This window comes from Streptomyces longispororuber, assembly GCF_014656095.1.
Taxonomy (GTDB): Bacteria; Actinomycetota; Actinomycetes; order Streptomycetales; family Streptomycetaceae; genus Streptomyces; species Streptomyces longispororuber.
On sequence record NZ_BNBT01000009.1, the window covers coordinates 1 to 56,480 of the forward strand.

Below are 56,480 nucleotides of genomic sequence, written 5' to 3' on the forward strand. Positions count from 1 at the left end.
GCCGCCGGGGCGCCGCTGCCGGAGGCCGAGCGCCGGGACGTGGACCGCGCGGCGGCCGCGGCCCGCGCCCACCTCGGCGAGCGGTCGTACACAACCGCGTTCGCCGCGGGGCAGCGGCTCAGCCCTCTGGCGGCGCACCGCCTGACCGTCCGGCCGTAACTCCCGGACCTGGCCTTTTCCCTCGTTTCGACCCCGTGCCACCACGCGCCCCACGCCGCCGTCGGGCCTCCACGACCCCTCGGTTATCCGGTGGGCGCCCGCCTGGTCAAGCACCGGTTTCCGGTCGAAGCCCACGCCACGAAAAAAGACCGACCGCTTATTCTCGCAGGTCAGACAGTTGTTCGCGGTTTTACGACCCATGTCAAATCGGTGCACGGAGCATGGATGGGCGCGCTCCCGCAGTCGCTGAGCTGCCCGAACGGCTGTCCGGGCCACGCTCAGCGGACGCCCCCATCCGGAAATCGACCATGGGTTTGCTGCTCACTCAGCGCACTTGCCAGACTCCCCAACGCAACCGCCGCTACGGCACGCAACCCGTCCGTAACGCGCAGCAGTATCGGTACGCAACACCCCTTTCCGTACCACTCACCAGAAGTTGAAGGAGCATGACAGTGCGTCACCACCTGAAGACCGTGAGCGCGGCCGCGGCCGTGGCCGCCGGAGTCCTGACCGTCACCGCGGTCACGACAGGCGCGGCCCAGGCCGCCACGCCGAAGCCGCAGGGCCTGTACGCGCCCTCGGACCTGGTGCTCACCGTCGGCCAGGGCGAAGACGCCGCAACGGCCACGGTGCAGCGTGCGGTCACCCTGACCTGCGCCCCCACGGCCAAGGGCACCCACCCCGCCCCCCGCGCCGCGTGCGCGGAGGCCGCGGCCGTGGGCGCGCAGTTCGAGGCCCTCGTGGACAAGTCGCCCCAGGGCGTCTGTACCAAGGAGTGGAACCCGGTCGTCATCTCCGTGAGCGGTGTCTGGCAGGGCAAGCACGTCGCGTGGTCCACCACGTTCGGCAACCCCTGCATGAAGGACGCGGCGCTCACCGAGGGGGCCCTCCTGAACTTCTGACGGACCCCCGTCCCCCTTGACCCCTCGGCACGCCTTTCGTGGGGGGAGGCAGCCGAGGTACGCGGCCCCCGATGTCCCGAGCATCGGGGGCCGCACAATGCCGTCCGCCGGGCCGTTCCGGGCCCCGCGGCACGCAGGCGCCTCCCTGCGCACGGGTCGCCCGCGAACGGCGGCGCCCGGACGTCGTACGCGCGGGGCGGGAAGGGTTCACCGCCCCCGCCGGTTGCCGAGGAACGGAACCGGCGCCCGGCCGGTCCCCTCGTCCCGCCGAAGGAACCGTATGAGCGCCACCGGAGCCCCCGGTACCGAGCCGCCGCCCCCGCACCTCCGGCCCACCGAAGACACCACCGAGGACACCACCGGAGACCCCGTCGGGGCCCCCGTCGGAGACTCCGGCCCCCCGCGGCTCCTCACCGCCGAACCCCTCGCCACCGCCCGCCTCCTCCTCGAACCCCTGCGCCTCGCGCACGCCGAGGAGATGGCCGTCGTCCTGTCCGACCCGGCCCTGTACGCGTTCACCGGCGGGAGCCCGGAGGACGCGGCGGCCCTGCGCGCCCGCTACGCGCGCGTGCTGGCCGGTGCGCCCGAGCCGGGCGTGTCCTGGTGCAACTGGGTGCTCCGGCTGCGCTCCGACGGCCGGCTCGCGGGCTACGTCCAGGCCACCGTCGTCCCCGGGAACGCCCCGGGCGCGGGGACCGCCGAGGTCGCCTGGGTGGTGGGCCGCCCCTGGCAGGGGCGCGGCCTCGCCGCGGAGGCGGCGCGGGCCCTGGTGGCGGACCTGCTCGGCCGCCCCGAGGTGACGGCGGTCGTCGCGCACGTCCACCCCGGCCACGCGGCGTCCGCCGCCGTGGCCCGCGCCGCCGGGCTCACGCCCACCGCCGAACGCCAGGGCGGCGAGGTCAAGTGGCTGCGCGTACGAGAACCTTGAGGGGTACGGACACCGACCCGCCCCCCACCCGGGGGCCCGCATGACGGATGATCGTGGCAGCCAGACCACACGGCTGCCCACAGCACCGCAACGCAGAGAGGAACCACCCCATGGACGATCGCTTCGACGTCGTCGTACTCGGAGCAGGACCCGGCGGCTACGTTGCCGCCATCCGCGCCGCCCAACTGGGCAAGCGGGTCGCGGTCGTGGAGGAGAAGTACTGGGGCGGCGTCTGCCTCAACGTGGGCTGCATCCCGACGAAGGCCCTCCTGCGCAACGCCGAGCTGGCCCACCTGTTCACGCACGAGGCCAAGACGTACGGCATCAAGGTCGACGGCGAGGTGTCCTTCGACTACGGCGAGGCGTTCCGGCGCAGCCGCACGGTCGCGGACGGCCGCGTCAAGGGCGTCCACTTCCTGATGAAGAAGAACAAGATCACGGAGTTCGACGGCCGGGGCACCTTCCTGGACGCCCACACCCTCCAGGTGGCCAAGTCCGACGGCACCACGGCCACGATCGGCTTCGAGAACTGCGTCATCGCGACGGGCGCCACGCCGAAGCTGCTGCCCGGCACGCGCCGCAGCGAGCGCGTGGTGACGTACGAGGAGCAGATCCTCGCCGACGAGCTGCCGCGGTCCGTGGTGATCGCGGGCGCGGGCGCCATCGGCATCGAGTTCGCGTACGTGCTGCACAACTACGGCGTGAAGGTCACCATCGTCGAGTTCCTGGACCGGATGGCGCCCCTTGAGGACGCGGACGTCTCCAAGGAGCTGGCCAAGCAGTACCGCAAGCTCGGCATCGACGTGCTGACCTCCACCCGCGTGGAGTCCATCGACGAGTCGGGCGAGCAGGTCCGGGTGACCGTGACCGGCAAGGACGGCGCCCAGCAGGTCCTGGAGGCCGACAAGGTGCTCCAGGCCATCGGCTTCGCGCCGAACGTCACCGGGTACGGCCTGGAGGCCACGGGCGTGGCGCTCACCGAGCGCGGCGCCATCGAGGTCGACGGCCGCTGCCGGACGAGCGTGCCGCACCTCTACGCCATCGGCGACGTGACCGCCAAGCTGATGCTGGCGCACACCGCCGAGTCCATGGGCGTCGTGGCCGCCGAGACCCTCGCGGGCGCGGAGACCATGGAGCTCGACTACGCGATGATCCCGCGCGCCACCTACTGCCAGCCGCAGATCGCGAGCTTCGGCTACACCGAGGAACAGGCCCGGGACCTCGGCTACGACGTGAAGGTCGCCAAGTTCCCCTTCACGGCCAACGGCAAGGCGCACGGCCTCGGCGACTCCACCGGCTTCGTGAAGCTCATCAGCGACGCGAAGTACGGCGAGCTCATCGGCGGCCACCTCATCGGCCCCGACGTCACCGAGCTGCTGCCCGAGCTGACCCTCGCCCAGCAGTGGGACCTCACGGTGCACGAGGTGGCCCGCAACGTGCACGCCCACCCGACGCTGGGCGAGGCCGTCAAGGAAGCCGTGCACGGCCTGGCCGGACACATGATCAACTTCTGACGCCGCGCGCACCTCCCCGCCCCCCGGGAGCCGCCCCGCCCGGTGGCTCCCGAGTGGCGACCCCGCATGACCCGGCCGATGCTGGGCAGGATGCGGAACGCCTCGGGGGCGAGGAGAGGCAGTGGGACATGTTCTCTGCGTTGGGCCGATTCGTGATCCGCCGGCCGTGGTGGATCGTCCTTGCCTGGATCGTCGCCGCCGGTGCCGTCATCTCGCTGGCACCCAAGCTCACCTCCAGCAGCGACGAGGCGAGCTTCCTGCCCGAGCACTACGAGTCCATCCGCGCCTCCGACGTGCAGGAACGGGACTTCCCGCAGCAGCGGAACGTCGGCGCGGTCATCGTCTTCCAGCGCTCCGACGGCGGCCGGCTCACGGCCGCCGACTCCGCGGACGTCGTCCGCGTCTCCAAGGATCTCGCCGCCCGGGGGATCGAGGACGTCCAGGCCGTCACGCCCGGCGAGGTGTCGCCGAACAAACGCGTGCAGACGTCCGTCGTGGCCATGCCGAAGGTCACCAACCCCGAGGAGACCACCCAGCAGGACGCGGTCGAACAACTGCGCAAGGACCTGAAGGCACAGCTCAAGGGCTCCGACCTCGACGCGGGCATCACCGGCGGCGCGGCGCAGGCGCTGGACGAGCGGGACGCGTCCGAGCGGGCCGGGGTCCTGGTCGGCGTCGGCACGATCGTCATCATCGTCGTCCTGCTGCTCGTCATCTTCCGCAGCCCCATCATCGCGCTGCTGCCGGTCGTGCTCATCGGCCTCGTCTCACCGATGGCGACGGGACTGATCGCCTCCGCGAACAAGGCCTTCGACATGAAGGCCGACTCCTCCATCCAGGAACTGCTGACCGTCGTCCTGTTCGGCGTCGGCACCGACTACATCCTGTTCCTGCTGTTCCGCTACCGCGAGGCGCTGCGGGCGGGCGAGGACCCCAAGGGCGCCATGGTGCACGCCGTGGAGCGGGTCGGTGAGGCCATCACCTCCGCCGCGGGCGCCGTCATCGTCGCCTTCGCCGCGCTGACGCTGTCCACGCTCGGCATGCTGCGCTCGATGGGCCCCGCCCTCGCCATCGCCGTCTTCCTCACGCTGGTCGCCGGGCTGACGCTCGTGCCCGCCGTGGTGTCGCTGCTCGGTACGCGGGTCTTCTGGCCGTCGAAGTCGTACCGGAGCGAGCCGCACGGCACCGGCTTCGCCCGGCTCGGGGCGTCCATCGCCCGCAAGCCCGCGGTGTGGGCCGTGGTCTCCGGGCTGTTCATGGGCGCGCTGGCGCTCGGCGCGCTCGGCTACAAGGCCAACTTCGACCTCGCCGGGTCCTCGCTGCCCGAGGACAAGGAGTCCATCGTCTGGCAGGACAACCTGGAGAAGGGCTTCCCCGCGGGCAGTACGGACCCCACCTCCGTGTACCTGACGTCGACGGGCGACGGGCCGCTGCCCGAGGGGCAGCCGGCCGCGTTCCGGGCGAAGCTGAAGGCCGTTGAGGGCGTGGGCTCGGTGACGGCGCCACGGGTCAGCGAGGACGGGACGACCGCGGCGTACTCGGTGGTCCTCGCCGACCCGCCCGCCTCCGACAAGGCCCTCGCCACCGTCAAGGACCGGCTGCGGCCCGACGCCCACGAGGCGGCACCGCCGGGGACGAACGCGCTGGTGGGCGGCGTGACGGCGGTGTACGTCGACATCAACAAGGCCGTGGACCGCGACTACTCGGTCGTCTTCCCGGTGGCGGCGCTCGCCATCATGGTGATCCTGGGGCTGCTGCTGCGCAGCCTGGTGGCGCCGTGGTACCTGATGCTGTCGGTCGCGCTCGGGTTCGGCGCGACGCTCGGCGCGACCTCCCTGCTGTTCCAGCGGATCGGCGACCAGCCGGGCCTGATGTTCATGCTGCCCGTGATCATGTACTTGTTCGTGGTCGCGCTCGGCACGGACTACAACATCCTCATGGTCTCCCGGCTGCGCGAGGAGGCCCGCGCGGGACGCGACCCGAACGACGCGGCGGGCACGGCGGTACGGCACTCCGGCCCCACCATCGGCTCGGCCGGCGTGATCCTGGCGGGCACCTTCGCCACGCTGATGCTCGCGGGCAACTCGACGCTGTCGCAGATGGGTTTCTCCCTCTCCTTCGGCATCGTGATCGCCGCGTTCGTCATGGCGCTGCTCTTCACGCCCGCGCTGACGGCCCTGATCGGGCACGCCGCGTGGTGGCCAGGGCACGGGGACGAGGCCCCCGCGGCCGCGGCGGGCCGACGGGACCGCGGGCGCACGGAGTCACGCCGCTGACTCCTGGCGGCCCGCCCGTGACCTGCCGAGGCCCGTGGCGGTGGCCGTGAGGGCCACCGCCACCACGCACCCGCCCACGCCGAGGCACACCGGCCCGACGCCCCACGCCCCGGCCGCCGCGGTGACGGCGGCGGCGCCGAGCGGGCCGAGCGCGTTGTGCGTCGTCCAGAACGCCGAGGTGACCCGGCCAAGGAGGTGGCCGGGCGTCACCTCCTGGCGCAGGGACATGGAGCAGATGCCGGCGACACCGGTGCAGAACAGCACCACGGCGACGAGGACCGCCACGGCGGGCACGTTCCCCGTAAGGCCCAGGGTGGCCACCGCGAGCCCGGCGGCCACGTGGACGGCGACCCAGCTCGGGCCGAACCCGAGGCGCCGGCGCATCCGATCCACGGCGAACGACGCGCCCAGCGTGCCGAGCGTCCCCGCGGTCAGGACGTAGCCGACGGTGGAGTCCCCGTGGCCCAGGCCCTGCTTGACGTGGTAGACGACGACGTCGGTCAGGCCGTAGGTGAGGAACGTGACCAGCGCGAGCAGCACCGTCAGCGGCCGCAGCACCGGGTGCCGCCACAGGAAACGCGCCCCGGCGAGGAACTCCGCGCGCACGCCGCCGCGTTCACCGTGCGGTTGGCCTCGCCGACCCTGCTCGTCCCCTTTACGTTCCCGTCCGTCTTCCTGGCCCGGGGCGGCGCCCGTCGGCCGCGCCGGGACGCCGGGTTCCTCGGCCGTCGGCCGCGCCGGGACGCCGGGGATCTCACCCGTCGGCCGCATGCGGACGAAGAGGATGCCGACCGCCGACACCGCGAAGGTCGCGGCGTCGATGGCCAGGGCGGCGGCGGGCCCGGACGCGGCGGCGACGAACCCGGCGAGCATCGGCCCGCCCGCGCTCGCGACCGCGTACGCGCCGAACAGATGGCTGTTGGCCTTGAGTATCTGCCCGGGCCCGACGATGGCCGGTACGACGGTCACGTACGCCACCTGGAACAGCATCGAGAACACCGCGGCGACCGGCACCACCGTGTAGAGCAGCCACAGCGGCGTCGCGAACAGCCACACCAGCGGCACCACGCCGATCAGCGCGCAGCGCGCGACGTCGGTGAGCGCGAGCAGGCGGCGCCGGTCCACGCGGTCGGCGACCACGCCCGCGAACAGGCCGGTGACGATCGAGGCGAGCCCGGTGAGGCCGGTGACCAGGCCCATCTGCGCCACCGAGCCGGTCTGGTGCAGTACGAGGAGCGGGATCGCCACGTGCGAGAAGGAGTCCCCGAGCGCGGACAGGCACTGGAGGGCCAGGAACAGCCGGTAGTTGGGGTCCGCCCACAGGGGGGCCGGGCCGGTGCGCGCCGTCCGCGGCGTACGGCGCGATGTCCCCCGGTGTACCATCCGCCCCTCCCCCAACCCCGAGCCGTAGTCGGACCGAACTAGCGCGCCCCTCCCGGCACTTGCCGCTCGTAGGCCGCCGCGAGATCTTGTGCGTCGGCGTACGAGAGTACGTCGCCGGGGCCCGTGGCGCCGCGCAGGAAGCCCTGGGCCACGTCCACCGCCTGCTGCACGGCGGCGCGGAACAGCAGCGACCCGGTGCTCACGCGGCGTACACCAAGGCCGGCCAGTCGCTCGGGGGTCGGCCCGCCCGGGGCGTACAGGACGTTCAGCGGCACGGTGAGGGAGGCGGCGAGCTCCGCGATGACGGTCTCGTCGCGGACACCGGGCACGAACACGCCGTCCGCGCCCGCCTCTTGGTACGCGGTCACGCGCCGCGCGGCCTCGGGGGCCCCGCCCGCGTCGAGCCAGTAGGCGTCCGTGCGCGCGTTGAGGAAGAGCGCAGGGACGGCCGCCTTCACCGCCCGGATCAGCGCGCACTGCGCCTCCACGGCGGCCAGGGTGCCGTCGGGGCGGCCGTCCTCCAGGTTGACCCCGACGACGCCCGCCGCGGCCAGGTCGCGGGCGAGGTCCACGACGTCGCCCGGGTGGTCGCTGAAGCCGCCCTCGACGTCGACGGTGATCAGGGCGGGCAGGCGGGCGATGCCGCGCGCCAGGCGCAGCGTCTCCTGCCGCGTGGAGCCGGTGGCGTCCGCCTTGCCCGCGGCGGCGGCCACGCCGAGGCTCGTCGTACCGATCGCGGGGAACCCGGCACGGGCGAGGGCGGCGGCGGACGCGTGGTCCCAGGCGTTGGGCAGCAGCAACGGTGCCCCGCTCCGGTGCAGGGCGCGAAAGGCTTCGTGGCGATCAGTCATGCGCCGCACTCTGCCAGAGGGGTGTGACAGGGGGCTGGCCGGTGGGGGCGTCTTCCTGGGCGCGTGGGGGGGGCGGGGCGGCGCGGGGTCTGGGTTCTGCCTTCTGCCTGGTCTTGCACCACACCACAGCGCCACCCCACACTCAGGGTCCCGGCGCACCTCCCGCCTGGACCCTGGCATGTGCGCGCCGGGAGGGGATGGGACAGACGCCCTCTCCTTCTCTCCGCAGATGCCTGGAGTCGTATCGCGCCGGCAAGGCGGACACGGGTGTCATGCCATTGGAGCCCAGCATGTGCGCGCGAGGCGCGGGTGAGGTGTGCTGAGCATTGTCCCTCAGCGTTCCTCCGGAGGCAGACCATGCGCATGCGTGCCACCATCACCGTCGCCGTCCTGGCCGTCACTCTGACGCTCTTCGGCGCCACAGCCGCCCACGCCGACCCCCTCCCGCCCGGAATCTTGCTTCCCGACATCAGCATCCCCGAGATCAAGCTCCCCGAGATCAAACTCCCCACGATCCCCGGTACCTGAAAGGCCGTCCCGCCGCCTCGACCTCGTGGGTATCGAGAACGGTGGCGACCGCGTGCGGGGAGGTGCCCATCTGGCAGCGGACCGCGCGCCGCAGCCGGTCGCGGATGTGCTTCCAGATGCCGCCGCGGGTCCAGCGGCGAAAGAAGCCGTGCACCGTCTGGTACGGGGTAACTCCCGCAGGCAGGGCACGCCAGCGGCAGCCCTCGAAGCGCACATGGCGCAGAGCGTCGACGATCTCCCGGAGCGGATGTGACTTCGGCCGCCGCCGCGCGCGGTGGTGCATGCGGGCGGCGGGAGCAGGGGCTGGATGACCGACCAGTCCTCGTCGGTGGTGTCCGAGGAGTAGCGCCGCCGCATCCCCGCACCTCAGGCGATCAGGTCGAGGGGGGCCTCGACCGCCTTGATCTGGGTGACGATGTACCGCACCCGCTTGCCACCCCCGCGCGGAAGGCGCACCACCAAGGCGCACGAGGCACCCACACCCGGTGGCCGTCCAGGGCCGGGACGGGAGGGTTTCGGTACACCGGCCGGGGGGCCTCCCTTCGTGCACGGGTTCCTGAACCCGCGGCCGCCCTTGGGGTTGGCCAGGCTGAACTCCTTGCGGAAGGGTGTCGGCCGCCGCATCACCCGATCTGAACGCAGCCGGCCGAGGGGCTCGACGGACAGGTCATCCAGCAAATGAGCAATGCGCGGAGCGTCGTATCCCGCGTCCAGCACAACCATGGCCTCTGGATCATCCGGTCGCCACTGACCGACGACGACGAGCCGCTCGACGACCTCACGGATCTGCACCGTGGTCACCGCGGCGACATCGGCACCGGGCTCCAGTCGGACCGCGCCCAGCGCCGCCGTCCAGGACGTGCGCCAGGTCTCCAGCGCGGCCACCACCGAGCAAGGCCAGCCGGACACCATCTGATGCTTGCCCGAGCACGAGATCGACCAGCGTCCGCACCGGCCCGTCCTCGCACAGCAGCGTGTCGCACGACTCGAACAGCGCGTCGCGCCGTGCGGTCAGACACGCGTACAACTCCGACCGGAAGTGTGACACTTCGACGCTGGTCTGGGCGGAGGCTCACAGTTCGCTCACCGAGTGGAGCTGGGCAAACTCGTCAGCGAGCAAGCCCATCATGACCAGATCGTGGTGCCGACCGGCGAAAAACACGTGATCGCGCAGACGGCCCTCCTCGACAAAGCCGAGCCGTCGATGAAGTGCCAGCGATGCCTCGTTGTGTGCGAAGATCCGCGCCTGGCATCTGTGATAGCGCCGCTCTGCGAACATGAAGCGCAGCAGCATGACCACGGCTTCTGCCGCGAAACCTTTGCGCCGATGTTCAGCGCCCATCGTGATGCCGTATTCGAACCAGCCCGCACGTGGATCAGCGTGGTGTGAGCCGACAGCACCGACTATTTCGCCCGTGCCGACGGCTTCGATCGCCAATCCGAAGCCGTCGCCATCGGACTTGGCAACCGCCTGCTCTTTCGCCCAAGTACGGAAGTTCTCGGCGGAACGGGGCGGTTGCAGCAGGTCCCCCAACCGCTCCTCGTCCACGACGAAGCGCATGAACGCCGTCCAGTCCTCGGGCTCGATACCGCGCAGACGCACCCGCTTGCCAGCCCAAAAAGATGTCATCCCCTATTCGATCACGCAGCATCGTGCGAAATCCAGACATTCGCCAGCCTCTGAAACCCTTTGTGACGTGGCACTTCAAGCCGGCCAAGCTTGGGCCGCGTTTGACCCCGGACGCTGAACGGCAAGCTGAGCTTGTCATTTAAGGCGCGGTGTCGAACGTGACTCGAATTTGAGCAGCGTTTCGCAGCACAGCGGACATGAAGGCGGCCTCCGTCTGGTCCTGTGCTCCGCCACAGAGACAGAGGAACCAGCACGAAGGCCGTGGTCGTGAGTTCGAGGCATCAGGACGCCCTGCGGCATGCCGGCAGTCGCGCCGGGGCACCGCCGCGGGCTCGGGGCCCCGTACGGCGCTCTCGCTGGAGACGGGCCGGACGTCGTGGACGGCAGTGATGGACGCGGTCCGTCCGGAGCCCGGCGCGGATGTCACCGCGGTGACCACGGGTTGGCCCTGGCCCGGCCGACCGCCAGGTTCGCCGAACCGTCGCTCTGCCCCCGTCATGACGTGGGCAGAGTCCTCGTCACCGGCGAGGCATACAGCCGCCCCGTCCACCACAGGAAGGGCACCCAGCCCAGGCGGACCGTCACTGGACTGTCAGATCAAACACCTAAGGGCGCGTTGCTACAGCAGTGATGCCGGACTCTCTCAGCTTGCGAGCCACGCGTTCCATCTCCGGAAGCGTTCCTGAGTAATCACCGTTCACCACGCGGCGCACCACGGCCTTGGCACTCGTCAGGTCAATACCGAGCTCAGCCCGCAGCACCCGCATGATGGCGACACCCTTGGCCGGACTGCTCACCCGCAGCCTCGCGGGACCATGCTCGGAGAGCATCTGCTTCCGCCGTTCCGCCGGCACGTCGCCACCGCACACGGCTACTGCGCATCCACAGGCGGAACACGTTGACTCAACGTCCCACCGCAAGCGGCCATCCACGAGGGCCTGAGTCCCCCAACACTCCAGCTCCGCACCGCAGTCCTGACACACCGCGGAGTACCTGACAGATTCGACAACCGCCTGCTCCATCCCACCCCCAACGGAGACGAGGTTAATCGACAAGCTGAGTTCTACCCGGCGGGAGGCGGGCCGTTCCCCGAGCGGGAAAGGGCGGACCGTCGCGGGGCCTGGTCCCCTGCCCGGTGGGGAGGCGAGCCCCCTCCCGAACACAAGGGCCAGGCGCTGCGGACCCCGTTTTCGGCCGGTGCGGAAGTGGGCCGTTCCCCCAGGAGGGCCGGGGCGGCGCGGACCCTGATCGGACGCCAACAGGAACCTGACAGGTTCCTCATAAGTTCGCGCCAGCCTGGCGACCGTGCCCGGCGGCACCGGTGTCCGCCCCCGCCGGGCCTCCCCTGCATACGAGCTGGAACGGAGCCCCACCATGTCCCACCGCCGCGCCCACGCCCGCCCCCGTGCCGCCCACGCACGCGCCCGCGCCGGTTCCCTGCGCGCCGCCGTCGTCGCCTCCGCCGTCGCCGCCGGGGTGCTCGGCGCCCCGTCCGCCGTCGCCTTCGCGTCCGAGTCGGCACCGAAGCCGAAGCCCACGGCCACCGAGAGCACGCCCGCGCCGGCCCCCGCGGAAGCCCAGGACGACGCGGCGAAGAAGCGGGCCGCCGCGAAGGAGGAGGCCAAGCGGGAGGCCGCGCCCAGGCCCGCGCCGCCGCGCGGTGGTGTCGCCGCGGGTGACAAGCCCGCCGCCGAGCCCACGGCGGAGCCGTCGGCCGCCCCCGGGACGCCCGAGCGGGCCACAGTGAACGCCCCGCGCGACCAGGCGGCCCCGGCGCCGCGGGGCGGGGTGGCCGCGGGTGAGCGCCCCACGGCGGGCGGCGACGACAACACCGTCGCGCTCCTGGGCTCGGCGGCGGGCATCGCCCTGGTCGCGGGCGCCGGCACGATGGCGCTGCGCCGCCGTGCCGCGGGCGGCATCCAGGGCTGACCTGCCCCCTCCGGCCCCCGGAAGGTGACCCGGCCGAGCCGTCGCTACCCGGCCATCGGAAGGCGACCTGGCCGGGACACCGCCTCCCCACCACCGGAAGCGGGCCCGGCCGGGCCACGGCTTCCAACCACCGGAAGGCGACCTGGTCCACCCATCACCACCCGGCCGCCAGAAGGCAACCCGGCCGGGGTCACCACCTCCCCACCACCAGAGGGCGAGCCAGCCGGGGGCCACCGCCCCCGACCACCGGAGGCCGGCCCGGCCGGGCCATCACCGCCCGGCCGCCGGAAGGCGACCCGGCCGGGCCTCCGTGCCGGGTCAAGCCCTGCCGGTCGTACCGCTGTCCGCGCCAGGGGCCCTTCCGGCCGGACCGTCCCTTTCCCCGCGGCCGGACCCGTGCGTCCGGCCCGAGCACGCGCGGTGGTGCCGCCTTCCGCGGCGGCGCCACCGCGCACGGAGCGCCATGTCACCGAAGAGCCCGCCGTCCCGGTCGTCCTCGTGGCTCCGCGGGCGTCCGTCCGGCGCCTGCGGCCTCGTCCTCGTCGTCTCCCTCGCCCTGGGCGGCTGTTCGGCCTCCGACGGGTCGTCCGGCGGCGCCGGGGCCCGGCCCTCCGCCGCGCGCACGTACGCGGTGGACGCGCCGCACTCGGCCGGTGCGGGCGAACCCGCCGCCCCCGTCCACGTGGCCATCCCGTCCATCGGCGTGAGCAGCCGCCTGATGCGGCTCGGCCTCAACCCGGACCGCACGGTCGAGGTGCCGCCCGCCGAGAAGGGCATGACGGCCGGCTGGTACACCGGCGGCGCGGTGCCCGGGCGGCGCGGGGCGGCCGTCATCATCGGCCACAACGACACACGCTTCGGCAAGGCCGTCTTCCACGACCTGAAGAAGGTGCGCGTGGGCGCGGACGTCGCCGTGCGCGACGCGCGCGGCAGGACCGTCCACTTCCGCGTCACCGCCACCGAGACCGCCCCCAAGAAGGCGTTCCCCACCGACCGCGTCTACGGCGCCACCGAGGCCCGTGCCCTGCGCCTCATCACCTGCGACGGCGCGTACGACCGCCAGGGCCACCCCGTGGACAACCTCATCGTGTACGCGACCGCGAAGCGCTAGCCGCCCTCCGGAGCGCGTGCGGGGGCGTGGGGCAGCACGCATGCGCCCTCCGGGCGCCCCCGCACGCGCTCCGCTCCTTCCCGTCCGGTCCGCTACGGCGTTCTGCCGGACCGGCCCGGCGCCCCGCGACGGGCCGCCCCGCCGGGTGGACACTGGTGCCCTCTCCTCGGGGGCAGCGCATGAAAAGCAGTCCGAGCACGACACAGCGAAGGGCGTCCCGGTCACAGCACCGGGCCGACGAGGCCAAGAAGGCCGCCTTGGCCGCGGCGATCGACATGGGCCTCTTCCTGACCGACACGGCAACGGGAGGCTTCGCCAGCCTGGCCAACCTCCTGCGCGTCGCGGTCACGGAGAGGCGGAACCACCAGGCCACCACCCATGCGGCCCGGGAAGGGCTCGCACGGCGGCGTGAGGCGGCGCGGGTACGGGACCGTGCCACCGTGGCGATCCTCGGCCTCGGCGCCGTCAAAGCGGCCGTCGCCGCCTTCCGGCGCTTCAGGGCCTTCTGAGGCCCGCGCGGCGCGGCAACCGCCCCGCCCAGCGCAGGAGTTCCGGTGCCGCCAGGCTCGGCCCCAGCCAGTCGTGGTCGAGGTCCGCCCCGGGCAGGGACGGCACGACCGCCACGCGCAGCCCGGCGGCGCGCGCCGCGGCGACGCCCGTGGCCGAGTCCTCGAAGGCGACCGAACGCCCCGGGTCCGCGCCGAGCGCGGCGCACGCCGCGAGGTAGAGGTCCGGCGCGGGCTTGGGCGAGCGCACCTCGTCGGCGGCGAACGACAACGGGAAGTACCGGGCGAGTCCGGCCGACTCCAGGGCCGTGTCGAGCAGTTCCCTGGTGCTGTTGCTGGCCACGGCGACGGGCACCGCCGCCCGGCAGGCCCGCACCAGGTCCACCGCCCCCGGCAGGGCCGCGGCGCCCCCGGCCAGTTCCCCGCGGACCCGGGCGAGGAGTTCCGCGGCGATCTCCGCACCGGCGCCGGGCCGCCCGAAGTACGCGGCCATCGCGTCCGCCGCCCCCTCCACGGTGCGGCCGAGTACCAGCGCCTTCTGCTCCGGGCCGAACGGGCGGCCGTGCGCGGCGAAGAGGGCCGACTCCGCGACGGACCAACAGGGCTCGGTGTCGACCAGCAGGCCGTCGCAGTCGAAGACCACGGCGTCGACGCGGTCCGGCAGGTCGTGCAGGTCGTGCAGGTCGTGTAGGTCGTGTACGTCGTGCAGGTCGTGTACGTCGTGCAGGTCGGGGAGTTCGCTCATGTCTGCGGTCCTCTGTCCTCTCGTGTGTCGTACGACCCGTCGGCCGCCGCCCGCCGCTCACAAGCGCGGTGCCAGGGCCGGAACCGGGGCCGGGAGCCGGGAGTCCCGTCGCCGCGCGAGCCCGCAGTGCGGCCAGGCGCAGCCGGACGCGGCCATGCGGCCAGATGCGGCCGGACGCCGCCACGGCGATCTTGGACGCTCACCCTACGGTCGAGCCCAGACGAAACTCCAGAATCCTGCCCGATAGCGGGCAGGAATGACGCTGTTCGCCGCCTCCCCGGCGGCTGTTCGGAGTCGATCGCGGTGGCAGCGAGCGGCAGAAAAGGCGATGAAAGCGAGGCGTACGGCGCCCTAGTGTGGCGGGGTGACGACGCGGATGATCATCCTCAACGGCGGTTCCAGCGCGGGGAAGTCAGGCATCGTGCGGTGCCTGCAAGCCGTGCTGCCGGACCCGTGGCTGGCCTTCGGCTGCGACGCCTTCGTCGACGCCCTGCCCGTGCGGACACGGGCGGCGGACGAGGGCATCACCATCGGGCCCGGCGGCGAGGTGGGCATCGGGGAGGACTTCCTGACGCTGGAGGCGGCCTGGCGACAGGGCGTCGCGGAGATGGTCCGCGCGGGCGCCCGCGTCATCATCGACGACGTCTTCCTCGGCGGAGCGGCGTCCCAGCAGCGGTGGCGGAAGGCCCTGGGTGACGTGTCCGCGCTGTGGGTCGGCGTCCGGTGCGACAGCGCGGTCGCCGCGGGCCGGGAGGTCGCCCGCGGCGACCGCGCTCCGGGCATGGCCGCCGCGCAGGCGCACGTGGTGCACCAGGGGGTGCGCTACGACCTGGAGGTGGACACGACACGGACCGAGTCGCTGGAGTGCGCGAGGACCATCGCCGCCCGACTGACCGGCTCCGGCACCTGAGCCGCCCCCGACGCCGCGCCCGACCGGGCGTCGGAGCACTCCCGACGCCGCGATCAACCGGGTACCTGAGCCGCCCTGGCCCCCGCGACCGGCAGAGCGCCTGAGCCACTCCCCCGGGCGCACGGGCCGAACCGCCGTATGCCGCCTACCGACCCCCCACCGCCCGCGCCCGCGCGTCCGTCCGGCCCTGGAGGTGTGCGGCCCGCTCCCGGATCGCGGGCAGTTCGGCGCGCAGCGCGGCGCCCGGGCAGGTGGTGGTGTAGCCGTCGGTGTGGCCGGCCACCGCGTCGAACTCGGCGCGGGTGCCCGCCGGGAACCGGCTGCCGCTGTTGCTGGACACCAGGTGGGACCGGCGCCGCGGGTCCACGTCCGCGAGGCCCAGCTTCCACGCGGCGAGCGCGGCGATGGCCTCCGTCATCGGCCGCGGCACCGGGGTGCCCGCGGTGAACGTACCGATCGCGGCGACGCCCGTCGTACGGTGGTTGAAGCCCTGGGTGTGCGCGCCCACCACGGGGCGGTCCACGCCGCCCGCGCGGCCCTCGTAGATGGTGCCGCAGCGGTCGACGAGGAAGTTGTAGCCGATGTCGTCGAAGAGGCGGGCCTCCGTCTGGCCCGCGGCCAGCCCGCGGATGATGCGCGGCGCGTCGGCGCAGTCGTACCCGTTCGGCGAGTCCGTGTGGTGCACGAAGACGGCGAGGACGGGACCGTCGTAGCGGACCGGCGGACGACTGCTCGGCGGACGGCCCGCCGACGGACGACCGCCCGACGGACGACCGCTCGACGGATGACTGCCCGACGGATGACCGCCCGGCGGACGGGCCCCGGGAGCGCGGGCCCCGGGAGGGCGCGCGCTCGGCGGGCGGCTCGCACGCGGGTCGCCGAGCCACCGCGCGCGGGGCACGATGGCCGGTCGTGGGGCGCGGCGGACCGCGTCGGCGCGCCGCCGTCCGTCGCGGTCGGCCGCCTGTTCCACGCCCACCGCGCCCAGCGCGACCGTCACCACGGCCACGAGCCCGGGCAGCCCCGCGAGGGCCACGCGCCCGGCACGCGGCAACCGCCCCGCCACCGTCTCCCACCAGGCACGCATGCCTCCCACTGTCCGGGCGGCCGCCGGGGGCCGCGCGTGGGGTGCGCCGGCCGGGTGACACGCGGGCGCGACCGGGCCGCACGGCCCGACGGAGCGCGACGACGGCCCCCGGAGGTCAGACGCGGCGATCCTCGGCGGCTCACGACGGCCCACGGCAGAGCAGGGACACGCGGGACACCGCGGAACACCATGGGACACCGAGCCAGGCCACCCGAGACCGGGCGGGAAAAAATCCGGGACAGTGTCGAGAAGAGGACATCCGCTCCGACGTCCCCTGTGAGAGTTGCCCACGAAGGGCGACGCGATCACCCACCCGAGGAGTGCGACATGAAGTATCTGGTGATGGTGCAGGGTGCACAGGCCGACTACGACGCCATGAGCGGCAAGGCCTCCGCGCACAGCCCCGCCTGGAGCGAGGAGGAGCTCCAGGCGATGTTCGCCTTCATGGGCGCCCTCAACGACGACCTCGCCGAGTCCGGTGAGCTCGTCGACGGCCAGGGGCTGACCGAACCGGCGCGGGCGCGCCTGGTCGGCCGGGGCGAGGACGGCCGCCCGGTCGTCACGGACGGCCCGTACGGCGAGACGAAGGAGGTTCTCGCGGGGTACTGGCTGCTGGAGTGCGAGAGCCTGGAGCGGGTCACGGAGATCGCCGCGCGGATCGCCGCGTGCCCGTGCCCCGAGGGCGCCCCGAACCCGCCGGTCGTCATCCGGCCGGTGCAGGAGGCGGACGGTGGAGACGTCTGACGGCGGGGACGCGTGCTGAGCGCGTACGGGACCCCGCAGTGATCCGCTGCCGCGCGGTCGAGGACCTGCTGCGCCTGCACGCGCCGCAGGTCCTCGGCGCGCTCGTGCGCCGCCACGGCCACTTCGCCGAGGCCGAGGACGCCGTGCAGGAGGCGCTGCTCGCCGCCGCCGGGCGGTGGCCGGAGCACGGCGTGCCCGACAACCCGCGCGGCTGGCTGATCCGGGTGGCGTCCCGGCGCCTGGTGGACCAGTTGCGCGCCGACGAGGCCCGGCGCCGCCGGGAGGAGAACGCCGTCCGGCTCGCCTCCCGCGAGGCCGTCGCCCCGCCGCCCGGCGAGAGCCGTGCCCCGTCCGCGGACGACACGCTCACGCTGCTCTTCCTGTGCTGCGACCCGGCGCTCACCCCGGCCGCGCAGATCGCCCTGACGCTGCGCGCCGTCGGCGGCCTCACCACGGCCGAGATCGCCCGCGCGCACCTGGTGCCGGAGGCGACGATGGCCCAGCGGGTCAGCCGGGCCAAGCAGAAGCTGCGGGGCGCGCCCTTCAGGCAGCCGGGGCCCGCCGACCGCGACCAGCGGCTCGCCGCCGTGCTCCAGGTCCTTTACCTGATCTTCAACGAGGGCTACACCGCGACGTCCGGCGCCGCCCTGCACCGCGCCGACCTGGCCCGCGAGGCGATCCGGCTCACCCGGGCCGTACGGCGGCTGCTGCCGCGCGAGGGCGCGGTGACGGGCCTGCTCGCGCTGATACTGCTCACCGACGCGCGCAGCGCCGCCCGCACCGGGCCGGACGGCGAGCTGGTGCCGCTGGACGAGCAGGACCGCACCCGGTGGGACGCCCGCGCGATCGCCGAGGGCACCGCCCTGGTGGAGGAGGCGCTGCGGCAGGGCCCGGCCGGCGCCTACCAGATCCAGGCGGCGATCGCCGCGCTGCACGACGAGGCGGCCCGCGCCGAGGACACCGACTGGCCGCAGATCCTCGCCCTGTACGACGTCCTGGTGCGCCGCGCCCCGGAACCGATGGCCGAGCTCGGCCGGGCCGTGGCCGTCGCCATGGTGCACGGGCCGCGCGCGGGGCTCGTCGAACTGGCCGACCTGGAGGGCCGGTTGACGGGACACCACCGGTTGCACGCCGTGCGCGCGCACCTCCTGGAGAAGGCGGGCGACACCGAGGGGGCCCGCGCCGCGTACCGGGCGGCGGCGCGGGCGACGCTCAGCGGGCCCGAGGTCCGCTACCTTCAGACGCGCGCGGCGCGGCTGGCCCCCTGACCGGGGCGCGCCTGCGGTGGCACCGCGCCCCCGCCGCCCGACGCGCAGTCCGCGGCCACCGTGTCCGCGAAGGCACGGGCCAGCGGGCTCAGCGCGTCCCAGCGGCGCACGGCCCAGCCGACGGAGAGCTTCGGCAGCTCCGGCACCGGTACGAGCCGCAGTCCGGGCGGGCCCGTCTCGCGCCAGCCGGGCAGCTCCGGCACGACGGCCTGGCCGACGCCGAGCTCGGTGAGCAGCAGCGCGGTGTCCCAGTCGGCGACGCTGGTGTGCCCTTCGGGGCACAGCCCCGCCGCGGCGAGCGCCGCGTCGAGCTGGGTGCGCGAGCTGGACGCCTCCGGGGGCCGGATGAGCTGCGCGGACGCCAGGTCGGCGAGCGAGGCGCGGCGCTTGGCGGCGAGCGGGTCGTCGGGGGTCACCGCGAGCACCCAGCGCAGGTCGGCGACGGGCCGCTGCTCGATGCCGCGCACGGGCGCGCCGATGGTGACCCACGCCAGGTCCAGGTCGTCGGCGGCGAGCGCGTCGAAGCAGGCGCGGCTGGAGCTCGCCGTCTGGAACTCCAGGGTGACCTGCGGGTAGCGCCGCCGGAAGCCGACGATCGCGTCCGCCATGAAGTGCCGCACGGTGGTGGCGCCCGTGGTCACGCGCACCCAGCCGCTCTCCCCGCGGACCAGGTCGCGCAGGCGGCGCAGCGCGAGGTCGATGCCGCCGATGCCGTCGGACGCGGCGGCGTGCAGGATGCGCCCCGCCGAGGTGGGCACGACACCGCGCGCGTGGCGTTCCAGGAGGCTGACGGAGAGCTCCCGCTCCAGGCGTTTGACGTGCTGGCTGACCGCCGACTGCGTACAGGACAGGTCGCGCGCCACGGCGCTGAGGCTGCCGGCGCGGCAGACGGCGATGAAGACACGGAGATCGTCGAGCGTCACGGCACCGAAGCTAGGGCGTTCCCGGCGCGATGGCCAGGCGGCCCCCGCGACGGCCGGGACCGGACCCGCCGGGAGGGGGCGCGGGTGCGCCGGGCCGGACGGCGGAACAGAGGTGACAGAGGTGAGGGCCCCGGCCGGACGGGGGAATCGCGGTCGGGACCCTCACCTAGTTCAACGGTGAAATAGGGAGGCCCGTTCCCTCGCACCCGTACGATCTTGTGTGATCTACGCGACACAGGCGAGCGCCGCGCCGGAGTGGCCCGCGCGACCGCTCCCCCGCGCGCCACCCCTTCGAGGGCAATATGACAACCCGTCCGCGCGGGACCGGGCAGGGCGGCATCATGCGTCCATGGACGGTGCCAAGCCTGTGCAGGTCTTGTTCCCACCCGACGAGTACGACGCCGTACGGCGGCACGCCGATGGGCTCGGCCTCACGGTCGCGGAGTTCATACGCCGCGTGGCGGCCGGGCACGTCCGGCGGGGCGACGAGACGCGCGGGCCCGGCGGCCTGGGGCGGGGCGCGGCCGTGCCGCCGGTGCGGCGCCGTCTGGACGCCTCGTCGACGCCCGCGCTGCAACGGTTCCTGGACACGCTCGCCACCGGTCCCTGACACCGGACGGCGACCCGCGGGGGCGGGCCGGGCGGCAGGTGTTCGCGCCGCCGGGCCCGCCCGTCGTCGTCCGGCCGGCGTCAGGCCAGGGCCACCTCCGGCTTGTACAGGTCGAACCAGACGGCCAGGTCGAGCGCCCGCTCCAGGCCGCGCCGGGAGGCCTGCCGGATCTGCGGCGCCTCCCGGTGCGCGAGGCGCCGCAGCGCCTCGCGGTCGACGAGGTCGAAGACCGGGTGCCCGGGCCGCGCCACCAGGTCCTTGGCGTGCTCCTGGAGCGCGAAGGCGTACTTCGGGTCCTGCGTGGAGGGGTACGGGCTCTTCACGCGGTCGTACACCGACTTCGGCAGCCGGTCCGCGGCGGCCTCCCGCAGCAGCGACTTCTCCCGGCCGTCGAAGGTCTTCAGGGCCCACGGCGCGTTGTAGACGTAGCCGACGAGGCGGTGGTCGCAGAACGGCACCCGCACCTCCAGGCCGACGGCCATGCTCGCGCGGTCTTTGCGGTCGAGCAGCACCCGGACGAACCGGGTCAGGTAGAGGTGGCTGATCGTGCGCATGCGGTACTCGAAGTCGCTCTCGCCGTCGAGCCGTTCGACCGCGGCGACGGCGCCCGCATAGCTGTCGCCGACGTACGCGGGCAGGTCCAGGGTGTCCAGGACGTCGCGGCGCAGCACGCCCGTGTCGTCGCCGAGGGTCTCGGCGTGCCGCACCAGCCAGGGGAAGGTGGTGCCCCGCCGCGCCTCCTCGTCGAAGAACTGGAGGTAGCCGCCGAAGACCTCGTCCGCCGACTCGCCGGACAGGGCGACCGTGGAGTGCTCGCGGATCGCCTGGAAGAGCAGGTACAGCGAGGCGTCCATGTCGCCGAAGCCGACGGGCATGTCGCGTGCGGTGAGCATCTTCGCGCGCACCTCGGGGTCGGCGAGCGCCTGCGCGTCGAGCACGATGTCGCGGTGGTCGGTGCCCGCGAGGCGGGCCACGTCGTGGGCGTACGGGGAGTCCGGCGTGGGCCGCAGCTCGTCGGCGACGAAGTGGTCGCTCTGGCCCGCGAAGTCCACGGAGAAGCTGCGCAGCGTCTCCCCCGCGTCCTTGAGCTGGTGGGCGGCGAGCGCCGACATCGCCGAGGAGTCGAGGCCTCCGGAGAGCAGGACGCAGCGCGGCACGTCGGACACGAGCTGGCGGCGCACGATGTCGTCGAGCAGCGAGCGCACGGTGGCCACGGTCTCGTCGCGGTCGTGCGGGTGCGGCCGGGTCTCCAGGCGCCAGTACGTACGGGTGCGCGTGCCCTCGCGGTCGACGGTGACGATCGTGCCGGGCTCGACCTCGCGCATGCCGTCCCAGACGGCGTGCCCCGGCGTCTTCACGAAGGCGAACACCTCGCGCAGCCCATCGGCGGTGACGCGGCGCCGGGCCAGCGGGTTCGCGAGGATCGCCTTGGGCTCGGAGCCGAAGAGCACGCCGTCGGACGTCGGGTGGTAGTAGAAGGGCTTGATGCCCATGCGGTCGCGCACCATGACCAGGCGCTCCCGGCGGCCGTCCCACACGGCGAACGCGTACATCCCGTTGAGCCGTTCCGCGACCGCCTCGCCCCACTGGAGGTAGCCGCGCAGGACGACCTCGGTGTCGGAGTCGGTGGTGAAGGCGTGTCCGAGCCCGGCGAGTTCGGCGCGCAGCTCGGTGAAGTTGTACGTCTCGCCGGAGTAGACCAGGGCGACCGTGCCGCCCGGCGTCGCGGCGGTCATGGGCTGGCGCCCGCCGACCAGGTCGATGATGGCCAGGCGGCGGTGGCCGAGCGCGGCGGGGCCCTCCGCCCAGACGCCGCGGTCGTCGGGGCCGCGGCAGGCCATCGTCTCCGTCATCGCGTCCAGGACCCGGCCCTCGGCGCGCAGGTCACGGTCGAACGAGACCCAGCCGGTGATGCCGCACATGAGGCTCCCTCCCGAGAAGTAGTTGTATCTAGCAGCTATATGCCCAGACTCCGCCTCCGCTCCCGTACGGTCAACGCGCCCGCGGCCCCGCGGACCCGCCCGACCCACCCGGTTTCGGCCGCGCGCGGGCGAAGGTCAAGGGGGTGCCATGACTGCGGGTCCGGGCTCCGCCGCGCCGCGGAGGGGCGCGCGGGGACGCCGGAGCGTCGGATTCCGGCCATCCGTAAAGATTTGCTCAACACATGTGCACACGTTGCTCAACGCGAGCGTCGGCCGCCACCCACGCGGAGGCGGGCCGCTGCTCGACGTGAGCGCGGGCCGACGCCCGACGCGGGCGCAGGCCGACACTCACCGTGATGGCGGGCCGCCCCCGCCCGCGGCTCGGCCCGGGCGCCGCCGTCAGCCCTCGTTCTCCGCGGCCCGCAGCAGCGCCTCCGCCTCCCTGCGGGCGTGCCCGAGCGCGTCGGGGAAGATGCCCATGCCGTGGGCGACGAGGCCGCCCTCGTGCAGGAGCGCCAGCGACCTGCCGAGTCCGGACGCCCGGCGCGGCGCCACCTCGCGGGCCAGGCCGGTGAGGAGCGCGAGCGTCCAGGCCTTCTGTCCGGCGATCACGGCGTAGGCCGGGTGGGCGGGGTCGCCGATCTCCGCGTGGGCGTTGATCATGCCGCAGCCCCGGGACAGGTGCGGCCCGGCCCAGTCGCGCGCGGCGTCGAAGACCGCGAGGACGCGGGAGCGCGGCGTCCGCGCCCGGTCCAGGTACCCGGCGAGGAAGGCGCGCCAGCGCTCGTCCCGGTCGGCCAGGTACTCGACGACGAGCTGCTCCTTGGAGCCGAAGCGGTCGTACAGCGTCTTCTTCGTCACGCCCGCCTCGGCCGCGACCAGGTCCACGCCCACGGCGTGGATCCCGCGCTCGTAGAACAGCCGCCCGGCCGCCTCCAGGACCCGCCGGGCGCCGGGCGTCATGGCGACGCGCCGCGGGCCGTCCGCCCGCTCCTCCTGCTGCTGATGTTCCGTCACGCCCCCATGGTAGACCGACGCGGTAGACCGATCTGTATACTCGGCGCGAAGTAAACCGATCGGTCTACTCGCCGCGACCTCCGGGAGGCGTCCCGTGAACGTCCTGTTGTCCGCCGCGTTCGTCGTGACCTGGAGTTCCGGCTTCATCGGGGCCAAGCTCGGGGCCGGCAGCGCGGACGCCGTGACCGTCCTGATGTGGCGGTTCCTGCCGCCGGCCGCCGTCCTCGTGGCGTGGGCGGCGGCCACGGCGTCCTGGCGGGGGCTCACGGCCCGGGCGCTCGGGCGGCAGGTCGTGATCGGCGCCCTGTCGCAGAGCGGCTATCTGCTGACCGTGTATTACGCGATCCAGCTCGGCGTCTCCAGCGGCACGACCGCCCTCATCGACGGCACCCAGCCGCTGGTCGCGGGCGCCCTCGCCGGTCCGCTGCTCGGCCAGTACGTCTCCCGGACGCAGTGGCTCGGCCTGGCGCTCGGCCTCGGCGGCGTCGTGGTCGTCACGGCGGCGGACGCGGCGGCGGGCACCGACGCGCCCTGGTGGGCGTACGGCGTGCCGTTCCTCGGGATGCTCGCGCTGGTGGCGGCGACGTTCCTGGACCGCCGCGGGTGCCCGGCGGTCACGCCCCGGGTCGCGCTGACCGTGCACTGCGCCACCAGCGCCGTCGTGTTCACGGCCCTGGCGCTCGCGCTCGGCGCGGCGGCGCCGCCCGCCGAGGCGTCGTTCTGGGCCGCGGTGGGCTGGCTCGTCGTCCTGCCGACGTTCGGCGGGTACGGCCTGTACTGGCTCATCCTGCGGCGCGGCGGCGTCACGCGCGTCAACACGCTGATGTTCCTGATGGCCCCGGTGACCACGCTGTGGGGCGCGGCGATGTTCGGGGAGCCGTTCGGCGCGCAGACGGTGCTCGGCCTCGCGGCCGGGCTCGCCGCGGTCGTCGTGGTGCACCGGGGCGCCGCGCCGGCGGGCGCCGGGGTCACCCGGGCGTCAGACAGGCCTGCACGGCGGGCGCGTACCGGTCGGTGATCTCGGCTATGGCCGTGGCCCGCAGGTGGGGGCCGCGCGCGATGCCGTACATCACGCCGAGGCCGAGCAGCATGCCCACGGCCAGCTCGGCGCGCAGCCCCGCGTCCGGTCCCGTCAGGCGCTCGCCGAGCCTGCGGACGACCTGCGTGCGGAAGTTGGCGCGCAGGACGTACCCGTGCTCGCGGTGCAGCGGTGCGAAGACGATGCGCAGGAGGGGGTCGGCGCCCTCCTCGGCCTGGCTGGTCAGCAGGTGCTGGACCATGTGCCGGCCGAGGTCCTCCAGCGGCGCGTCGAGGACGGCGGCGGCGTCCGCCTCGAAGGACATGATCCGCGCGAACAGCGCGTCCTTGTTGCCGAAGTACTTCAGGACCAGGGGCGCGCTCACCCCGGCGCGCTCGGCCACCGCCTTGAGCGTGATGTCGGCGTGCGCGTGCCGCGCGAGCAGGTGGCGGGCGGCGCGCACGATGGCGGCCTTCGTCGCCTCGGCGTCGCGGCGCCCGGCGCCCGCGGCGGGCGCCGTCGGGCGCGGGGTGGAGCTGGTCATGTCGTCACTTTCCGTCGCTGGCGACTCGGTTCGGGCGGCCCGGTCCGAGCGTATGCGGCGAGCGCCGCACGGGCCACGGACAGCGGCACAGGGCGCAACGGCCCCACCGCCCCCACCACGTCGGGCGGCGGAAATTCCTGGACAGACGTGACATTACGCCCGCGTATCGCACACGTCTTCCCCGGACCGGAAGTGAATGGGAATTCACCTCGCGCGCCGAATTACCATTCGTAGGCCAAGAGTTGACGGAACGTCGAGAAATCGGCCGGGTTCCGCGCCCCCTCCCGCCGCTTCCCCGGGTGGTGCGCCGATACCTCCGCGTAAGGTCCGTACCTTTTGGCCGAGACTCGTCACCGAAGGGCCTCGACGGAACCGCGCGGCGCCCCGGCGCTCCGCGAAGATCGTCGCCCGCCCCGGCGCACCGGCCGTCCCGACCCGGCCCGCAAGGCGCCCGACACCCCTCCGCCATACTGCCGCCATGACCAGATTTCGGGTGGGTTTGATCGGCACGGGACCATGGGCGACCGCGACGCACGCACCGGCGCTCGCCGCGCACCCGGACGCCGAGCTGTCGGGCGTCTGGGGCCGCCGCCCCGAGGCCGCGGCCGCGCTCGCGGCCGCGCACGGCGCCACGGCGTACGAGGACGTGGACGCGCTCTTCGCGGCGAGCGACGCGGTGGCCTTCGCCGTGCCGCCGGACGTCCAGGCGCCGCTCGCGGCGCGGGCCGCCCGGGCGGGCTGCCACCTGCTCCTCGACAAGCCGGTGGCCACGGACGCCGCCGCGGCGCGCTCCCTCGCGGCGGAGACGGAGAGCGCCGGGGTCGCGTCCGTGGTCTTCTTCACGCTGCGCTTCGCCCCGCCCATGGCGGACTGGCTGGCCGAGCGGGCCGCGGAGGGGCCGTGGTTCACCGGCCGCGCCGACTGGTACGGCTCGTTCTTCGCGGCGGACGGCACCGGCGCCTTCGACTCGCCGTGGCGGGCGAGCAAGGGCGGCCTGTGGGACGTCGGGCCGCACGCGCTGGCCGTCCTCACGGCGGTGCTCGGCGAGATCACGTCGGTGACGGCGGCGCCGGGACCCGCGGACACGGTCCACCTCGTCCTGCGGCACGCGGGCGGCGCGTCGAGCACGGCCACGCTGACGCTGCGCGCGCCGGAGCGGGCCACGGGCGTGACGCTGGAGTTCCGCGGCGCCCGTGGGACGGTGTCCCCGCAGGCCTTCGGGGAGACAGGATGGGGCGATTCGGGCGACGCGTTTCGGTCAGCGGTGAGCGCGCTCGTCGCCGCGGCGCGGGACGGCCGGCCGCACGCGTGCGACGTCCGGTTCGGCGCGCGGGTCACGGAAATCCTGGCCACGGCGGAGGAACAGGTACGCGCGCGTGAGGACGGGGAACAACGGAACCGGACCACGCCTCAGGCCCCTTGAGCGCATATCAGCCACAAGGGCCGCCCGGAACAGCACGGGGCGGCCGGTACCGTGGCCGCTACGTAATGGCGAGTGACGGCACCGGCCGCAGCCAGTGAACCCAGGAACCGAACCGGGCGGTAACTGCCACGCGGGTACACACTGCTCAGTTTCCGACCACACAGATCGGAATACGAACAACCGGCCCCGCGCACCACCCGACTACGACCCCGTAGGCGTAGGAGGTATCCGACGCCGAGGAAATCCAGCCAATTTCATGCTCCCCGGACAGGATGCCCCTGAGTTGTGCCCACGAGCCCACCGACGATCAAACCTGCAGGTCGGTGGCCCCGCGTACTCCATGATGCCGCACGAGCTGATCGTTTTCTTCAGGCAATGTTTATGCCCAAAGATGATGCGAATATTTAGACTGCTGACGCTCAACTCGGCGTGTACGAAGAGGGATTACCCACCATGAACAAGACGGCGCTGCGCGCTCTGCTCCGCGAACGACGCGCCCTCATCGCCCCCGAATCGCACGGGTTCGTCCGCACCACGGGGCAGGGCAGACGCGCCCCGGGGCTCTCCCAGCACCAGGTGGACCAGCTCCTGCACCGCACGCTCGGCACGTACCACCGCCTCGAGTCCGGCAACTACCCCAACCCCCCGACCGCCCTCCTGCGCGACGTGGCCCGCCTCTTCGGGCTGAACGAGCAGGAATGGGTGTCCTTGTGCCGCTATGCCCTGCTCCAGGACCCGCCCGGGCCGCTGCACCTGTCGTCCGGCAAGGAGGTGCCCGGCGTCTGGCGTGAGGCCGTCAACGGCATCTCGCACATCGCGTACGTCACGGACGCCTCCTGGGACATGCTCGTCTACAACGACGCCTGCGCCGCCGTCTTCCCCGACGGCGAGGTCCCGTCCAACATCATGCGCTGGATGGTCCTCAGCCCGGTGGCCCGCGAGATCCTCCTCGACTGGAGCACGGACTGGGCGCCCATGCTGCTGCCCCAGCTCCGCGGCGCCCTCGCCACCCGGCCGGAGGACGAAACGCTCCAGCAGATCGAGAAGGAGGTCCTCGCCGACCCCCTGGCCGCCCCGCTGTACGGCGCGGACAAGCCCTACCCCCACCCCGACGGCGACGAGCGCCCCCTGCTGCACGCCCAGAAGGGGCCGGGCTGGGTCACCATGTGCGCCGCCCAGCCGCTGACGGCGCCGGGCGCCCGCATGATGATCCTGGTGTTCCACCCCGGGCGGGAGCGCGTGCACCCGCGCGCCCCCATGCTCCGCTCCACCTGAGGACGGCCCGCCCCCGGCCGCCCACGCTCCCCTTCACCCGCGGCACGACCACCGCGGGCCCCTCCGCTCACTCCTCGCGGCTCCCCCGGCCGAGCCGGAACCGCGACGACAGGACGCGCGTTCGACGTGGTGCAGTACGTTTCCTTATGCCCTCCACATCCGACTGCGCCTGGTGGGAGCCCCTCCGTGTCCGCATTTGTCCTCAGACCCCAGACTGTCGTCGGTGATCACAAGATCACCACCGCAGAGATCACCGACGACATACGTCGCCACCACGCCGGGCACCCCCGGCTGGGCGCGTTCCTGCGTGTCATCGGCAACTGCGGCGTCCAGACCCGCTACTTCACCCGCCCCCTCGACTCCCCCACCGTCTCCGGCACGGCCGACGTGCACGACCGGGCGACCGCGGCGTTCGAGGACGCCCTCGTCATGGCCGAGCGCGCCGCCACCGCCGCCCTCGCGTCGGCCGGTCTGACCGCGGCCGACATCGACGCCGTCGTGACCACCCACACCACCGGCTGGTCGGTCCCCAACCTCGACATCCACCTGATGGGACGCCTGGGGCTGCGCCCCACCGTGCGCCGCATCGCGCTGACCACGCTGGCCTGCCCCGGTGGCACGCAGTCCCTGATCAGGGCCGCGGACCTGGTCGCCGCGCGGCCGGGCAGCAAGGTCCTGGTGGTGGCCGCGGAAGTCATCTCCTCCGTCTACCACCACACCGACACCGGCATCGAGGCCATGATCTACAAGGCCCTGTTCGGGGACTCGGCGGGCGCCACCGTCGTCTCGGACGAGCCGCTGGGCCCGGGCCTCGCCATCGAGGACACGTACGAGTACGTGCTGCCGGACAGCATGGACCGCCAGCGCGGCCGGATCACGGCCGGCGGGTTCCACTTCGACTCCACGCGCAAGTCGCTCACCGCCGCGGACGACGTGCTGCCGCAGCTCCTGGAGTGGGTCGGTCCGGACGCGGCCGAGTTCGCGGTCATCCACCCGGGCAGCAAGCGCATCATCGCCGACACCGCGGCGGCCCTCGGCCTGGACACGGAGGACGCCCGGCACTCCACCGACACGCTCGCCCAGGAGGGCAACCTCGGCGGGGTGAGCATCCTGCGCGTCCTGGAGCGCACGCACACGACACCGCCCGCCGCCGGCGCCCGCGGCTACACCGTCGCGTTCGGCCCCGGCTTCACCACCGCCGCGCTCCGCTGCCGCTGGCACGCCTGAGCCGCCCCCGCCCCGGGGAATTCGGTTGCCCGGGCCGCGGCCCCCTGCTGGAGTGACCGGATGGATCACGTGGCGACGCTGCAGGCGTACGACGAGCAGATACGGCGGAACCTGGACCCCGACGGGCCCGGCGTCCGGGTCGAGCGGGTGGACGGCGTCGTCCGGCGCGTGGGCGGCTCCGCCCACGACTGGAACGCCGTGCTGTGGTCGGACCTCGACGCGGCCACCGCCGACGCGGCCGTGGCCGAGCAGGTGCGCTTCTTCACCGCGCTCGGGCGCGAGTTCGAGTGGAAGCTGTACTCCTACGACCGCCCGGCCGACCTGTCCGAGCGGCTCCTCGCGGCCGGGTTCACGCCCGAGCCGCCCGAGACCGTGATGGTCGCGGAGGTGGACGCGCTGCCGCTGGACACCGCCCCGCCGGAGGGCATCGAGCTGGTGCCGGTGACGGACGCGGCCGGGGTGCGGCTGATGGTCGCCGCCCACGACCGGGCCTTCGGCACGGACGGCTCGGCCCTCGGCCGGCAGGTGCTCGACCAGCTCACCACCGCGCCGGACACCCTCGCCGTGGTGGTCGCCCTGGCCGGTGACGAGCCGGTGAGCTCGGCGCGGATCGAGTTCCGGCCGGGCACGGACTTCGCGGGCCTGTGGGGCGGCGGCACGGCCGCGGAGTGGCGCGGTCGCGGCGTCTACCGCTCCCTGGTCGCCCACCGCGCCCGCCTCGCCGCCGCCCGCGGCGTGCGCCGGCTCCAGGTCGACGCCTCCGACCAGAGCCGCCCGATCCTGCGCCGCCTCGGCTTCGCCGAGCTGGCCACGACCACGCCGTACGTGTACCGGCCCGGCGCGTAGGCCGGTACCGGGGGCGCGGGAGCGGCGGCCGGCGGTCGCGGGGGCGGTGGCTAGCTGTTGGCCGGCGACTCGTCCGGGAAGATCTTCGTGACGACCTTGCCGCTCCTGGTCAGATAGCCGTGCAGCATGCCCGGGCTGCTGTGCGGCGCGTCGAAGGCGCCGTCGGGCGTGAGGGCGATCACCCCGCCGTCCCCGCCGAGGCCGGGGAGCCGCTCGACGATCACCTCGTACGCGGCCTTCGCCACGCCCACGCCCTTGAACTCCATCAGGCGCGCGATCGTGGAGGTGGCCGCGCCCCGGATGAACACCTCCCCGGCACCGGTGGCGCTCGCCGCGACCGTGCCGTTGTCGGCGTACGTGCCCGCGCCGACGAGCGGCGAGTCGCCGACGCGGCCCGGGAGCTTGTTGGTCAGGCCGCCGGTCGAGGTCGCCGCCGCCAGGTCGCGCCGCTTGTCGACGGCCACCGCGCCGACCGTGCCCTTGGACTGGGCGTCGGCGAGGGCGGCCGGGGACGCGGCGGCCCCCTTGTCGCCCTTCGCGGCCTTCTTGGCCGCCAGCAGGGCGTCCCAGCGGGCCTGCGTCCAGTAGTAGTCCTGGGTGACGGTCCGCAGGCCGTGCCGGGCGCCGAAGTCGTCGGCCCCCTCGCCCGCGAGCAGCACGTGCGGGGACTTGTCCATGACGGCCCGGGCGCCCTGAATGGGGTTGCGCAGGCTCTTCACGCCCGCGACGGCCCCGGCCCTCAGGTCCGAGCCGCGCATGATCGACGCGTCCAGCTCATGGCCCGCGTCGGCGGTGAACACGGCGCCCTTGCCCGCGTTGAACAGCGGGTCGTCCTCCAGCTCCATGACCGCCCGCTGGACGGCGTCCACGCTGGAGCCGCCCTTGTCGAGCACCTTCTGCCCGGCTCTGAGGGCCGCGGTGAGGCCGTCGCGGTACGCCTTCTCGCGCTCGGGGGTCGTCTTGTCCCGGTCGAGGGCGGTCCCTGCGCCGCCGTGCACGGCGAGCACCACGTCGCGGGCGTCGGGCTGGGCCTTGCCCGCGGGCCGGGCGGCGGCGGCGGTGCGGTGGTCCGGCGCGCGGTCCCCGCCCTCCGGCAGGGCGAGCGCGGTGGCGGTGACGGCGGCCGTGGCGGCGACAGCGGGAACCAGCCAGGTCAAGGGACGTATGCGCATGGGCACTCCTTGGCAGGACGGCGACGGGGCCACCGTACGGGCATGCACATGACGCCAACAGAGGGCGTGGGCGGCGGGGTCCACCCACCCCGCCGCCCACGCCCTCGTACGCGGACACCTACCGGCACCTACCGGCCGGCCCCGCGGACACACCTCACCGGCACGGCTCACGACGCGGCCCGCTCACCGGCGCGACACGCTCGGTACTGCTCCCGGCGCGGCGTACGCACCGGCGCGGCACACTCAGCGGATCGGCAGCCCCGACAGGGTCCGCGCGATCACCAGGCGCTGGATCTCGCTCGTGCCCTCGAAGATCGTGTAGATGGCGGCGTCGCGGTGCATGCGCTCCACCGGGTACTCGCGCGTGTAGCCGTTGCCGCCGAGGATCTGTATCGCCTGGGCGGTGACCTTCTTGGCGGTCTCGCTGGCGAACAGCTTCGACATGGAGCCCTCGGCGTTCTCGAACTTCCTGCCCGTGACCGCCATCCATGAGGCCCGCCACACCAGCAGCCGCGCCGCGTCGATCTGGGTGCGCATGTCCGCGAGCTGGAACGCCACGCCCTGGTTGTCGATGATCGGGCGGCCGAACTGCTCGCGCGTCCTGGCGTACTCCAGCGCCTCCTCGTACGCGGCACGGGCCGTGCCCACCGCCATCGCGCCGACGGCCGGGCGGGAGGCCTCGAAGGTCGCCATGGCCGCGTTCTTCACGCGCTCGCCGCCCTTCGCGGCCCGCTCCCGCGCGCGGGCGAGCCGCTCGTCCAGCTTCTCCTTGCCGCCGAGCAGGCAGGAGCCGGGGACGCGTACGTCCTCCAGGACGACCTCGGCGGTGTGCGAGGCGCGGATGCCGTGCTTCTTGAACTTCTGGCCCTGGGACAGGCCCGGCGTGCCCGGCGGCACGATGAAGGAGGCGTGGCCCTTGGAGCCGAGCCCGGGGTCGACGACGGCGACGACGACGTGGACGCCCGCGATGCCGCCGTTGGTCGCCCAGGTCTTGGTGCCGTTGAGGACCCACTCGTCCTTGGCCTCGTCGTAGACGGCGCGGGTGCGCATGGAGGCGACGTCGGAGCCCGCGTCCGGCTCGGAGGAGCAGAAGGCGGCGACCTTCACGTCGTTCACGTCGCCGTACATCTGCGGGATCCAGGTGCCGATCTGCTCCTCGGTGCCGTTGGCGAGGACGCCCACGGCGGCCAGGCCGGTGCCGACGATGGACAGGGCGATGCCCGCGTCCCCCCAGAACAGCTCCTCCATGGCCATGGGGATGCCGAGCCCGGTGGGGTCGAAGTACTGCTGGGCGTAGAAGTCGAGGGAGTAGATCCCGACCTTCGCGGCCTCCTGGATGACCGGCCAGGGCGTCTCCTCACGCTCGTCCCACTCGGCGGCCGCGGGGCGGATCACGTCGGCGGCGAACCCGTGGAGCCAGTCCCGGACCTCCTTCTGTTCGTCGTTGAGCTCCATGGTGAACTCGGCCATGACCCCTCCAGGCTGCGGACCCGCGGTGCGTTACTTTCGGTAACGGGAGTGTGTTACCGGCCGGTAGCGTGTGTCAACTCCCGGCAGCACGTTCGATGCGACCGCTCCACGGGCACCCGCGGGTGTTACGTTGCGCGTTGCGTCAGGAATCGCACGGGCGGAGAGAACACCTCATGGAGATCACGCAGCGGACCGATCAGCAGCGGTCCGCCGAGCAACGACGGCACGAACTCCTTGAGGCGGCCGACCGCGTCGTCCTCCGTGACGGGCCCGGGGCCTCGATGAACGCCATCGCGGCCGAGGCGGGCATCACCAAGCCGATCCTGTACCGGCACTTCGGCGACAAGGGCGGGCTGTACGCCGCCCTCGCCAAGCGGCACACGGATGCGCTGCTCGCCTCGCTGCGCGCGGCCCTGGACGCCCCCGCCGAGCGCAGGGAGCGCGTGGAGTCCACCCTCGACACCTACCTCGCGGCCATCGAGGCCCGGCCGCAGGTCTACCGCTTCCTCATGCATCCGTCCGAAGCGGCCTCCTCCGGCGAGAGCGGCGGCGAGGGCTTCGACGTGGGTCTGCACTCCGCCCCCCTGCTGCGGCGCCTGGGCGAGGAGCTGGCCGAGGTCATCGAGGAGCGGGTCGACCTCGGCCCGCAGAGCGCGGAGCTGGCCCGCGTCTGGGGCCACGGCATCGTCGGCATGATGCACGCGGCGGGCGACTGGTGGCTCGGCGAACGCCCCTGCCCCCGCGCCCAGTTGGTCAGCAGCCTGGCGGACCTCCTCTGGGGCCGCCTGGCAGCAGCAGGCAACCGCGCAGGCGGCCCGGGCTTCTGACCCCGGGACCCGGGACAGGGGTATCAGCCCGTCCGGCACACGAGCATCAGAGCGCGGCCACGGACGGTTTCAGCCCGTCCGGCGTTTGAGGACGAGGCGCGAAGCGCCAAAAAAGGGGGGAAAGGGGCACAGCCCCATCTGAAACCCCACCGGCGCCGAGCCGAAAAAAGGGGCACCGGCGCCGAGCCGAGAAGGGGGCCACCGGGGCGAAGCCCCGGTCAGCTCCAGGGGGCCCGCGCCACCTGGCGCAGGAGGCGCCGCCGCCGCCACCCGGCGACGCGATCGACGTACACCCCACCGGCAAGGTGATCGCACTCGTGCTGAAGGCACCGAGCGAAGAACCCCGTCCCATGCACCCGCACGGCCTCCCCGCTCACCGTCACCCCCTCGACCACCGCGTGGTCGAACCGCGGCGTCGCCGCCTCCAGGCCCGGCAGCGAGAGGCAGCCCTCGGGCCCGCGCACGGTCACGCCGTCCAGCTCCACCACCCGCGGGTTCACCACGTGCCCGAGATGGCGCGTGTCCTCGTCGTCCGGGCAGTCGTACACGAACACCCGCAGGCCCACGCCGACCTGGTTGGCGGCGAGGCCCACGCCCCGCGCGGCGTACATCGTGGCGAACATGTCCTCGACGAGCGCGGCGAGTTCGGGCCCGAAGTCCGTCACCTCCGCGCAGGGGGTCTCGAGCACGGGGTCGCCGAGCAGGGTGAGGGGTCGTACGCGCCCTGAGGCGCCCGGGATCGTGCCGTGTCGCATGGCGGTCAGGGTACGGTCCCTGGGAGGGCCGCGGTCCCAGGTGGTGGTGCGATTCGGGCTTGTCAGTCGATCTCGATAGGCTGGGCCGACACGATGCCGGGCAGGCGCGGCGCCGTACGCAAGGAGGACCCAGAACGATGGCAGGACACCCTGGCAGCTCAGAGTCGCTGTCGGCGCGGGCCAAGCTGGCCGTGACGGCGGGCAAGGCGGCCGCGGCGGTGTCGCGCGCGGCCGGCCGCGGCAGCGGTTCGGTGATCGGCGGCAAGGTCGCGCTCAGACTCGACCCGGAGCTCCTCGGCCGGCTCGCGGGCCACCTGGACGTGGTCCTGGTCTCGGCCACGAACGGCAAGACCACCACCACGCGTCTGATCGCCGAGGCCCTGCGCGCCAGCGGCCCCGTCGTGTCGAACGCGCTCGGCGCGAACATGCCGGCGGGCATCACCTCCGCGCTCGCGGGCGGCTCGGACGCCAAGTTCGGCGTGATCGAGGTCGACGAGAAGTACCTGGCGGGCGTGGCCCGCGACGTCGACCCGAAGGCGATCGCCCTGCTCAACCTCTCGCGCGACCAGCTCGACCGCGCCGCCGAGACCCGCATGCTCGCCGAGAAGTGGCGCGAGGGCCTCGCGGGCAGCAAGGCCGTCATCATCGCCAACGCCGACGACCCGCTGGTGGTCTGGGCGGCCTCCTCCTCGCCGAACGTGGTGTGGGTGGCCGCGGGCCAGGCCTGGAAGGACGACGCCTGGTCGTGCCCGGCCTGCGGCGGCGTCATGCAGCGCCCCGGTGACGACTGGTACTGCGGCGAGTGCGGCTTCCGCCGCCCGACGCCGAGCTGGGCCCTCTCCGGCGACCACGTCCTCGACCCGCACGGCTCGGCCTGGCCCATCCACCTCCAGCTCCCCGGCCGGGCGAACAAGGCCAACGCCACCTCGTCGGCCGCCGTCGCCGCCGTCTTCGGCGTGCCCCCGCAGGTCGCCCTGGAGCGGATGTATCAGGTCCAGGCGGTCGCCGGCCGTTACGACGTCGTCCAGTTCCAGGGCCGTGACCTGCGGCTGCTGCTCGCCAAGAACCCAGCGGGCTGGCTCGAAACGTTTTCGCTGATCGACCCGCCGCCCACGCCGGTGATCCTCTCGGTGAACGCCCGCGGCGCCGACGGCACCGACACCTCCTGGCTGTGGGACGTCGACTACACCCGCCTCGCCGGTCACCCGATCTTCGTGCTCGGCGACCGCAAGCTGGACCTCGCCGTCCGCCTGGAGGTCGCGGGCCTGGACTTCCGCGTCTGCGAGACCCTCGACGAGGCGGCGCAGATGGCCCCGCCCGGCCGCATCGAGACCATCGCGAACTACACCGCCTTCCAGGACCTGCGCCGCCGCGTCGGCAACTGACCGCGCCCCGACCGCCACTGAGGGACCAGAGGGACCAATTGAGCATGAGCGACAACAGCCTGCGTCTGGTGTGGGTCTACCCGGACCTGCTGTCCACGTACGGTGACCAGGGCAACGCCCTCGTCGTGGAGCGCCGCGCCCGCCAGCGCGGCCTCCAGGTCGAGCGCTACGACGTCCGCAGCGACCAGCCGGTGCCCACCTCCGGCGACATCTACCTGATCGGCGGCGGCGAGGACCGGCCGCAGCGGCTCGCGGCCGAGCGCCTGCGCCGCGACGGCGGCCTCCAGCGCGCCGTCGGCAACGGCGCGATCGTCTTCTCGGTCTGCGCCGGCTACCAGATCCTGGGCAACGAGTTCATCAACGACCTCGGCCAGCGCGAGCCCGGCCTCGGCCTGCTCGACGTGGTCTCCACCCGGGGCGAGGGCGCCCGCTGCGTCGGCGACGTCCTCGCGGACATCGACCCGCAGCTCGGCCTGCCCGAGCTCACCGGCTTCGAGAACCACCAGGGCGTCACGCACGTCGGCCCCGCCGCCCGCCCGTTCGCCCGGGTCCGCCTCGGCAACGGCAACGGCACCGGGGACGGCACCGAGGGCGCGTACAACGGCACGGTCTTCGGCACGTACATGCACGGCCCGGTGCTCGCCCGCAACCCCCTCATCGCCGACCTGCTGCTCAAGCTGGCCCTCGACGTGAACGCGCTGCCGCCCACCGACGACCGGTGGTACGACGCGCTGCGCGCGGAGCGGGTGGCTGCCGCCCAGCAGCCGGCGTAGCCCCCGGCGGGGCGCGCCCTCCCGGCGAGGGAGCCGCCTTTTCCGCGCCGCGCGCTTGTCCCCGAACGCCGGACGGGCCGGCCATGCCCGTCCGGCGTTCGGCTGTCCAGTACGTGGTCGGCTCCAGCGGCGTCAAAGGTGTCGCCGGTAGGGTTGCGGGCGTTCCAGCCGGACGACGTGGTCCGGTCACCCGCCCACGTTGCAAAGGTTTCCGCAGCATGCGTATCGGTGTCCTGACCTCCGGCGGCGACTGCCCCGGTCTCAACGCCGTCATCCGCTCCGTCGTGCACCGGGCCGTCGTCGACCACGGCGACGAGGTCATCGGCTTCCACGACGGCTGGAAGGGCCTGCTCGAGTGCGACTACCGCAAGCTCGACCTGGACGCGGTCGGCGGCATCCTCGCGCGCGGCGGCACCATCCTCGGCTCCTCGCGGGTGCGCCCCGAGCACCTGCGGGACGGCGTCGAGCGCGCCAAGGGACACGTCGCCGAGCTCGGCCTGGACGCCGTCGTCCCGATCGGCGGCGAGGGCACGCTGAAGGCGGCCCGGCTGCTCTCGGACGCGGGCCTGCCGATCGTCGGCGTCCCCAAGACCATCGACAACGACATCGCGGTCACGGACGTCACCTTCGGCTTCGACACCGCCGTCGGCGTCGCCACCGAGGCGCTCGACCGCCTCGCGACCACCGCCGAGTCGCACCAGCGCGTCCTGATCGTCGAGGTCATGGGCCGGCACACCGGCTGGATCGCGCTGCACTCGGGCATGGCGGCGGGCGCGCACGCCGTGGTCGTACCGGAGCGCCCCTTCGACATCGAGGAGCTGGCGCGCAAGGTCGGCGCGCGCTTCGACGCGGGCAAGAAGTTCGCCATCGTCGTCGCCGCCGAGGGCGCCAAGCCGCGCCCCGGCACGATGGACTTCGACGAGGGCGGCAAGGACGTCTACGGCCACGAGCGGTTCGCGGGCATCGCCCGCCAGCTCTCCCTGGAACTGGAGCACCGCCTCGGCAAGGAGGCGCGCCCCGTGATCCTCGGCCACGTGCAGCGCGGCGGCACCCCCACCGCGTACGACCGCGTGCTCGCCACCCGCTTCGGCTGGCACGCCGTGGAGGCGGTGCACCGGGGCGAGTTCGGCCGGATGACCGCGCTGCGCGGCACCGACATCGTGATGGTGTCCCTGGCCGAGGCCGTCGAGACCCTCAAGACCGTGCCGAACGAGCGGTACGAGGAAGCGGAGTGCGTGCTGTAGGCACCCGGGCCGGGCCGCCCCGGCCCCGAACCCGCCCCCGGTCGCGAGCGCGGCCGGGGGCGGTTCTACTCTGGTGCCGACACACACCGCACAATCTGTACGAACCAGGAGCCAGCGGATGGATCACGGCGGGCACGGCATGCAGGGCATGGACCATGGCATGAACATGGATCTGCCGCCGTTCACGCCGGCGCGAGGGCTCGAACTCTCGGCCGACCCCTTCTTCCTCATCGGCTGCCTGGTGGCGCTCGGCCTGTACGGCTGGGGTGTCATCCGCCTCGTACGGCGCGGCGACAAGTGGCCCGTCGGCCGGACCGTGGCGTTCGTCGTGGGCGTCCTGACGATCCTCCTGGTCATGTGCACCAAGCTGAACGACTACGGCATGGTCCTGTTCAGCGTGCACATGGTGCAGCACATGGTCATCAGCATGCTGTCGCCGATCCTGCTCCTCCTCGGCGCCCCGATCACGCTCGCGCTGCGGGCGCTGCCGGTCGCGGGCCGGGGCCGCAAGGGGCCGCGCGAGCTGCTCCTCGCGCTGCTGCACAGCCGTTACATGCGGATCATCACGCACCCGGCGTTCACGATCCCGATGTTCATCGCGAGCCTGTACGCGCTGTACTTCACGCCGCTGTTCGACACGCTCATGGGCTCCAAGGCCGGGCACATCGGGATGATGCTGCACTTCCTCGCCGTCGGCCTGGTCTTCTTCTGGCCGATCATGGGCGTCGACCCGGGCCCGCACCGGCCCGGCCACCTCATGCGGATGCTGGAGCTGTTCGCGGGCATGCCGTTCCACGCGTTCTTCGGCATCGCGCTGATGATGGCGTCCGAGCCGATGGTCGAGACGTACAAGAACCCCCCGGCCTCGCTCGGCGTCGAAGCGCTCGCCGACCAGAACGCGGCGGGCGGCATCGCCTGGGCGTTCAGCGAGGTCCCCTCGGTGCTCGTCCTGCTCGCGCTGCTGTTCCAGTGGTACCGCTCCGAGCAGCGCGAGGGGCGGCGCAAGGACCGCGCCGCCGCGCGCGACGGGGACAAGGAGCTGGAGGCGTACAACGCCTACCTGGCCTCACTGGCCGCGCGCGGGCGCTAGCGGCCGGGGCTCCTCCCGGGTGAGGATGGCACCGAGGCCACGGTCTCGGTGCTCCGCGTTCCCGGACGCCCGAGCCGTCCTTCGTGAGGAGGCAGGGCGATGCCGGGTTCTACGAAGACGATGGGCGCGTTCACGGTCGGCGGTCTGGTCATGGTGACCGCCTACACGGTGGCGCTCGGCAGCAACGGCTGGCTGTGGTTCGGCTGGGTCGTGCTCGGGCTGATCACGCTGGCGATGCTCTTCTCACGGCCCGCGTGACGAGCCCCCGCGTGACCTGAAGGGGGCCCGCCGCCCCCTGGGCGGTGGGCCCCCTTCCGCGTCAGAAGCGGAACACGTGCCCCGTGGCCGCCGCCATCTCGCACGCGTTGCCGTACGTCCGGTGCCAGGTGACCGGCCGGCCTCGGTGCGTGCCGGTCGCGCTCGCGGTGACCGGGTCGAACTGCTTGGTGCAGGCGCGGTTCTCCTTCGGCAGCGCGTCGAGGTCGCCGCGCGCGTGGTCCAGCTCCGCGCAGGCCCGCCCGGCGAACGGGTGCGGGCCCGACGGCTCGGGCGCGCAGCTCAGCCGCACCCCGCGGATCCAGGTGTTGTCCGACCCCGACACGGTGAGCAGGACGCCGCGCTCGTGGGCCGTCCGCCCGGGGGCCGACGGCTCGCGGGCGGGCCGCTGGTGGGCGGGCTGCGGCTTGGCGGTGGGCGTGGGCTTGCCGGCGGGCTTCGGCTTGGCGGCAGGCGTCGGCTTGTCGGCAGGCTTCGGCTTCGGCTTGGCGGCAGGCGTCGGCTCGTCGGCGGGCACCGGCTCGGCGGGGGCCGTGAGCGCGGGGGCCGTGAGCGCGGTGCGTACGGGTACGGGCGGGGCGGGGGCCGCGGTCGCGGGCGGGGTGAGCGCGGGCAGGGCGGTCGCGGCGAGCACGAGGAGCGCGGCGGGGGCGGCGGTGCGGGGACGCATGGAACCTCCAGGGGGTGACGGACGGACGCCGTCGCGGTACGGGCGCCGAACGACGTCGCGCGCGGGCGGTGACGGAGAGTGGCGCAGCGGCCCCTGTCCGGTCACGCCGCGCGACGACGTACGGAGGATGCCGGACGACGACGGGCGGCCCCCGGGGCGGACGCGGCGGCCACGGGGCGGTCGGCGGGCGGCGGTCCTGACCCGGGACCGACGACGGACCCGGCCCAGAGCACCTGCAGGGCCGGGCCTGCGTCCAGCGGGCACGCCGTCCGCTCCCCCACCCGGCCGGGCGCCGCGACCCGAACGGAGCACCGCGCCGACGATCGAAACGACCCGTTCGGGCTCTCGCCCAGGCGCCGGGGATTGACTACTGTGCGTCGGCACCACCCCTGGGGGAAGGCGGCGCCCGCATGTTCTACCTCGTGCTCAAGTACGTGGTGCTCGGTCCTCTGCTCCGGCTGCTGTTCCGGCCCAGGATCGAGGGCCTGGAGCACGTCCCGGAGTCCGGCGCGGCGATCGTCGCCGGGAACCACCTGTCGTTCTCCGACCACTTCCTGATGCCCGCGATCCTCAAGCGGCGCATCACGTTCCTGGCGAAGGCCGAGTACTTCACGGGCCCGGGCGTCAAGGGGCGGCTCACCGCGGCGTTCTTCCGCAGCGCCGGGCAGATCCCCGTGGACCGCTCCGGCAAGGAGGCGGGTCAGGCCGCCATCCGCGAGGGGCTCGGCGTGCTGCGCAAGGGCGAGCTGCTCGGCATCTACCCCGAGGGCACCCGCTCCCACGACGGACGCCTCTACAAGGGCAAGGTCGGGGTGGCCGCCATGGCCCTCCGGGCGCAGGTGCCGGTGGTTCCGTGCGCGATGATCGGCACCTTCGAGGCGCAGCCGCCCGGCAAGGTCGTCCCCCGCTTCCGGCGCGTGACGATCCGCTTCGGCGCACCCCTGGAGTTCTCCCGGTACGCGGGCATGGACGGCGAGAAGGCGGTCCTGCGCGCGGTCACCGACGAGATCATGTACGCGATCCTCGGCCTGTCCGGCCAGGAGTACGTCGACAAGTACGCGGCCGTGGTGAAGGCCGAGGAGGAGGCGGAGCGGGCCGGCCGTGGCGGTGAGCGGCGGTTCCCCAGGATGCCGCTGAGCTGACCCCCGCCGCCGCGGTGCCGAGGACGGTGGGGGCCGCGGGTGACGTGTCTGCTGATCGCGTAAAGGTCTGGGGCTGCGCCCGCGGCCGCCGTACGGTCCGGTCATGGGACACGCGGTGGTGGTCGGGGCGACGGGACAGATCGGGCGCGCGGCGGTGCGGGCGCTCGCCGAGGACGGCTGGACGGTGACGGCGGCCTCGCGGGCCGGCGGACGCGACGGCACCTGGCCGGGCGGGGTGCGGGCGGTGCGCCTGGACCGTGCCGACGACGGGGCCCTGGCCGCCCTGGTGGGCGACGGCTGCGACGTCCTGGTCGACGTGGTGGCGTACGGCGCGGAGCACGCGCGGCAGCTCGCCGGTCTGCGGGGCCGGGTCGGCTCGGCCGTGGTGGTCTCCAGCGGCGCGGTGTACGTGGACGACCGGGGCCGTAGCTTCGACACCCAGGGCGAGCCGGACGGCTTCCCGCGCTACCCGGTGCCGATCCCGGAGACCTGCCGGACGGTCGAGCCGGGCGAGGCGACGTACGGCACGCGGAAGGTCCGGCTCGAACGCGAGCTGCTGGCCCTCGGCGACGCCCTGCCGACCACGTTGCTGCGCGCGGGCGCGGTGCACGGCCCGCACTGCCGGGCGCCGCGCGAGCTGTACTTCGTCAAGCGGGTCCTGGACGGGCGGCGCGTGCGCGTCCTCGGCCACGGCGGCAGGAGCCGGTTCCACCCGGTGAGCGTGCTGAACCTGGCGGAGCTGATCCGGCTCGCGGCGGCCCGGCCCGGGTCCCGCGTGCTCAACGCGGGCGACCCGGACGTGCCCACGGTCGCGGAGATCAACGCCGCCGTGGACGCCGTGACGGGCTTCGAGAGCGAGACCGTCCTCGTCGAGGGCGATCCACCCGGCAAGGGCGTGGGCCTCACGCCGTGGTCCACGGCGCACCCGGTGGTGTACGACATGACGGCCGCGGGGCGGGAGCTGGGCTACACGGCGGTGACGTCGTACCGGGACGCGCTGCCGGCCACGGTCGCCTGGCTGACGGACCGGCTCGCCGGGAGGGACTGGCGCGTGGCCTTCCCCGACCTCGCGCGCGCGTACGCCCCGCTGATCGACCTCTTCGACTACGCGGCGGAGGACGCCTGGCTGGCGGGGCGGGGGCGCTGAGGCGGGGGTGGCGCCCAAGGAAATCGCCCCCGGGCCGGGCCCGGGGGCGATTTCCTCTTCCGCACATGGTCACTCAGGACGCGTGCCGCACTCCCGGCTCACGGCGTGGGCGTGGCGTGCGGGGCGCAGGTCACGTCGCGGCTGTCGACCTTGCCGGTGAGCAGGTACGTGTCGACGCGCTCGTTGAGGCAGGGGTTGGCGAGGTTGGTGATGCCGTGCGAACCGGCGTCCTTCTCGGTGATCAGACGCGAACCCTTGAGGCGCTTGTGCAGCTCGACGGCGCCCGGGTAGGGCGTGGCGGCGTCACGGGTGGCCTGGGCGATGAGGGTCGTCGGCAGACCCTTGCCGGTCTTGACCTCGACCGGCTGGTGCTGCTTGCTGGGCCACGTGGCGCACGGCAGGTTCATCCAGGCGTTCGCCCAGGTCATGAACGGGTGGTCCTTGTGGAGGCGGGAGTTGTCGCGGTCCCACTTCTTCCAGCTCGTGGGCCACTTGGCGTCGGAGCACTCCACGGCCGTGTAGACGGCGTTGCTGTTCTCGGAGGCCTTGTTGCCCGCGATGTCGGACAGGTCGGGGCTGGCGGCCTCGATCAGCGGCTTGCGGTCGCCGGCGACGAACTTGCTCCAGTTCGTGGCGATCGCGACCCAGGTGGAGTCGTAGTACGGCGCGCTCTGGAAGTACGAGACGAGCTCGGCCGGACCGACGACGCCGTCGAGCGGCGCCCTCTTCGCCTCGGCCCGCAGCTTGACCCACTGCGCGTACACCTTCTTCTGGGTGTCGCCGAGGTGGAAGGTCGCGTCGTGCTTGGCGACCCAGGTCATCCAGTCCTTCAGGCGGATCTCGAAGGCGACGTCCTGGTCGAGGTTGGCCTCGTACCAGATCTTCTCCGTGGAGGGGTTGACGACCGAGTCGAAGACCATGCGGCGCACGTGCGAGGGGAACAGCGTCGCGTACACGGCGCCGAGGTAGGTGCCGTAGGAGACGCCCAGGTAGTTGAGCTTCTTCTCGCCGAGGGCGGCGCGGATGACGTCGAGGTCACGGGCGGTGTTCGGCGTCGTCATGTGCGGCAGCATCCAGCCGCTGCGCTCCTTGCAGCCCTGCGCGTACTCGGCGGCGAGCTTGCGCTGGGCGCGCTTGTCGGCCTCGGAGTCGGGCACCGGGTCGAGCTTGGGCGCCTTCACGAACTCCTGCGGGTCGACGCAGGAGATGGGCGTGGAGTGCCCGACGCCGCGGGGCTCGAAGCCGACGAAGTCGTACGCCTTCGCGGTCTTCTCCCACAGCTTGTTCTTGTTCACGACGCGGGTGGGGAAGCGCAGGCCGGAGGCGCCGGGACCACCGGGGTTGTACAGGAGGGCGCCCTGGCGCTCCTTCTTCGAGCCGGTGTTGCCGATGCGGTCGACGGCCAGCTTGATCTGCTTGCCGTAGGGCTTGGCGTAGTCGAGCGGAACGGTGACCCAGCCGCACTGGATGGGCTTCGCGAGCCCCCAGTCCTCGGGACAGTCCTTCCAGTCGATGCCCTTCTTCGCGGCCCGGGCCGCGGCCACGGCGGCACCGCGGGCCTCGCGGTCCTTGGCGTAGGCGGCCTTGCCGCCGGCGGTGTCGGCACTCGCCGCGGGTGCGCCGAGCGCCCCGGCTATCAGCGTCGCGGCAACGAGAGCACCCGCGGACCCGAGCGTCACCGCTCGTCTGCTCCGCGCGGTCATCCGGGTACGTGTCAAGTGAAGCCTCCCGCACATCGATTCGGTCATTCGCTCAGTACGGGGATACTTCCGCCTGGACGGCGCGGTAGGACAGGTGTGGCTGGGGTTCTTTACCAATCCGATAAACGGTGCGAGGCATACCGGTTAGCGACCGGAGCAGGTCAGGGGCCCGGTCCCTGGGGAGGACCGGGCCCCTGGCGGTGGTGCGTGACTGTTTGGGTGGCTACGGCCCCGAAGATGCCATTCAAGGCGGCCACTCCGGTCTGATCACCGGCCGGATCTGCTTCCGGTAGAGCTCTACTGCCAGCCGCCGAAGGGCGGGTCACTGCGGCAGATGACGTCGCCGTCGTGCGTACGGATCCTCAGGGTGCAGACGCTGACGAGCTGCCCCCAGGTGCACGGTCGTGGCACCAAGGGCAGCTTCCGGAAAGTAGCGAATCCTCTGCCTCGAAACGTGCCCAGAAGCGAGTCTCCTTCTCCGAAGAAGTTGCCCCCAGAGGCAGTGGGATAGTTGAAGCAGGCCGATCCTTTCGGTCGGTCGGGCCGTGTCCGTGCTGGCGTGCGCGGCCCTTGGCGTGATCTCTACTTCACCACCTTGCCCCAGCGGGCCACAGCGGACCGCGTCCTGGCTGCTCGGCTGCTGGCGCCTCCACCGCCGCTACCAGCGCAAGCCCGCACACTTCCTCGCCTTCACTGCCATCGCTGCGACCCTCATATGCAACCGCCGACTGGCCAAGCGAAATGGCGCCTTAGAGGGCGTTCGTGCTGCTGACGTGCGGGTTTGGTGGATTTGTCGGCCATCCGAAGTAGGCCTATTGATACTTTTCACTCCGAGAGGTTGAGGGGTTCCACTCCCCCGCAGGACTCGTGTGTCGTCCCGTTCCGCCCCGAGAGCTCCTGTCCGGTTTGAATATGCACAGTATTGCCCTCATAGGCCACTCGGACGAGCGATATACGGGCGCCAACTTGCGGTCGTATCAGTACTGTCATGACGACGCAGCCGCCCCGCAAGTCCTATCCGAGTGATCTGTCCGATGCCCGCTGAGAGTTGACGGAGCCGACGCTGAGCGCCTGGCGGGCCGAGCGGCAGAAGGCCTCGCTCAACCTCGGCGGCAAACTCGCCGACCTGCGCGAAGTCATGAACGCGATCCTCTACGTCAACCGCACCGGCATCCCCTGGCGCTACCTGCCACACGACTTCCCCGCGCACACCATCGTCTTCTCCCACTTCAGTGCCTGGACCGCTGACGGCACTATCGAGAAGCTCGGCATCCGTCTGCACCGCCTCGTGCGTGAACAGGAGGGACGCAAGACCAAGCCGACCGCCTGCGCGATCGATGCCCAGAGCGTCAAACCGCCTCCAGCGTGCCCACGAGCACCCAGGGAATCGACGCCGGGAAGAAGATCGTCGGCCGCAAGCGCAGCATCGTCGTCGACGCCCTCGGCCTGTTACTGCTGGTCATGGTCACCGCCGCCAGCGTCTCCGACAACGAGGCCGGCAAACAGCTCCTGACCCAGCTCGCCGCCAGCCACCCCACCCAGGCGTGGGGCGACACCGGCTACAAGAACCAGGCCGTCGAACACGGCGCAGCCCTCGGCATCGACGCCGACGTCGTCCCCAGGAACACCCAGATCAAAGGCTTCTCGGTGACCCCACGGCGCTGGGTGGTTGAGCACAGTTTCGGGTGGATCATGATGCACCGCCAACTCGCCCGTGACTACGAGACCAAACCCGCCCACTCCGAGAGCACGATCCGCCTCGCCATGATCTCGCACCTCGCGAAACGGGCGACCAGCGAAACCACCCCAACCTGGCGAGACGCTTAAACCGTAAACACCCACGAACTACATGAACCAGACGCCCTCTTAGGCAGCCGCTTTAGGGCGAGCCTCTAAAATCATGGCCCCAGATCGGGACCTGCGGGCAGGCTAGGAGCCTTTCCGATCCGCTCGCCAGCGTGAGGGGCAATGATCATTCGCCCCAAAGCAGCTCCAACCCAAAGCCGCTACGCCGACCTATAGCGGCCGCGCTCCCGCATCAGTTCCGCCAACATCCGAACTGCGTCTGATTCCGTGATCTCCCATCTATCGAGGTGCCCACTCACTCTGCAAAAGGGTTCAAGAGCCGCCAGAGCCACCTTCGCCTCATGCATGGAGTCCGCAAAGCGGTCGATGCCTCGTTCCCTCAGCCGTTGATTGAAAGCTTCGACCGTTGCCGCGTCACCACCCACGTAGTGAGCAGGAACCCCGTTCGCAAAGTGGCGGGATACCTGGGCAACACGGAGAGCTGAGATCGCCACGTTGAACGCTTCGCGACGGGTACGTCGCCACCCCAAGTGGGCAGTCAGCCACGGCGCTAGCGACGCGCCCACGAACGCTCCCACAAGCCCCAGCACGGGCGCTAACCAAACGCTCATCAATCCTTACCTCCATGATCCAGACCAAAAGACGCAAACAGTCTTAGCTCAGTTCCGGGGCCGTCTCCGGGCCGTCGAGAGATGCTCAACGACAACCAACGCTGACAGCCAACAGCCACTAGGCCGCAGGTCACAGCATTGATTGTTTACGAAGTCGCAGGCGAGGGATCGGCCCCGTCACTTCTTCGACAAGTGACCCACTCGATCACCGCTCAGCTCAAGGCCACGATCGCCGCACGGGTAGCTACCCGCTGCGGAGCGAGCCTCAGGTCGGGTCGGTGTCTACCTGCCAGACCGCATAGGAAAGGCCTGATCCAAGGCGGTACTGGCTTGCCGCAGGAACTCTCGAACAGCTTCTTCGAGATCACTGAGCCTGCCAGAAAGTCCAGACGTGTATATGCCATTGCGCTGCTCGATCCTTCGTCAGCAGCCAAGTTCAGCAAGTGCATTATGCGAAACGGGGCCACTACGTCCGCTGCCGCTTCTGTGACCCTCGTTGCGTATGGCTCAAGTTTGGCCGGACCGTTAAGAACTACCTGGTGACCGGCGCGCCGCACATCGTCTGCCAACTCTATCGCGCGGCTCAGATAGCCGTCCCGAAGATCCTTGGATCTCAAGTAGGTAACGTCGTCGCTGGGCGAGACTCCAATCCGGCGGCCAACCTTGATCCACGGCTCCATGTGATCATGCAAGGCTGTCGCAGCCCAAGCAAGAGCTTCGTAAGAGGCCCTTCGTGGCTCCCTTCGATCTCGCAGCGACTCTGCGTTCAAGCGCATCTTGTCCGTCGACTTCGTGAGCACACCCAGCGCGATCGTACTGATAGCGCCCAAGGACGCCCCGAGCAGCGCCGCTATACCTGCGTCCATCAGGCAATGATGCCCGTCGGGAGGATGTTCGCGTCTCCAGCGCCCTGTCAAACTGCGGTCATGCGACGCTGCGCTGGGGTGACACGACAGGGACAAGCATGCAGGAACGCAGCCCGTTTGAACGGCTTCTGCCATCAACACGGCGGGAGGGGACAGCGCCACACATCCCGGCCCATCCGCGGCGCTGGCTCGGCTGTGACGTCCCAACGGCGGGGTTGGCTATGGCAGCTCTGGCGCTCTCTGATGGACTGGCTCGGCGGATCGGCTCGCAAGCAATCACGACAGCGGTAAGCGAGGCGGCACCCGTAGGTTCGCTGGATGATGCGTGCCGCCACGACTGGAGCCCTCGGTACTGACCTGTGGATGGGTGTCTAAGCGCGTGACAACGCCCACGGACAACAGCGGATAGGTACGGATGCCTTCGGACGATCGCAGCAGGTCAGAGGCGCACTCGCCCCAGACTGAGGCCTCCCCCAAGTCCCCAATCCGATAAACGGAGCAGGCTGTACCGGTGAACGGTTTGCGCACGTCGCGGTGGGACGGTGCAAAGCTCCTTATGGCATCGGGAGCCATGGCGCCGGAGTCAGCCGTGCTCCGGGACCTTCTCGGTCCTCTGCCCGTCTTCGCCGAAGATGTCGCCCATGGCTTCCGCACCCTCCGAGATCACCGGCCGTAGTTGCTTACGGTGGAACCCGCTCGGTTGTGCCGCTCGCGCAGGAGTGCAGGGCGACGGCCGCAGCGATGATGACGTCGCACGGTTAGTCGGCGACGCCGGCGCGGCTGTGAGTGGTGGTCTTGCGGGGGTTATGGCCGGTCATGCCGAAGTAGGCAGCGGCTGCTCCCCCTCCCCCCGGCCTCTTCGGCCACCTTCGACACCCGCTGCGCAATCTCGTGCCCCGGGGCGTTGTACGCGGACGCGCCGGTGTGGTTGGCCCGGTGCAGGACGGCGATGATGCGGGCGGTGACGGGCCGCAGAGCGGCGCTCATGCGGCCCGCCCCTCCGTACCGGAGAGGGGATATCAACTGGTACACATTCGCCGGTGAGGTCGTCGGGGATGCTGACCAGCACGCGGGGCGGTCAGCTCAGGCGGGCGTGGATGCAGAGCCGGTAGGCGGGGGCGGTGTCGGCGTGCAAGGTCACATCTGGCATTCGTCGGCCAACACCAGCGGGCCTGCACGCGGCGCGCCGCGGCGCACGAGGCATAAGCCGACCGGCTCTGGCAGGTGATCGAGCCGGGCCAGATCTTGAGCGCGGGCGTGGAGGAGCGCGCTGGCCCGGTCGGGGTCAGGTCCAGCATCAGCGGTCGGCACACCGTTCCCGCCCTACGCGAAGCCTCGTAGGCTACCGCAGTTGCCCCCGCTCCTCAGCACGCCCCCGACGGCGAGCCCCCGACCCTGGCGAACCTTCGAGCTGACGTCACCGAGGTATGGGACGTCTACCAAGCATCGCGGTTCGGCTTTTTCACCACCAGGCACTTGCCGCTCCGCCTTGCCGACACTCTCTTAGCCGCCCGTACGTACGCGGGGGGGGGAAGAGCTCAAGGAGGCATACGCCTGACTGGCGCTGACGTACCAGGGCGCTGCCATGGTGCTCGGCAAGCTTGGGGAGAACGAACTCGCCTGGATGGCAGCCGATCGTGGGCTGGTCGCAGCCCAGCAGAGCGGCGCAACAACGCACGTCGCTCTTCCGTGGCTCAGCGAGGCGACGCCCTCGTTCCTGTCCGTCTACGGAACCCTGTTCTTGACCGGCGCGATGGCGGCTGCCCGTGCGGAGGACCGCGCGACGACGCAGGCCTTCCTGCGCGGGGGCGGAAGCGGCGACAGCACGGCTCGGCTCCGACGCCAACCTCCTCTGGACCGCCTTCGGCCCGACCAACGTCGCCATCCACAAGGTGGCCACGGCTGGGGAACTCGGCGACTTCCAGATCGCTTCCGACCTCGGACCACAGATTGATACGAGCGGCCTCCCCGTGGAGCACCGGGTACGCCACGATCTCGAAGTAGCGCGCACTCACCGCCAGGAACCGCACGGACGAAGCACCCGCTGTGGTCCTCGAAGCGGAACTGATAGCTCCCGAGCAGGTCAGGCACCACTACATGAGCCGACAGCTCGTCCTTGGCTGGGTCCGCGGCACGCGCGGACGTCCGAGCAGCTCGATGGCGGACTTGGCCGAGAGGCTTCGCGTCGCCTGAGGTGGCTAGCCTCGGTCACGTGAGCGAGACCGAGAACGAACACGAGGCGAAGATGGCGCGCCCGCGCATGGCCGCGGGCGCGCTGTTCTTCGACGAGCAGGGCCGCATCATGCTCCTGGAGCCGACGTACAAGGACTACCGGGATATCCCCGGCGGGTACGTCGACGCCGGCGAGTCCCCGCTTGAGGCGTGCGTGCGGGAGGTCCGCGAGGAGCTGGGCATCACGCCCGGAATCGGCCGCCTGCTTGCCGTCGACTGGGCCCCGAGTCCTGCTGAGGGCGACAAGGTGCTGTTCCTCTTCGACGGTGGCGCACTGCCCGCACGGCTCCAGGAGCGGATCCAGTTGCAGCGCTCCGAAATCAAGGCTTACGCCTTCCACAGCCTCGACGACGTGGCCTCCTTGACCATCCCGCGCCTCGCACGCCGGGTCCGGGCGGCCGTGGGCGCTCGGGCCGACGGACAGGTGGCCTACCTGGAGCACGGCCAGCGGCCGGAGCGATGCCCGAACTGAGGACAGGACTTAACGCCGAGCGCCCCGCTCGTGCTGGGACCACCCTTCGTCGCCGACCGGTGATCGTCATATGCCGGGATCACCCCCGCGGGTGCGGGGACCACCCGACGACCGCGCCTCGTAGCGGGCCTCACGCGGGACCACCCCCGCACGTGCGGGGACCACAGGAACTGACCAGGCACGTTAGCCGAGTCGGCCCTGGTTTTTACTCACTTTCAGGGAAACGGACATTCCTGCCTTTCGGGATCGACGCCACGCGCCATAGGGCTTCCGTCGCAGCCCCGGCGGGAGCCAAACGGGGAGCCAACCCGAGCGTCTCACGGTGGACGCTCGCGGACCCTCGCGAACGGACCGGGCCCGTGCTTGCAGCCGATTCTGGAGTCTTCGAGGAACGTTCGAGATGTCGGGTTACCAATCCGATAAACGGTGCGAGGCATACCGGTTAGCGACCGGAGCAGGTCAGGGGCCCGGTCCCTGGGGAGGACCGGGCCCCTGGCGGTAGGTGCGTGACTATCTGAGTGACTACGGCCCCGACGGTGTTCCGAAGATGTCGTCCATGGAGCTGGGCATCGCATCCGGGACCAGCCGCCCGTTCGACGTCGACTGAGCCCTCAGGCCTGCTGAGGGCGACAAGGGGCTGTGTGGTTGCGTCGTGTCAGCCGGTGGGGACGCGTTCCGCGGAAGGGGAGCGTCGCGGTGTCGGGTGGTCCAGGTGGGCCACCACCGTGGCGTAGAAGCGGTGCACGGCATCGTCCACGCTGCGGATGAAGCCGGACTCGGCGTTGCCACGGCCGCTGCCCATGCTCTTGAACAGCGACAGCCGGAAGCCGGTGATGCGCGCGTCGCCCTTCGGCAGCATGTCGCCGGGCTCCCGGCGCAGCCGCTCCAGCGTGCCGCGCGGGCCTCCCTCCGCGCCGTCGACAAGGGTTTCGACGTGGAGGTCGGCCGGGGCCTCGGCGAGACGTCGGACGAGCCGTTTCGCCCAGGTCAAGGGGTACCCCTGGGTGGGGGCCGGGATCTCCGTGCAGGTGCGCAGTCGGCCGGTCCGCAGGTCGGCGACGACCGCGAGGAGGCCGGGGGTGCCTTCGATGCGCACCTCGGCGTGCAGCCTTCCCTCGCGGCAGAGCTGGTCGGCGAGGCCCGCCCGGCGCTCCCCGGGGTCGGTGCCGCGCTTGGAGCGCTGCGCGGGCAGCACCTTCTGGCCCAGTTCGCCGCCCAGCCGGAGACAGACCTGGCGGATGAGGCGCTCCCAGCTCTCCACCACTTCGAGGGCGCGCGGGTCCCCGTGGCACAGGGTCTCGTCGTCGATGCCGTTGCGTACCGGGACCCAGGCCGCCCCCATGTTCTGGAAGCCGTGGCAGCCGGAGCTCTCGTGCTGGAGGTAGTGGAGCAGTTCCTGGAGCAGCCAGGCGTGCGCCATGTTGCTCACGCCCTCGTGCCGGATCAGCATCTGCGCCTGGTGTGCCACTTCGGCCCAGGAGAGGTGCCGGAGAGCCACCTTGTGCTTGCGCCGGCCGTCGGTCTTGACGTCGACCAGCGGCCTGCCTTCCAGGGCGACGTCGTTCGACAGCGTGATGACGGCCTCGTAGCCACGGCGTGCGGCGATGTCCATGTAGGCCTGCACCTGGTCGGCCTTGAGCGCGTTCCCGTTGGTCTTCGTCTCCAGCAGCGCGGTCCACAGCTTGCCCGCCCGTTCGACGCGGATGACGCCGTCCGGGCGCCTCGGTGTCTCACCGTGCGGCAGGGAGACCTCGGCGAACGTCTCCATGCGGCCCGCCGGTGCCCCGAAGGGGGCGGTGAGCCTCCTGCCGAACTCGGGCACCTGCGCCATCACCGACAGGAGCACCGACGTGGCGCGCGTCTCGCGATCGCGGTCGCTCTTCAGCGCGGTGACGGGGAAGAGCCGTGCCCCCTTCCACGACTCGTTTTCCGCCAAGGTCTTCTTGGCCGTCTTCGGCAGGGTGACCTTCTTCTTGGCGGTACGAGGACGCGGCGCGGGCTTCTTCGGCTCCGTCCCGTCGGCGGACTGCCGGGGCGGTGGGACCGCCGCCAGGACCGGCTGCGAGATGCTGCCGACGGCCGTCGCCGCGGCCACGGCATCGGCATCGGCATCGGCATCGGCTACGACGTCGGCCACGGTGCCGCTCGCCGCGCTGTCCCGCGTGTCCTCGGCGGCCGCGTCCTCGGCGGCTGCCTCCTCCTCCGCGGCCGCGTCGTCCTCGATGTCGACCCCGAAGTCCGACGCCAGGCCCGCAAGGCCGGCGTCGTAGCCCTGTCCGACGGCCCGTAGCTTCCACTCGCCGCCGCGGCGGTAGAACTCGCCGAAGATGAACGCGCTCACCGCGCCCGCATCGCCGATCACGAACCGGAGCAGGTCGTCCCCGGAGCCGTCCGACAGCGTCAGTTGCAGATCGTCCAGCTCTCCGAAGTGGCCTCCGTCGTACCGGCTCGCGGCCACCACGATCCGGTCGACGTCACCGGGGATCGCGGTCAGGTCGAAGCTGATCCGGTCCCGGTTGCCGTTCCCGCTGGGAGCCTTGCCCAGGAGCTGAACGCTTCCGTCCGCGGCCACCGGGTTGTTGTAGAAGTAGAAGTCCCCGTCGCTGCGCACCTTGCCGTTGAGGTCCAGCAGCAGGACGGAGACATCCGCGTCGCCCTCCCCCGTCGAACTGGCCCAGTCCAGGCTCACGATGACGGAACCGACGTTCTCGCTCAGGGATGCCAGCCTGACATTGGCACCCTTGGTCAACTCGTACATGCCCCACCCCTCTTGCGTACACCGGGCACCGGACGCGTGGTGCCCGCCCCTCGCCGATCGCGGCCGTCCCTCGAGGTACGTACCGCCACATGCGGCGCACGGCAGGACTCTAGTCCGCGGCGGGCGACCGCTGCGGCGCTCCGGTGAAAACCGGGAGGGTGCGGGGCGGGGCCGGTCACGGGTCCGGGGCCGCCCTTCCCGTCAGCGGTTCACGTCCACCGTTCCCGCGCCTCGTCGAGGATGCGGCGCAGCCGCAAGCCGTCCGGGGCCACCGCGGTGACGAGGATGCCGGGGCCGGCGAGCGGGGTGAGGGTGGCGTGCTCCCCCAGGACGGCCGCGGCAGGCGGGTTCGTGCGGAACTCCGGGCTCACGACGACGAGTTGCCCCACGGCCCGGTGGCCCGCCAGGACCGCCGGGCCGTCCCAGCCGGCGGGTGCGCCGGGGCCGCAGGCGAGTTCCTGGTCGAGGAGTACGCGGTCGGCGTGGCGTACCGTGAGGCGGCTGCGGAGGAGGCCCGGTGGTTCCGCGGTCCGGCCCAGGGTCTGTTCCTCGCGGAGGATCAGGTGACCGCCCTCGGCGACGTCCGCTCGGGTGGTGACGTGCAAGGCGCTGCCCCGTACCGAGATCAGTTGCTCGGGCAGCCAGTGGAGGGTTGAGTCGGCCGCGACCGTGAGGCGGACGTCGTAGCGCGCCTCGGGGGACGCCTCGCCCTGGCCCGGCAGGGCCATCGTCGCCGCCGCCGAGCCGACGCGCAGGTGCGCGCCCGGTTCCGTGGCCGCCTCGACGGTGAGGTGGTCGCCGCCCAGCGGTCCGCTCATCGCGCCGACCAGCAGGACGTGCGCCGCCGGGCCCGCGGCCCGGGTGCGGCGCAGGGCCAGCGGGCCCTCGCCCTGGAGGACGGGCAGGGCCGTGCCGCCGCGGCCGTCGGGCCGGGCGGTGACACGGGCCGTGGCTCGGACGCCCGCGGGCGCGAGGGCCCGAGCCGCCGGTGCGCTGCTCGTCATGCCGCGGCTGCCGCCCAGGCCGCGTACCGCGCGCGGACCCAGTCCGCCACCGGCGCCACGTGCTCCTCCGACCGCAGCGACTGGAACACCACCGGCAGCTCGCCCCGCTGCGCCTTCGCGTCGGCCGCCATGCGGGCCAGGTCCGAGCCGACGTACCGTGCCAGGTCCGTCTTGTTCACGATCAGCAGGTCGGCCGTCGTCACGCCGGGGCCGCCCTTGCGGGGGATGTCGTCTCCCCCGGCCACGTCGATCACGAAGACCTGGGCGTCCACCAGGCCGCGCGAGAACGTGGCGGTCAGGTTGTCGCCGCCCGATTCGACGAGGATCAGGTCCAGCGGGCCGACCTCGTCCTCCAGGTCCTCCACGGCCTCCAGGTTCGCCGAGATGTCGTCCCTGATGGCGGTGTGCGGGCAGGCGCCCGTCTCCACGGCGGTGATCCGCTCGGGCGGCAGGACCGCCTCCCGGAGCAGGAACTCGGCGTCCTCGCGGGTGTAGATGTCGTTCGTGACGACCGCGAGGGACAGCTCGTCCCGCAGGGCCCGGCACAGGGCGGCCACGGTCGCCGTCTTCCCGGAGCCGACCGGGCCCCCGAGGCCGATGCGCAGCGCCCGGCGGCGGCCGTCCGGACGGTGCGCGTCGGCACTGACCGCCGCCGCGTCGGAGTGCGTGTGGTCGTGGTCCAGGTGCATGGCGGTGCCTTTCGTCGTGTGTGGGGTGGAGTGATGTGGGGTGGGGTGATGTGGGGTGGGGTGGAGCGCCCGCCGCCCTTACGACGCGAACAGCCGTACCGGCCACGCCGCATGCGCCTCGCCCCCGATCTCCAGCAGCGGGGCCGACGCCGCCGGCAGGGCGTGGAGGCCCTCCTCGGGGACGCGGTGGGCGGCCCGTACCGCCGCCGCGGCCACCTCGTCCAGGTCGGCCCCGAGCCGGGCCAGTACGGCCGTCGCCTCGAAGGGGTCGAGGCCCAGCAGGCGCACCACGGCGGTGGCGGGGCCGCTGACGGTCTCGTAGGCGGCGCAGTACGCCGCGTCGGCGGGGCCGAGGCCGGCCGCCCGCGCGGTCGTGCCGAGGACGACCGGCTGGTGGGCGCCCTTGGGGAACGCGCGGGCCAAGGCGTCCAGTTCGGGCGACGGCCAGGTGGCGCGGCCTGCCCGGAGCAGTTGGCGCCCCAGCTTGCGGGCGGCCGTGCGCAGGGCGAGCGACCGGGTGTGGGCGTCGACGGCCTCGTCGAGGGCGGCGCGGCCGTCGGCGCCGAGCGCGGCGGCCGCGGCCAGCCCCGCGGACACCAGGCCGGTGGTGTGCAGCCGGCCCCGGCAGAAGTCCTCCAGGCTCGGCGCGCCCGTGACGCGCCCGGCCTTGACGGCCGCCTCGGCGCCGCCGGAGTGGGCGTGCCCTCCGGCGGGGAAGCGGCCGTCGGCCAGGATGAGGAGTGCGGCTCGTGACATGTCGTACGGCGACCAGGTGCGAGAGGGGAGGACGGGGGCAGGTGCGGGTACGGGGCCGGGGTCAGAAGAGGAAGTAGCGCTGCGCCAGGGGAAGTTCGGCCGCCGGGGACGGCTCCACCAGTTCGCCGTCGATGGTCACGGCGAAGCTGTCGGGCGCCACCTCCACCCGGGGCAGGGCGTCGTTCTCCCGCATGTCGGCCTTCGTGCGGCCGCGGGTGGAGCGGATGGCCACGAAGGGGCGGTCCAGGGCGAGGCGTTCGGGCAGGCCGTCGTCCAGGGCCGACCGGGTCACGAAGTTGAGGGAGTTGCGCGCGGGGGCCTTGCCGAGGGCGCCGTACATCGGCCGCGGCAGCACCGGCTGCGGGGTGGGGATGGAGGCGTTGGCGTCGCCCATCTGCGCGTACGCGATCTGCCCGCCCTTGAGGACCACCTCCGGCTTGACGCCGAAGAACGCCGGGTCCCAGAGGACCAGGTCCGCGAGTTTGCCGCTCTCGACCGAGCCGACCTCGTGCTCGACGCCCTGGGCGATGGCCGCGTTGATCGTGTACTTGGCGACGTAGCGGCGGGCCCGGTGGTTGTCGGCGCGGGTGTCGCCGGGCAGCGCTCCCCGGCGTCGCTTCATCACGTGCGCCGTCTGCCAGGTCCGCAGGATCACCTCACCGACGCGGCCCATCGCCTGGGAGTCCGAGGACATGATGGAGATGGCGCCCAGGTCGTGGAGGATGTCCTCGGCGGCGATGGTGGTCGGCCGGATGCGGGACTCGGCGAAGGCCAGGTCCTCGGGGACCGCCGGGTTGAGGTGGTGGCAGACCATCAGCATGTCGAGGTGCTCCTCGACGGTGTTGACGGTGTGCGGCCGGGTGGGGTTGGTCGAGCTGGGGAGCATGTTCGGCAGCGAGACCGCCGTGATCATGTCGGGCGCGTGGCCGCCGCCCGCGCCCTCCACGTGGAAGGCGTGCATGGTCCGGCCGCCGACCGCGGCGAACGTGGCATCGACGAACCCGGCCTCGTTCAGCGTGTCGGTGTGGACGGCCAGTTGGGCGCCGGTCTCCTCGCAGACGTTCAGGCAGGCGTCGATCACCGCGGGGGTCGCGCCCCAATCCTCATGGATCTTGAAGCTGACGGCGCCGGCACGCAGTTGGGCGTGCATCGAGGCGGCGTTGGTCGTGTTGCCCTTGCCGAGGAAGCCGATGTTGACGGGGCTGTGCTCCATCGCCGCGAACATCCGCGCCAGGTGCCAGGCGCCCGGGGTGATGGTGGTCGCCTTGCTGCCCTCGGCGGGGCCCGTACCGCCGCCGATGAGCGTGGTGACGCCGGAGGCCAGGGCCTCGTCGACGATGCCGGGCGAGATGAAGTGGATGTGCGTGTCGATGCCGCCCGCGGTGAGGATCTTGCCGTTGCCGGCGAGGATCTCCGTCTCGGGCCCGATGACGAGATCGGGGTGCACCCCGTCCATGGTGTCGGGGTTGCCCGCCTTGCCGATGCCGGTGATCCGGCCGTCGCGGATGCCGACGTCGGCCTTGACCACGCCCCAGTGGTCGATGATGACGGCGCCGGTGACCACGGTGTCGGGCGCGCCCTCGGCGCGGGTGGCGCGGGACTGGCCCATCGACTCGCGGATGACCTTGCCGCCGCCGAACACGGCCTCGTCCCCGGAGCGGCCGGGGCCGCCGGAGCGGTCCTCCTCGATCTCCACGAGCAGGTCGGTGTCGGCGAGCCGGATCCGGTCCCCGGTGGTGGGGCCGAACAGGTCGGCGTACGCCGCGCGGGACAGTTCAGGCACCGGGTGCTCCGTTCGCTTCCGTGCCGGCGCGCCGCCCTCGCGGGTCCGTGCCCGTGAGGTGCCCGCGCGGGCCGTGGGTCGTACGCGGTTCCGCCGCCGGGCGGGCGTCGTCCGCGTCGAGGGGTCCCCGGGTCAGGCCGCGCAGTCCGGGCACGACGCGGGCGCCCGCGAGGGGGACCAGCTCGACGTCGACGGGAATGCCCGGCTCGAAGCGCACGGCGGTGCCCGCGGCGATGTTGAGCCGCTTGCCGTGCGCGGCGGCGCGGTCGAAGTCGAGGCCCGGGTTGGCCTCGGCGAAGTGGTAGTGGGAGCCGACCTGGACGGGCCGGTCGGCGGCGTTCAGGACGGTAAGACGGGTGGTGTCGCGGCCCTCGTTGTAGGGGACGGGGGTCTCGGCGAACAGGATCTCCCCCGGTACCGGCGGTCCGGAGGGCGTGGCGGGACGGGTCATGCGGCGCGTACTCCCGTCACACGATGGGGTCGTGGACGGTGACGAGCTTGGTGCCGTCCGGGAAGGTCGCCTCGACCTGGACGTCGTGGATCATCTCGGGGATGCCCTCCATGACGTCGTCCCGG

The 56,480-nt window shown here is 72.6% G+C and carries 48 protein-coding genes and 3 pseudogenes (1 of these 51 running past the window's edge); 28 read left to right on the forward strand and 23 right to left on the reverse strand.

Annotated elements, in window-relative coordinates:
* Positions 1-611 precede the first annotated feature (611 nt).
* The 4 genes from IE330_RS04890 (at position 612) to IE330_RS04905 (ending at position 5,779) form a co-directional block, all read left to right on the forward strand.
* Positions 612-1,061 carry an SSI family serine proteinase inhibitor gene (locus IE330_RS04890; RefSeq protein WP_373314572.1) on the forward strand — a complete coding sequence of 150 codons (450 nt, stop codon included), beginning with the start codon at positions 612-614 and terminating at the stop codon, positions 1,059-1,061.
* 280 nt (positions 1,062-1,341) lie between these two features.
* Positions 1,342-1,989, forward strand: a complete 648-nt coding sequence (locus tag IE330_RS04895; RefSeq protein WP_190134603.1) for a GNAT family N-acetyltransferase — start codon at positions 1,342-1,344, stop codon at positions 1,987-1,989.
* A 110-nt stretch (positions 1,990-2,099) separates the two neighbouring features.
* Positions 2,100-3,503: a dihydrolipoyl dehydrogenase gene (gene lpdA / locus IE330_RS04900; protein ID WP_190134604.1), complete on the forward strand. Its 1,404-nt coding sequence runs from the start codon at positions 2,100-2,102 to the stop codon at positions 3,501-3,503.
* 128 nt (positions 3,504-3,631) lie between these two features.
* Complete coding sequence (locus tag IE330_RS04905) at positions 3,632-5,779, forward strand: MMPL family transporter (protein WP_190134605.1); 2,148 nt, start codon at positions 3,632-3,634, stop codon at positions 5,777-5,779.
* On the opposite strand, the gene IE330_RS04910 is transcribed toward IE330_RS04905, so the two are convergent.
* Both IE330_RS04910 and IE330_RS04915 read right to left on the reverse strand, forming a co-directional pair.
* Complete coding sequence (locus IE330_RS04910; RefSeq protein ID WP_190134606.1) at positions 5,768-7,162, reverse strand: MFS transporter; 1,395 nt, start codon at positions 7,160-7,162, stop codon at positions 5,768-5,770. The two genes, IE330_RS04905 and IE330_RS04910, sit on opposite strands and share 12 nt — an antisense overlap.
* 38 nt (positions 7,163-7,200) lie before the next feature.
* The gene (locus tag IE330_RS04915) at positions 7,201-8,013 is read right to left on the reverse strand and encodes an isocitrate lyase/PEP mutase family protein (RefSeq protein WP_190134607.1); all 813 of its coding nucleotides are present in this window, start codon (positions 8,011-8,013) and stop codon (positions 7,201-7,203) included.
* 363 nt (positions 8,014-8,376) lie between these two features.
* On the opposite strand from IE330_RS04915, the gene IE330_RS04920 reads away from it, so the two are divergent.
* Positions 8,377-8,541 carry a hypothetical protein gene (locus IE330_RS04920; protein WP_190134608.1) on the forward strand — a complete coding sequence of 55 codons (165 nt, stop codon included), beginning with the start codon at positions 8,377-8,379 and terminating at the stop codon, positions 8,539-8,541.
* Here the strand turns inward: IE330_RS04920 and IE330_RS39990 are convergent.
* From IE330_RS39990 to IE330_RS04935, 3 genes are all read right to left on the reverse strand, one after another.
* A complete protein-coding gene (locus tag IE330_RS39990) occupies positions 8,513-8,824 on the reverse strand; it encodes a transposase (protein ID WP_190134609.1) in 312 nt (103 codons plus the stop codon). The two genes, IE330_RS04920 and IE330_RS39990, sit on opposite strands and share 29 nt — an antisense overlap.
* Before the next feature lie 83 nt (positions 8,825-8,907).
* Complete coding sequence (locus IE330_RS39995; RefSeq protein ID WP_373314568.1) at positions 8,908-9,429, reverse strand: transposase; 522 nt, start codon at positions 9,427-9,429, stop codon at positions 8,908-8,910.
* A gap of 184 nt (positions 9,430-9,613) precedes the next feature.
* A complete protein-coding gene (locus IE330_RS04935; protein ID WP_190134610.1) occupies positions 9,614-10,171 on the reverse strand; it encodes a GNAT family N-acetyltransferase in 558 nt (185 codons plus the stop codon).
* A gap of 1,374 nt (positions 10,172-11,545) precedes the next feature.
* Between IE330_RS04935 and IE330_RS04940 the strand changes: the two genes are divergently transcribed.
* The 3 genes from IE330_RS04940 to IE330_RS04950 all read left to right on the forward strand — a co-directional run bounded on the left by IE330_RS04940 (position 11,546) and on the right by IE330_RS04950 (position 13,720).
* A complete protein-coding gene (locus IE330_RS04940) occupies positions 11,546-12,100 on the forward strand; it encodes a hypothetical protein (protein ID WP_190134611.1) in 555 nt (184 codons plus the stop codon).
* 463 nt (positions 12,101-12,563) lie between these two features.
* Entirely contained in the window at positions 12,564-13,211 is a 648-nt protein-coding gene (locus IE330_RS04945) for a class F sortase (RefSeq protein ID WP_229925390.1), read from the forward strand.
* A 257-nt stretch (positions 13,212-13,468) separates the two neighbouring features.
* A complete protein-coding gene (locus IE330_RS04950) occupies positions 13,469-13,720 on the forward strand; it encodes a hypothetical protein (protein WP_190134612.1) in 252 nt (83 codons plus the stop codon).
* Here IE330_RS04950 and IE330_RS04955 read toward each other — a convergent pair.
* A complete protein-coding gene (locus tag IE330_RS04955) occupies positions 13,707-14,462 on the reverse strand; it encodes an HAD family hydrolase (RefSeq protein WP_190134613.1) in 756 nt (251 codons plus the stop codon). The genes IE330_RS04950 and IE330_RS04955 overlap by 14 nt on opposite strands.
* A gap of 364 nt (positions 14,463-14,826) precedes the next feature.
* Between IE330_RS04955 and cpt the strand changes: the two genes are divergently transcribed.
* Complete coding sequence (gene cpt, locus IE330_RS04960; protein ID WP_229925391.1) at positions 14,827-15,372, forward strand: chloramphenicol phosphotransferase CPT; 546 nt, start codon at positions 14,827-14,829, stop codon at positions 15,370-15,372.
* 145 nt (positions 15,373-15,517) lie between these two features.
* Here cpt and IE330_RS04965 read toward each other — a convergent pair whose 3' ends face one another.
* On the reverse strand, positions 15,518-16,459 hold the full coding sequence (locus IE330_RS04965) for a peptidoglycan recognition protein family protein (protein ID WP_229925392.1): 942 nt from the start codon (positions 16,457-16,459) through the stop codon (positions 15,518-15,520).
* 327 nt (positions 16,460-16,786) lie between these two features.
* Here IE330_RS04965 and IE330_RS04970 point away from each other — a divergent pair, with 327 nt between their 5' ends.
* Positions 16,787-17,203, forward strand: coding sequence for a YciI family protein (locus IE330_RS04970; RefSeq protein ID WP_190134614.1), 417 nt, complete (start codon positions 16,787-16,789; stop codon positions 17,201-17,203).
* A 38-nt stretch (positions 17,204-17,241) separates the two neighbouring features.
* Complete coding sequence (locus IE330_RS04975; RefSeq protein ID WP_190134615.1) at positions 17,242-18,471, forward strand: RNA polymerase sigma factor; 1,230 nt, start codon at positions 17,242-17,244, stop codon at positions 18,469-18,471.
* Here the strand turns inward: IE330_RS04975 and IE330_RS04980 are convergent.
* On the reverse strand, positions 18,441-19,394 hold the full coding sequence (locus IE330_RS04980) for a LysR family transcriptional regulator (RefSeq protein WP_190134616.1): 954 nt from the start codon (positions 19,392-19,394) through the stop codon (positions 18,441-18,443). The two genes, IE330_RS04975 and IE330_RS04980, sit on opposite strands and share 31 nt — an antisense overlap.
* A 349-nt stretch (positions 19,395-19,743) precedes the next feature.
* On the opposite strand from IE330_RS04980, the gene IE330_RS04985 reads away from it, so the two are divergent.
* Positions 19,744-20,004 carry a plasmid mobilization protein gene (locus IE330_RS04985; RefSeq protein ID WP_190134617.1) on the forward strand — a complete coding sequence of 87 codons (261 nt, stop codon included), beginning with the start codon at positions 19,744-19,746 and terminating at the stop codon, positions 20,002-20,004.
* Positions 20,005-20,084: 80 nt separating this feature from the next.
* Here the strand turns inward: IE330_RS04985 and asnB are convergent, their stop codons facing one another.
* Both asnB and IE330_RS04995 read right to left on the reverse strand, forming a co-directional pair.
* Positions 20,085-21,926, reverse strand: coding sequence for an asparagine synthase (glutamine-hydrolyzing) (asnB, locus tag IE330_RS04990; protein ID WP_190134618.1), 1,842 nt, complete (start codon positions 21,924-21,926; stop codon positions 20,085-20,087).
* 399 nt (positions 21,927-22,325) lie between these two features.
* A complete protein-coding gene (locus tag IE330_RS04995; protein ID WP_190134690.1) occupies positions 22,326-22,889 on the reverse strand; it encodes a TetR/AcrR family transcriptional regulator in 564 nt (187 codons plus the stop codon).
* A gap of 148 nt (positions 22,890-23,037) precedes the next feature.
* Between IE330_RS04995 and IE330_RS05000 the strand changes: the two genes are divergently transcribed.
* Complete coding sequence (locus IE330_RS05000) at positions 23,038-23,961, forward strand: DMT family transporter (protein WP_190134619.1); 924 nt, start codon at positions 23,038-23,040, stop codon at positions 23,959-23,961.
* Here the strand turns inward: IE330_RS05000 and IE330_RS05005 are convergent.
* Positions 23,912-24,505, reverse strand: a complete 594-nt coding sequence (locus tag IE330_RS05005; protein ID WP_190134620.1) for a TetR/AcrR family transcriptional regulator — start codon at positions 24,503-24,505, stop codon at positions 23,912-23,914. The two genes, IE330_RS05000 and IE330_RS05005, sit on opposite strands and share 50 nt — an antisense overlap.
* 478 nt (positions 24,506-24,983) lie before the next feature.
* Here IE330_RS05005 and IE330_RS05010 point away from each other — a divergent pair, with 478 nt between their 5' ends.
* From IE330_RS05010 to IE330_RS05025, 4 genes are all read left to right on the forward strand, one after another.
* Positions 24,984-25,928, forward strand: a complete 945-nt coding sequence (locus IE330_RS05010; protein ID WP_190134621.1) for a Gfo/Idh/MocA family protein — start codon at positions 24,984-24,986, stop codon at positions 25,926-25,928.
* A 453-nt stretch (positions 25,929-26,381) separates the two neighbouring features.
* Positions 26,382-27,203, forward strand: coding sequence for an MmyB family transcriptional regulator (locus tag IE330_RS05015; protein ID WP_190134622.1), 822 nt, complete (start codon positions 26,382-26,384; stop codon positions 27,201-27,203).
* Between the two features lie 186 nt (positions 27,204-27,389).
* Positions 27,390-28,430 carry a 3-oxoacyl-[acyl-carrier-protein] synthase III C-terminal domain-containing protein gene (locus IE330_RS05020; protein ID WP_190134623.1) on the forward strand — a complete coding sequence of 347 codons (1,041 nt, stop codon included), beginning with the start codon at positions 27,390-27,392 and terminating at the stop codon, positions 28,428-28,430.
* A gap of 60 nt (positions 28,431-28,490) precedes the next feature.
* Positions 28,491-29,276: a GNAT family N-acetyltransferase gene (locus IE330_RS05025; RefSeq protein WP_190134624.1), complete on the forward strand. Its 786-nt coding sequence runs from the start codon at positions 28,491-28,493 to the stop codon at positions 29,274-29,276.
* A 50-nt stretch (positions 29,277-29,326) separates the two neighbouring features.
* Here IE330_RS05025 and IE330_RS05030 read toward each other — a convergent pair whose 3' ends face one another.
* Together IE330_RS05030 and IE330_RS05035 are read right to left on the reverse strand one after the other, a co-directional pair.
* Entirely contained in the window at positions 29,327-30,448 is a 1,122-nt protein-coding gene (locus IE330_RS05030) for an isoaspartyl peptidase/L-asparaginase family protein (protein WP_190134625.1), read from the reverse strand.
* A gap of 243 nt (positions 30,449-30,691) precedes the next feature.
* Entirely contained in the window at positions 30,692-31,918 is a 1,227-nt protein-coding gene (locus IE330_RS05035) for an acyl-CoA dehydrogenase family protein (RefSeq protein WP_190134626.1), read from the reverse strand.
* A gap of 173 nt (positions 31,919-32,091) precedes the next feature.
* Between IE330_RS05035 and IE330_RS05040 the strand changes: the two genes are divergently transcribed.
* A complete protein-coding gene (locus tag IE330_RS05040; protein WP_190134627.1) occupies positions 32,092-32,745 on the forward strand; it encodes a TetR/AcrR family transcriptional regulator in 654 nt (217 codons plus the stop codon).
* 218 nt (positions 32,746-32,963) lie between these two features.
* On the opposite strand, the gene def is transcribed toward IE330_RS05040, so the two are convergent.
* Positions 32,964-33,500 carry a peptide deformylase gene (def, locus tag IE330_RS05045; protein ID WP_190134628.1) on the reverse strand — a complete coding sequence of 179 codons (537 nt, stop codon included), beginning with the start codon at positions 33,498-33,500 and terminating at the stop codon, positions 32,964-32,966.
* 137 nt (positions 33,501-33,637) lie between these two features.
* Here def and IE330_RS05050 point away from each other — a divergent pair, with 137 nt between their 5' ends.
* From IE330_RS05050 to IE330_RS05070, 5 genes are all read left to right on the forward strand, one after another.
* Entirely contained in the window at positions 33,638-34,885 is a 1,248-nt protein-coding gene (locus IE330_RS05050; RefSeq protein WP_190134629.1) for a MurT ligase domain-containing protein, read from the forward strand.
* A 44-nt stretch (positions 34,886-34,929) separates the two neighbouring features.
* The gene (locus IE330_RS05055) at positions 34,930-35,658 is read left to right on the forward strand and encodes a type 1 glutamine amidotransferase (protein WP_190134630.1); all 729 of its coding nucleotides are present in this window, start codon (positions 34,930-34,932) and stop codon (positions 35,656-35,658) included.
* A 218-nt stretch (positions 35,659-35,876) separates the two neighbouring features.
* Positions 35,877-36,902 (forward strand): 6-phosphofructokinase, encoded by a 1,026-nt coding sequence (locus IE330_RS05060; RefSeq protein WP_190134631.1) that lies wholly within the window; start codon positions 35,877-35,879, stop codon positions 36,900-36,902.
* A gap of 118 nt (positions 36,903-37,020) precedes the next feature.
* A complete protein-coding gene (locus tag IE330_RS05065) occupies positions 37,021-37,992 on the forward strand; it encodes a cytochrome c oxidase assembly protein (RefSeq protein WP_190134632.1) in 972 nt (323 codons plus the stop codon).
* 99 nt (positions 37,993-38,091) lie between these two features.
* Positions 38,092-38,250 (forward strand): hypothetical protein, encoded by a 159-nt coding sequence (locus IE330_RS05070; RefSeq protein ID WP_190134633.1) that lies wholly within the window; start codon positions 38,092-38,094, stop codon positions 38,248-38,250.
* Between the two features lie 61 nt (positions 38,251-38,311).
* Here IE330_RS05070 and IE330_RS05075 read toward each other — a convergent pair whose 3' ends face one another.
* A complete protein-coding gene (locus tag IE330_RS05075) occupies positions 38,312-38,938 on the reverse strand; it encodes an SSI family serine proteinase inhibitor (protein ID WP_190134634.1) in 627 nt (208 codons plus the stop codon).
* Positions 38,939-39,348: 410 nt separating this feature from the next.
* Here IE330_RS05075 and IE330_RS05080 point away from each other — a divergent pair, with 410 nt between their 5' ends.
* Complete coding sequence (locus IE330_RS05080; protein WP_190134635.1) at positions 39,349-40,080, forward strand: lysophospholipid acyltransferase family protein; 732 nt, start codon at positions 39,349-39,351, stop codon at positions 40,078-40,080.
* A 103-nt stretch (positions 40,081-40,183) separates the two neighbouring features.
* Complete coding sequence (locus IE330_RS05085) at positions 40,184-41,227, forward strand: NAD-dependent epimerase/dehydratase family protein (protein WP_190134636.1); 1,044 nt, start codon at positions 40,184-40,186, stop codon at positions 41,225-41,227.
* A gap of 98 nt (positions 41,228-41,325) precedes the next feature.
* Here the strand turns inward: IE330_RS05085 and IE330_RS05090 are convergent, their stop codons facing one another.
* Positions 41,326-42,930, reverse strand: a complete 1,605-nt coding sequence (locus IE330_RS05090) for an alpha/beta hydrolase (RefSeq protein WP_190134691.1) — start codon at positions 42,928-42,930, stop codon at positions 41,326-41,328.
* Between the two features lie 608 nt (positions 42,931-43,538).
* Here IE330_RS05090 and IE330_RS05095 point away from each other — a divergent pair.
* From IE330_RS05095 to IE330_RS05105, 3 genes and pseudogenes are all read left to right on the forward strand, one after another.
* Positions 43,539-43,658: pseudogene (locus tag IE330_RS05095) on the forward strand (IS5/IS1182 family transposase); the annotation flags it as partial.
* A 317-nt stretch (positions 43,659-43,975) separates the two neighbouring features.
* Positions 43,976-44,754 (forward strand): annotated as a pseudogene (locus IE330_RS05100) (IS5 family transposase).
* A 3,701-nt stretch (positions 44,755-48,455) separates the two neighbouring features.
* Positions 48,456-48,914 carry an NUDIX domain-containing protein gene (locus tag IE330_RS05105; protein WP_190134692.1) on the forward strand — a complete coding sequence of 153 codons (459 nt, stop codon included), beginning with the start codon at positions 48,456-48,458 and terminating at the stop codon, positions 48,912-48,914.
* Between the two features lie 655 nt (positions 48,915-49,569).
* On the opposite strand, the gene IE330_RS05110 is transcribed toward IE330_RS05105, so the two are convergent.
* The 7 genes and pseudogenes from IE330_RS05110 to IE330_RS05140 all read right to left on the reverse strand — a co-directional run.
* The gene (locus IE330_RS05110) at positions 49,570-51,672 is read right to left on the reverse strand and encodes a TerD family protein (protein WP_190134637.1); all 2,103 of its coding nucleotides are present in this window, start codon (positions 51,670-51,672) and stop codon (positions 49,570-49,572) included.
* 209 nt (positions 51,673-51,881) lie between these two features.
* Positions 51,882-52,676, reverse strand: coding sequence for an urease accessory protein UreD (locus IE330_RS05115; RefSeq protein WP_190134638.1), 795 nt, complete (start codon positions 52,674-52,676; stop codon positions 51,882-51,884).
* A complete protein-coding gene (gene ureG / locus IE330_RS05120) occupies positions 52,673-53,365 on the reverse strand; it encodes an urease accessory protein UreG (RefSeq protein WP_190134639.1) in 693 nt (230 codons plus the stop codon). The genes IE330_RS05115 and ureG overlap by 4 nt, the downstream gene beginning before the upstream one ends.
* Before the next feature lie 78 nt (positions 53,366-53,443).
* Entirely contained in the window at positions 53,444-54,121 is a 678-nt protein-coding gene (locus IE330_RS05125; RefSeq protein WP_190134640.1) for an urease accessory protein UreF, read from the reverse strand.
* A 61-nt stretch (positions 54,122-54,182) separates the two neighbouring features.
* Complete coding sequence (locus IE330_RS05130) at positions 54,183-55,904, reverse strand: urease subunit alpha (RefSeq protein ID WP_190134641.1); 1,722 nt, start codon at positions 55,902-55,904, stop codon at positions 54,183-54,185.
* Positions 55,905-56,016: 112 nt separating this feature from the next.
* Positions 56,017-56,355: pseudogene (locus IE330_RS05135) on the reverse strand (urease subunit beta); the annotation flags it as partial.
* A gap of 16 nt (positions 56,356-56,371) precedes the next feature.
* Positions 56,372-56,480: the final stretch of an urease subunit gamma gene (locus IE330_RS05140; protein WP_190134643.1), read on the reverse strand. The gene runs 194 nt beyond the window's last position; the window shows 109 of its 303 coding nt (coding positions 195-303); the start codon falls outside the window, past its right edge; its stop codon occupies positions 56,372-56,374.

What these genes read in the sequence shown, in the direction of transcription:
- IE330_RS04895 (WP_190134603.1), top strand. Translation starts at nt 1,342, where the DNA reads ATGAGCGCCACCGGAGCCCCCGGTACCGAGCCGCCGCCCCCGCACCTC.
- lpdA (WP_190134604.1), top strand. Translation starts at nt 2,100, where the DNA reads ATGGACGATCGCTTCGACGTCGTCGTACTCGGAGCAGGACCCGGCGGC.
- IE330_RS04905 (WP_190134605.1), top strand. Translation starts at nt 3,632, where the DNA reads ATGTTCTCTGCGTTGGGCCGATTCGTGATCCGCCGGCCGTGGTGGATC.
- IE330_RS04910 (WP_190134606.1), bottom strand. Translation starts at nt 7,162, where the DNA reads ATGGTACACCGGGGGACATCGCGCCGTACGCCGCGGACGGCGCGCACC.
- IE330_RS04915 (WP_190134607.1), bottom strand. Translation starts at nt 8,013, where the DNA reads ATGACTGATCGCCACGAAGCCTTTCGCGCCCTGCACCGGAGCGGGGCA.
- IE330_RS04920 (WP_190134608.1), top strand. Translation starts at nt 8,377, where the DNA reads ATGCGTGCCACCATCACCGTCGCCGTCCTGGCCGTCACTCTGACGCTC.
- IE330_RS39990 (WP_190134609.1), bottom strand. Translation starts at nt 8,824, where the DNA reads ATGCACCACCGCGCGCGGCGGCGGCCGAAGTCACATCCGCTCCGGGAG.
- IE330_RS04935 (WP_190134610.1), bottom strand. Translation starts at nt 10,171, where the DNA reads ATGACATCTTTTTGGGCTGGCAAGCGGGTGCGTCTGCGCGGTATCGAG.
- IE330_RS04940 (WP_190134611.1), top strand. Translation starts at nt 11,546, where the DNA reads ATGTCCCACCGCCGCGCCCACGCCCGCCCCCGTGCCGCCCACGCACGC.
- IE330_RS04945 (WP_229925390.1), top strand. Translation starts at nt 12,564, where the DNA reads ATGTCACCGAAGAGCCCGCCGTCCCGGTCGTCCTCGTGGCTCCGCGGG.
- IE330_RS04955 (WP_190134613.1), bottom strand. Translation starts at nt 14,462, where the DNA reads ATGAGCGAACTCCCCGACCTGCACGACGTACACGACCTGCACGACGTA.
- IE330_RS04965 (WP_229925392.1), bottom strand. Translation starts at nt 16,459, where the DNA reads ATGCGTGCCTGGTGGGAGACGGTGGCGGGGCGGTTGCCGCGTGCCGGG.
- IE330_RS04970 (WP_190134614.1), top strand. Translation starts at nt 16,787, where the DNA reads ATGAAGTATCTGGTGATGGTGCAGGGTGCACAGGCCGACTACGACGCC.
- IE330_RS04985 (WP_190134617.1), top strand. Translation starts at nt 19,744, where the DNA reads ATGGACGGTGCCAAGCCTGTGCAGGTCTTGTTCCCACCCGACGAGTAC.
- asnB (WP_190134618.1), bottom strand. Translation starts at nt 21,926, where the DNA reads ATGTGCGGCATCACCGGCTGGGTCTCGTTCGACCGTGACCTGCGCGCC.
- IE330_RS04995 (WP_190134690.1), bottom strand. Translation starts at nt 22,889, where the DNA reads ATGACGCCCGGCGCCCGGCGGGTCCTGGAGGCGGCCGGGCGGCTGTTC.
- IE330_RS05005 (WP_190134620.1), bottom strand. Translation starts at nt 24,505, where the DNA reads ATGACCAGCTCCACCCCGCGCCCGACGGCGCCCGCCGCGGGCGCCGGG.
- IE330_RS05010 (WP_190134621.1), top strand. Translation starts at nt 24,984, where the DNA reads ATGACCAGATTTCGGGTGGGTTTGATCGGCACGGGACCATGGGCGACC.
- IE330_RS05015 (WP_190134622.1), top strand. Translation starts at nt 26,382, where the DNA reads ATGAACAAGACGGCGCTGCGCGCTCTGCTCCGCGAACGACGCGCCCTC.
- IE330_RS05025 (WP_190134624.1), top strand. Translation starts at nt 28,491, where the DNA reads ATGGATCACGTGGCGACGCTGCAGGCGTACGACGAGCAGATACGGCGG.
- IE330_RS05030 (WP_190134625.1), bottom strand. Translation starts at nt 30,448, where the DNA reads ATGCGCATACGTCCCTTGACCTGGCTGGTTCCCGCTGTCGCCGCCACG.
- IE330_RS05035 (WP_190134626.1), bottom strand. Translation starts at nt 31,918, where the DNA reads ATGGCCGAGTTCACCATGGAGCTCAACGACGAACAGAAGGAGGTCCGG.
- IE330_RS05040 (WP_190134627.1), top strand. Translation starts at nt 32,092, where the DNA reads ATGGAGATCACGCAGCGGACCGATCAGCAGCGGTCCGCCGAGCAACGA.
- def (WP_190134628.1), bottom strand. Translation starts at nt 33,500, where the DNA reads ATGCGACACGGCACGATCCCGGGCGCCTCAGGGCGCGTACGACCCCTC.
- IE330_RS05050 (WP_190134629.1), top strand. Translation starts at nt 33,638, where the DNA reads ATGGCAGGACACCCTGGCAGCTCAGAGTCGCTGTCGGCGCGGGCCAAG.
- IE330_RS05055 (WP_190134630.1), top strand. Translation starts at nt 34,930, where the DNA reads ATGAGCGACAACAGCCTGCGTCTGGTGTGGGTCTACCCGGACCTGCTG.
- IE330_RS05060 (WP_190134631.1), top strand. Translation starts at nt 35,877, where the DNA reads ATGCGTATCGGTGTCCTGACCTCCGGCGGCGACTGCCCCGGTCTCAAC.
- IE330_RS05065 (WP_190134632.1), top strand. Translation starts at nt 37,021, where the DNA reads ATGGATCACGGCGGGCACGGCATGCAGGGCATGGACCATGGCATGAAC.
- IE330_RS05070 (WP_190134633.1), top strand. Translation starts at nt 38,092, where the DNA reads ATGCCGGGTTCTACGAAGACGATGGGCGCGTTCACGGTCGGCGGTCTG.
- IE330_RS05075 (WP_190134634.1), bottom strand. Translation starts at nt 38,938, where the DNA reads ATGCGTCCCCGCACCGCCGCCCCCGCCGCGCTCCTCGTGCTCGCCGCG.
- IE330_RS05080 (WP_190134635.1), top strand. Translation starts at nt 39,349, where the DNA reads ATGTTCTACCTCGTGCTCAAGTACGTGGTGCTCGGTCCTCTGCTCCGG.
- IE330_RS05085 (WP_190134636.1), top strand. Translation starts at nt 40,184, where the DNA reads ATGGGACACGCGGTGGTGGTCGGGGCGACGGGACAGATCGGGCGCGCG.
- IE330_RS05090 (WP_190134691.1), bottom strand. Translation starts at nt 42,930, where the DNA reads ATGACCGCGCGGAGCAGACGAGCGGTGACGCTCGGGTCCGCGGGTGCT.
- IE330_RS05105 (WP_190134692.1), top strand. Translation starts at nt 48,456, where the DNA reads ATGGCGCGCCCGCGCATGGCCGCGGGCGCGCTGTTCTTCGACGAGCAG.
- IE330_RS05110 (WP_190134637.1), bottom strand. Translation starts at nt 51,672, where the DNA reads ATGTACGAGTTGACCAAGGGTGCCAATGTCAGGCTGGCATCCCTGAGC.
- IE330_RS05115 (WP_190134638.1), bottom strand. Translation starts at nt 52,676, where the DNA reads ATGACGAGCAGCGCACCGGCGGCTCGGGCCCTCGCGCCCGCGGGCGTC.
- ureG (WP_190134639.1), bottom strand. Translation starts at nt 53,365, where the DNA reads ATGCACCTGGACCACGACCACACGCACTCCGACGCGGCGGCGGTCAGT.
- IE330_RS05125 (WP_190134640.1), bottom strand. Translation starts at nt 54,121, where the DNA reads ATGTCACGAGCCGCACTCCTCATCCTGGCCGACGGCCGCTTCCCCGCC.